Source organism: Pseudomonas sp. MDT1-16, assembly GCF_054898115.1.
On sequence record NZ_CM142717.1, the window covers coordinates 5286800 to 5342141 of the forward strand.

General features: G+C 58.6%; 56 protein-coding genes, 1 pseudogene and 1 riboswitch (2 of these 58 cut by a window edge). Of the genes and pseudogenes, 29 read left to right on the forward strand and 28 right to left on the reverse strand.

The features are described from left to right. The 4 genes from ACYZT3_RS24365 to ACYZT3_RS24380 all read left to right on the forward strand — a co-directional run. Positions 1–308 carry the 3' portion of a penicillin-binding protein activator gene (locus tag ACYZT3_RS24365; RefSeq protein ID WP_282378996.1) on the forward strand. The gene continues 1504 nt to the left of window position 1, outside the view, so 308 of the gene's 1812 nt are visible here — the last part of the coding sequence; its start codon lies beyond the left edge, outside the window; it ends in the stop codon at positions 306–308. After that, entirely contained in the window at positions 308–670 is a 363-nt protein-coding gene (locus ACYZT3_RS24370) for a YraN family protein (protein WP_282378994.1), read from the forward strand. Before ACYZT3_RS24365 ends, ACYZT3_RS24370 begins: the two co-directional genes overlap by 1 nt. Positions 671–774: 104 nt before the next feature. Then, complete coding sequence (locus tag ACYZT3_RS24375; protein ID WP_008025961.1) at positions 775–1368, forward strand: phosphoheptose isomerase; 594 nt, start codon at positions 775–777, stop codon at positions 1366–1368. Next, positions 1365–1943 (forward strand): BON domain-containing protein, encoded by a 579-nt coding sequence (locus ACYZT3_RS24380; protein WP_008147477.1) that lies wholly within the window; start codon positions 1365–1367, stop codon positions 1941–1943. Before ACYZT3_RS24375 ends, ACYZT3_RS24380 begins: the two co-directional genes overlap by 4 nt. A gap of 51 nt (positions 1944–1994) precedes the next feature. On the opposite strand, the gene ACYZT3_RS24385 is transcribed toward ACYZT3_RS24380, so the two are convergent. The 7 genes from ACYZT3_RS24385 to rplM all read right to left on the reverse strand — a co-directional run bounded on the left by ACYZT3_RS24385 (position 1995) and on the right by rplM (position 6882). Further along, positions 1995–2408 (reverse strand): ClpXP protease specificity-enhancing factor, encoded by a 414-nt coding sequence (locus ACYZT3_RS24385; protein WP_282378988.1) that lies wholly within the window; start codon positions 2406–2408, stop codon positions 1995–1997. A 16-nt stretch (positions 2409–2424) separates the two neighbouring features. After that, entirely contained in the window at positions 2425–3042 is a 618-nt protein-coding gene (locus tag ACYZT3_RS24390; protein ID WP_027922678.1) for a glutathione S-transferase N-terminal domain-containing protein, read from the reverse strand. Positions 3043–3192: 150 nt separating this feature from the next. Then, the gene (locus ACYZT3_RS24395) at positions 3193–3975 is read right to left on the reverse strand and encodes a cytochrome c1 (protein WP_462030920.1); all 783 of its coding nucleotides are present in this window, start codon (positions 3973–3975) and stop codon (positions 3193–3195) included. Continuing rightward, complete coding sequence (locus tag ACYZT3_RS24400; RefSeq protein ID WP_064675962.1) at positions 3975–5186, reverse strand: cytochrome b; 1212 nt, start codon at positions 5184–5186, stop codon at positions 3975–3977. The genes ACYZT3_RS24395 and ACYZT3_RS24400 overlap by 1 nt, the downstream gene beginning before the upstream one ends. After that, positions 5186–5779, reverse strand: a complete 594-nt coding sequence (petA, locus tag ACYZT3_RS24405; protein ID WP_038981621.1) for a ubiquinol-cytochrome c reductase iron-sulfur subunit — start codon at positions 5777–5779, stop codon at positions 5186–5188. The genes ACYZT3_RS24400 and petA overlap by 1 nt, the downstream gene beginning before the upstream one ends. 267 nt (positions 5780–6046) lie before the next feature. Further along, entirely contained in the window at positions 6047–6439 is a 393-nt protein-coding gene (gene rpsI, locus ACYZT3_RS24410) for a 30S ribosomal protein S9 (protein WP_003216038.1), read from the reverse strand. A 14-nt stretch (positions 6440–6453) separates the two neighbouring features. After that, positions 6454–6882: a 50S ribosomal protein L13 gene (gene rplM / locus ACYZT3_RS24415; protein ID WP_007905295.1), complete on the reverse strand. Its 429-nt coding sequence runs from the start codon at positions 6880–6882 to the stop codon at positions 6454–6456. 245 nt (positions 6883–7127) lie between these two features. On the opposite strand from rplM, the gene ACYZT3_RS24420 reads away from it, so the two are divergent. Next, complete coding sequence (locus tag ACYZT3_RS24420) at positions 7128–8168, forward strand: NADP(H)-dependent aldo-keto reductase (protein WP_462030921.1); 1041 nt, start codon at positions 7128–7130, stop codon at positions 8166–8168. Between the two features lie 120 nt (positions 8169–8288). On the opposite strand, the gene ACYZT3_RS24425 is transcribed toward ACYZT3_RS24420, so the two are convergent. Then, complete coding sequence (locus tag ACYZT3_RS24425) at positions 8289–9425, reverse strand: acyl-CoA dehydrogenase family protein (RefSeq protein ID WP_462030922.1); 1137 nt, start codon at positions 9423–9425, stop codon at positions 8289–8291. 243 nt (positions 9426–9668) lie between these two features. Between ACYZT3_RS24425 and ACYZT3_RS24430 the strand changes: the two genes are divergently transcribed. The 5 genes from ACYZT3_RS24430 to ACYZT3_RS24450 all read left to right on the forward strand — a co-directional run bounded on the left by ACYZT3_RS24430 (position 9669) and on the right by ACYZT3_RS24450 (position 16039). Beyond that, positions 9669–10565: a GlxA family transcriptional regulator gene (locus ACYZT3_RS24430; protein ID WP_461971142.1), complete on the forward strand. Its 897-nt coding sequence runs from the start codon at positions 9669–9671 to the stop codon at positions 10563–10565. A 155-nt stretch (positions 10566–10720) separates the two neighbouring features. Then, positions 10721–12667: a flavin monoamine oxidase family protein gene (locus ACYZT3_RS24435; protein WP_462030923.1), complete on the forward strand. Its 1947-nt coding sequence runs from the start codon at positions 10721–10723 to the stop codon at positions 12665–12667. A gap of 201 nt (positions 12668–12868) precedes the next feature. Beyond that, on the forward strand, positions 12869–13756 hold the full coding sequence (locus ACYZT3_RS24440; RefSeq protein ID WP_462030924.1) for a nitrilase family protein: 888 nt from the start codon (positions 12869–12871) through the stop codon (positions 13754–13756). A 15-nt stretch (positions 13757–13771) separates the two neighbouring features. Then, positions 13772–14980: a hypothetical protein gene (locus tag ACYZT3_RS24445; protein ID WP_462030925.1), complete on the forward strand. Its 1209-nt coding sequence runs from the start codon at positions 13772–13774 to the stop codon at positions 14978–14980. 78 nt (positions 14981–15058) lie between these two features. Beyond that, positions 15059–16039 carry an asparaginase gene (locus ACYZT3_RS24450; RefSeq protein WP_462030926.1) on the forward strand — a complete coding sequence of 327 codons (981 nt, stop codon included), beginning with the start codon at positions 15059–15061 and terminating at the stop codon, positions 16037–16039. Between the two features lie 61 nt (positions 16040–16100). Here the strand turns inward: ACYZT3_RS24450 and zapE are convergent, their stop codons facing one another. From zapE to ACYZT3_RS24465, 3 genes are all read right to left on the reverse strand, one after another. Then, positions 16101–17195: a cell division protein ZapE gene (gene zapE, locus ACYZT3_RS24455; RefSeq protein WP_282378960.1), complete on the reverse strand. Its 1095-nt coding sequence runs from the start codon at positions 17193–17195 to the stop codon at positions 16101–16103. 90 nt (positions 17196–17285) lie between these two features. Then, positions 17286–18641 carry a tryptophan--tRNA ligase gene (locus ACYZT3_RS24460; RefSeq protein WP_462030927.1) on the reverse strand — a complete coding sequence of 452 codons (1356 nt, stop codon included), beginning with the start codon at positions 18639–18641 and terminating at the stop codon, positions 17286–17288. Positions 18642–18665: 24 nt separating this feature from the next. Further along, positions 18666–19310 carry an alpha/beta hydrolase gene (locus tag ACYZT3_RS24465; protein ID WP_462030928.1) on the reverse strand — a complete coding sequence of 215 codons (645 nt, stop codon included), beginning with the start codon at positions 19308–19310 and terminating at the stop codon, positions 18666–18668. Between the two features lie 144 nt (positions 19311–19454). Between ACYZT3_RS24465 and ACYZT3_RS24470 the strand changes: the two genes are divergently transcribed. Then, on the forward strand, positions 19455–19889 hold the full coding sequence (locus ACYZT3_RS24470; RefSeq protein WP_282378951.1) for a Z-ring associated ZapG family protein: 435 nt from the start codon (positions 19455–19457) through the stop codon (positions 19887–19889). Positions 19890–19973: 84 nt separating this feature from the next. Here ACYZT3_RS24470 and ACYZT3_RS24475 read toward each other — a convergent pair whose 3' ends face one another. The 6 genes from ACYZT3_RS24475 to ACYZT3_RS24500 form a co-directional block, all read right to left on the reverse strand. Beyond that, positions 19974–20690 (reverse strand): OmpA family protein, encoded by a 717-nt coding sequence (locus tag ACYZT3_RS24475; protein WP_282378948.1) that lies wholly within the window; start codon positions 20688–20690, stop codon positions 19974–19976. 117 nt (positions 20691–20807) lie between these two features. Beyond that, positions 20808–21449, reverse strand: coding sequence for an MBL fold metallo-hydrolase (locus ACYZT3_RS24480; protein WP_282378946.1), 642 nt, complete (start codon positions 21447–21449; stop codon positions 20808–20810). Positions 21450–21535: 86 nt separating this feature from the next. After that, the gene (locus tag ACYZT3_RS24485) at positions 21536–24274 is read right to left on the reverse strand and encodes a LuxR C-terminal-related transcriptional regulator (RefSeq protein ID WP_462030929.1); all 2739 of its coding nucleotides are present in this window, start codon (positions 24272–24274) and stop codon (positions 21536–21538) included. A gap of 246 nt (positions 24275–24520) precedes the next feature. Beyond that, entirely contained in the window at positions 24521–25885 is a 1365-nt protein-coding gene (locus ACYZT3_RS24490; protein WP_282378940.1) for a DUF1329 domain-containing protein, read from the reverse strand. A 27-nt stretch (positions 25886–25912) separates the two neighbouring features. Further along, positions 25913–27850 (reverse strand): DUF1302 domain-containing protein, encoded by a 1938-nt coding sequence (locus tag ACYZT3_RS24495; protein ID WP_462030930.1) that lies wholly within the window; start codon positions 27848–27850, stop codon positions 25913–25915. Positions 27851–28186: 336 nt separating this feature from the next. Continuing rightward, positions 28187–29869: a fatty acid--CoA ligase gene (locus tag ACYZT3_RS24500; RefSeq protein ID WP_462030931.1), complete on the reverse strand. Its 1683-nt coding sequence runs from the start codon at positions 29867–29869 to the stop codon at positions 28187–28189. Between the two features lie 346 nt (positions 29870–30215). Here ACYZT3_RS24500 and ACYZT3_RS24505 point away from each other — a divergent pair, with 346 nt between their 5' ends. After that, complete coding sequence (locus ACYZT3_RS24505; RefSeq protein ID WP_282378926.1) at positions 30216–31109, forward strand: glycosyltransferase family 2 protein; 894 nt, start codon at positions 30216–30218, stop codon at positions 31107–31109. 15 nt (positions 31110–31124) lie between these two features. On the opposite strand, the gene ACYZT3_RS24510 is transcribed toward ACYZT3_RS24505, so the two are convergent. Beyond that, positions 31125–31754 (reverse strand): LysE family translocator, encoded by a 630-nt coding sequence (locus tag ACYZT3_RS24510; protein ID WP_282378924.1) that lies wholly within the window; start codon positions 31752–31754, stop codon positions 31125–31127. A gap of 91 nt (positions 31755–31845) precedes the next feature. On the opposite strand from ACYZT3_RS24510, the gene ACYZT3_RS24515 reads away from it, so the two are divergent. The 3 genes from ACYZT3_RS24515 to ACYZT3_RS24525 all read left to right on the forward strand — a co-directional run bounded on the left by ACYZT3_RS24515 (position 31846) and on the right by ACYZT3_RS24525 (position 34693). Further along, on the forward strand, positions 31846–32811 hold the full coding sequence (locus tag ACYZT3_RS24515; RefSeq protein ID WP_282378921.1) for a 2-hydroxyacid dehydrogenase: 966 nt from the start codon (positions 31846–31848) through the stop codon (positions 32809–32811). Between the two features lie 34 nt (positions 32812–32845). Further along, complete coding sequence (locus ACYZT3_RS24520) at positions 32846–33844, forward strand: methyltransferase (protein WP_462030932.1); 999 nt, start codon at positions 32846–32848, stop codon at positions 33842–33844. Between the two features lie 51 nt (positions 33845–33895). Beyond that, a riboswitch (yybP-ykoY riboswitch) is annotated at positions 33896–34020 on the forward strand. A gap of 88 nt (positions 34021–34108) precedes the next feature. After that, positions 34109–34693: a TMEM165/GDT1 family protein gene (locus tag ACYZT3_RS24525; RefSeq protein WP_462030933.1), complete on the forward strand. Its 585-nt coding sequence runs from the start codon at positions 34109–34111 to the stop codon at positions 34691–34693. Between the two features lie 122 nt (positions 34694–34815). On the opposite strand, the gene ACYZT3_RS24530 is transcribed toward ACYZT3_RS24525, so the two are convergent. After that, a complete protein-coding gene (locus ACYZT3_RS24530; RefSeq protein ID WP_282378912.1) occupies positions 34816–35634 on the reverse strand; it encodes a M48 family metallopeptidase in 819 nt (272 codons plus the stop codon). Positions 35635–36996: 1362 nt separating this feature from the next. On the opposite strand from ACYZT3_RS24530, the pseudogene ACYZT3_RS24535 reads away from it, so the two are divergent. Both ACYZT3_RS24535 and ACYZT3_RS24540 read left to right on the forward strand, forming a co-directional pair. Continuing rightward, positions 36997–37194: pseudogene (locus ACYZT3_RS24535) on the forward strand (HAMP domain-containing protein); the annotation flags it as partial. A gap of 111 nt (positions 37195–37305) precedes the next feature. Continuing rightward, positions 37306–38049, forward strand: a complete 744-nt coding sequence (locus ACYZT3_RS24540; RefSeq protein WP_462032420.1) for a methyl-accepting chemotaxis protein — start codon at positions 37306–37308, stop codon at positions 38047–38049. A gap of 102 nt (positions 38050–38151) precedes the next feature. Here the strand turns inward: ACYZT3_RS24540 and ACYZT3_RS24545 are convergent, their stop codons facing one another. From ACYZT3_RS24545 to ACYZT3_RS24555, 3 genes are read right to left on the reverse strand one after another with little or no spacing between them, the layout of a single operon-like run. Then, positions 38152–38775 (reverse strand): SOS response-associated peptidase, encoded by a 624-nt coding sequence (locus tag ACYZT3_RS24545; protein ID WP_282378905.1) that lies wholly within the window; start codon positions 38773–38775, stop codon positions 38152–38154. 35 nt (positions 38776–38810) lie between these two features. Further along, the gene (locus ACYZT3_RS24550) at positions 38811–39071 is read right to left on the reverse strand and encodes a putative signal transducing protein (protein WP_282378900.1); all 261 of its coding nucleotides are present in this window, start codon (positions 39069–39071) and stop codon (positions 38811–38813) included. Positions 39072–39080: 9 nt separating this feature from the next. Then, entirely contained in the window at positions 39081–39263 is a 183-nt protein-coding gene (locus ACYZT3_RS24555; protein ID WP_282378897.1) for a CPXCG motif-containing cysteine-rich protein, read from the reverse strand. A 142-nt stretch (positions 39264–39405) separates the two neighbouring features. Here ACYZT3_RS24555 and ACYZT3_RS24560 point away from each other — a divergent pair, with 142 nt between their 5' ends. Both ACYZT3_RS24560 and ACYZT3_RS24565 read left to right on the forward strand, forming a co-directional pair. Beyond that, a complete protein-coding gene (locus tag ACYZT3_RS24560; RefSeq protein WP_282378894.1) occupies positions 39406–40569 on the forward strand; it encodes a 1-acyl-sn-glycerol-3-phosphate acyltransferase in 1164 nt (387 codons plus the stop codon). Between the two features lie 224 nt (positions 40570–40793). Beyond that, on the forward strand, positions 40794–41000 hold the full coding sequence (locus ACYZT3_RS24565; protein WP_282379064.1) for a hypothetical protein: 207 nt from the start codon (positions 40794–40796) through the stop codon (positions 40998–41000). A gap of 88 nt (positions 41001–41088) precedes the next feature. On the opposite strand, the gene ACYZT3_RS24570 is transcribed toward ACYZT3_RS24565, so the two are convergent. After that, positions 41089–41673, reverse strand: a complete 585-nt coding sequence (locus tag ACYZT3_RS24570) for a YajG family lipoprotein (RefSeq protein WP_462030934.1) — start codon at positions 41671–41673, stop codon at positions 41089–41091. A 204-nt stretch (positions 41674–41877) separates the two neighbouring features. Between ACYZT3_RS24570 and ACYZT3_RS24575 the strand changes: the two genes are divergently transcribed. After that, positions 41878–42111, forward strand: coding sequence for a hypothetical protein (locus ACYZT3_RS24575; protein WP_282378889.1), 234 nt, complete (start codon positions 41878–41880; stop codon positions 42109–42111). A 741-nt stretch (positions 42112–42852) separates the two neighbouring features. Next, positions 42853–44361 (forward strand): malate dehydrogenase (quinone), encoded by a 1509-nt coding sequence (gene mqo / locus ACYZT3_RS24580; RefSeq protein WP_282378887.1) that lies wholly within the window; start codon positions 42853–42855, stop codon positions 44359–44361. Positions 44362–44437: 76 nt separating this feature from the next. On the opposite strand, the gene ACYZT3_RS24585 is transcribed toward mqo, so the two are convergent. The 3 genes from ACYZT3_RS24585 to ACYZT3_RS24595 form a co-directional block, all read right to left on the reverse strand. Continuing rightward, entirely contained in the window at positions 44438–44725 is a 288-nt protein-coding gene (locus ACYZT3_RS24585; protein ID WP_462030935.1) for a PA4642 family protein, read from the reverse strand. Between the two features lie 63 nt (positions 44726–44788). Beyond that, a complete protein-coding gene (locus ACYZT3_RS24590; protein WP_462030936.1) occupies positions 44789–45274 on the reverse strand; it encodes a hypothetical protein in 486 nt (161 codons plus the stop codon). Positions 45275–45464: 190 nt separating this feature from the next. Continuing rightward, positions 45465–46022, reverse strand: coding sequence for a hypoxanthine-guanine phosphoribosyltransferase (locus ACYZT3_RS24595; protein WP_282378875.1), 558 nt, complete (start codon positions 46020–46022; stop codon positions 45465–45467). 165 nt (positions 46023–46187) lie between these two features. Between ACYZT3_RS24595 and upp the strand changes: the two genes are divergently transcribed. Together upp and ACYZT3_RS24605 are read left to right on the forward strand one after the other, a co-directional pair. After that, on the forward strand, positions 46188–46826 hold the full coding sequence (upp, locus tag ACYZT3_RS24600) for a uracil phosphoribosyltransferase (protein WP_282378873.1): 639 nt from the start codon (positions 46188–46190) through the stop codon (positions 46824–46826). 2 nt (positions 46827–46828) lie between these two features. After that, on the forward strand, positions 46829–48103 hold the full coding sequence (locus ACYZT3_RS24605) for a uracil-xanthine permease family protein (RefSeq protein ID WP_282378870.1): 1275 nt from the start codon (positions 46829–46831) through the stop codon (positions 48101–48103). A 38-nt stretch (positions 48104–48141) separates the two neighbouring features. Here ACYZT3_RS24605 and hemH read toward each other — a convergent pair whose 3' ends face one another. Together hemH and ACYZT3_RS24615 are read right to left on the reverse strand one after the other, a co-directional pair. Then, a complete protein-coding gene (hemH, locus tag ACYZT3_RS24610) occupies positions 48142–49167 on the reverse strand; it encodes a ferrochelatase (protein WP_282378868.1) in 1026 nt (341 codons plus the stop codon). 13 nt (positions 49168–49180) lie between these two features. Next, the gene (locus ACYZT3_RS24615) at positions 49181–50083 is read right to left on the reverse strand and encodes a TIGR01777 family oxidoreductase (RefSeq protein WP_462030937.1); all 903 of its coding nucleotides are present in this window, start codon (positions 50081–50083) and stop codon (positions 49181–49183) included. Positions 50084–50279: 196 nt separating this feature from the next. Between ACYZT3_RS24615 and ACYZT3_RS24620 the strand changes: the two genes are divergently transcribed. The 6 genes from ACYZT3_RS24620 to ACYZT3_RS24645 all read left to right on the forward strand — a co-directional run. After that, complete coding sequence (locus ACYZT3_RS24620; protein WP_282378862.1) at positions 50280–51266, forward strand: NAD(P)/FAD-dependent oxidoreductase; 987 nt, start codon at positions 50280–50282, stop codon at positions 51264–51266. Positions 51267–51395: 129 nt separating this feature from the next. Beyond that, the gene (locus ACYZT3_RS24625; RefSeq protein ID WP_282378859.1) at positions 51396–52355 is read left to right on the forward strand and encodes a YbgA family protein; all 960 of its coding nucleotides are present in this window, start codon (positions 51396–51398) and stop codon (positions 52353–52355) included. 10 nt (positions 52356–52365) lie between these two features. Then, a complete protein-coding gene (locus tag ACYZT3_RS24630) occupies positions 52366–53307 on the forward strand; it encodes a MerR family transcriptional regulator (protein ID WP_282378856.1) in 942 nt (313 codons plus the stop codon). Between the two features lie 20 nt (positions 53308–53327). Further along, positions 53328–54773, forward strand: a complete 1446-nt coding sequence (phrB, locus tag ACYZT3_RS24635) for a deoxyribodipyrimidine photo-lyase (RefSeq protein ID WP_462032421.1) — start codon at positions 53328–53330, stop codon at positions 54771–54773. Beyond that, complete coding sequence (locus ACYZT3_RS24640) at positions 54766–55188, forward strand: nuclear transport factor 2 family protein (protein ID WP_462030938.1); 423 nt, start codon at positions 54766–54768, stop codon at positions 55186–55188. The genes phrB and ACYZT3_RS24640 overlap by 8 nt, the downstream gene beginning before the upstream one ends. After that, positions 55185–55342 carry the 5' portion of an SDR family NAD(P)-dependent oxidoreductase gene (locus ACYZT3_RS24645; RefSeq protein ID WP_282378845.1) on the forward strand. The gene runs 625 nt beyond the window's last position, so the window shows 158 of its 783 coding nt (coding positions 1–158); its start codon is at positions 55185–55187; its stop codon lies beyond the right edge, outside the window. The genes ACYZT3_RS24640 and ACYZT3_RS24645 overlap by 4 nt, the downstream gene beginning before the upstream one ends.

Sequence of the window (55342 nt, forward strand, 5' to 3'; positions counted from 1 at the left end):
ACAACGACATGAACGGCATTCGCTTCTGCGAAACCCCATGGTTGCTGGAGGCCAACGATCCATTGCGCAAACAAGTGACGGCTCAATGGCCGCAAGCTGCTGGCAGCCTGGGCCGCCTGTACGCGATGGGTGTCGACGCCTATAGCCTGGCACCACGCCTGGGGCAACTCAAGGCCTTGCCCGACAGCCGCATCGAAGGTCAATCAGGCAGCCTGGGCATGACTCAGAACCAACGTGTCGTGCGTCAGTTGCCGTGGGCACAGTTCGTGAACGGTCAGGTTCAACGCCTGCCGGACACCTCGCGCTGATGCCCGACAGGTCACGCCAGCAAAGCGGTAAAGATGCCGAGCGTCATGCGCTCGAGCATCTTCAACAACAGGGTCTGTGCCTGCTGGCGCAGAACTGGTTGTGTAAACGCGGCGAGCTTGATCTGGTCATGCTTGATGGCGATACAGTAGTATTCGTCGAAGTCCGCTACAGAAAAAACACTCAATGGGGTGGCGCGCTTGATAGCATCGATGAGCGCAAACGGCAGAAACTGATATTTGCCGCGCAGTATTTTCTTCAGCGCGAGTCGCGTTGGGCCAATTCCCCTTGCCGTTTCGACGTGGTTGCCATCGACAGCAACCTTGATCAGCTGAACTGGTTGCAGAATGCCTTCGACAGCTGATCGCGTGCGTCCCGAACCGGATACTTTCACCCAACACTTTTGCTCTTTGCTTTGCGGGCTGCACATTCATGTGCCGAGTAGCCGCGCTAATTAAGGTCACACAGATGGACATGCAATCCCGAATTCGCCAGCTTTTTCAGGCCAGTATCGACACCAAGCAAATGGCGATGGACGTACTTGCACCGCACATCGAGCAAGCCAGCCAGGTGATGGTCAACGCCCTGCTCAACGAAGGCAAAATGCTGTCCTGCGGCAACGGCGGTTCCGCCGGTGACGCCCAGCACTTCTCGTCCGAGTTGCTCAATCGCTTCGAGCGCGAACGTCCGAGCCTGCCAGCCATCGCATTGACCACCGACAGCTCGACGATCACCTCGATTGCCAACGACTACAGCTACAACGAAATTTTCTCCAAACAGATCCGTGCCCTCGGCCAGCCGGGTGACGTATTGCTGGCGATTTCCACCAGCGGCAACTCGGCGAACATTATTCAAGCGATCCAGGCCGCACATGATCGCGAAATGATTGTCGTAGCATTGACGGGGCGCGACGGCGGCGGCATGGCGTCGCTGCTATTGCCCGAGGACGTCGAGATTCGCGTACCGGCCAACGTCACTGCACGTATTCAGGAAGTCCACCTGCTGGCGATCCATTGCCTTTGCGATTTGATCGACAGCCAACTGTTCGGGAGTGAAGAATGACCCCTAATCGCCTAGGCCTTCTGGCCTTGACCCTGTGCCTCGGTATCAGCGGCTGCACCTCGGTGGTTAACGCCAGCCGTGAAGCGCCGATTGAAGATGACCGCGGCACCCGCACCTTCGGCAGCAAGATCGACGACTCGCTGATCGACACCAAGGTCGGCGTGAACATCGCCAAGGCCGATCCAGCCCTGGACAACGACTCGCACATCGTTGTCACCAGCTTCAACGGTGTCGTACTGCTCGCCGGGCAAACCCCGCGCGCAGACCTCAAGGCCAAGGCCGAACAAGCCGCTGCGGCTGTTCAGCGCGTGAAGACGGTCCATAACGAACTGCAGGTCCTGCCACCCTCCGGCTTCCTTGCCCGCCAGAACGACACCTGGCTGACTTCCAAGATCAAGACCCAAATGCTCACTGACCCGAACATCCCGGGTTCGCGCATCAAGGTCGTCACCGAGAACGGCATCGTCTACCTGCTGGGCCTGCTGACCAAGCAGGAGGCGGCTCAGGCCACCAACCTGGTGCAAGGCGTTTCCGGCGTGCAGAAGATCGTGAAGCTGTTTGAATACATCGACTGACACGCAAACCGCAGGCACAAAAAAGGCGATCCATCCGGATCGCCTTTTTTATTACTTCACCACTTTCAAACTGGGTCGACCGCTGGGACGCGGCGGCTCGCTGTCGGGTGGCGGAATATCGTCCTCCGGCTCGATCTCTTCCTCGTCTTCCCCAGGCGATTCAAGATCGAACACCATGCCCTGACCGTTCTCCCGAGCGTAAATGCCCAGGATCGATGCGATAGGCACGTACAGGGTGTGCGGCACGCCACCGAAGCGCCCCTCGAAGCTGACCGCTTCGTTGTCCATGTGCAGATGACGCACGGCTGCCGGCGATACGTTCAAGACAATCTGTCCGTCACTGGCAAAACCCTGAGGCACCTGCACCGACGGATACTCAGAATTGACCAGCATGTGCGGGGTGCAATCGTTGTCCACAATCCACTCGTAGAGCGCGCGGACCAGATAAGGTCGACTGGAGTTCATAGCGGCTCCTTAAGCCTTAGCGCATATCGCGTTCGACACCAGACAGACTCGCCTGGAAAGCCTCACGCGCAAACGAGCGCTCCATGTAATCAAGCAGCGGCTTGGCAGGCCGCGGCAGTTCTATACCCAAAATCGGCAATCGCCAGAGTATTGGTAATAGGCAGCAATCCACCAGACTTTGTTCCTCACTGAGGAAAAACGGCTTGTCGGCAAACAACGGCGATACGCCGGTCAGGCTTTCGCGCAGCTCTTTACGAGCCACAACACGGGCTGCTTCCTTGGTCTTCGAATCCAGGATCAGATCCACCAGACCACACCAGTCACGCTGAATACGATGAATCAGCAGACGGCTGTTGGCACGCGCCACAGGATAAACCGGCAGTAACGGCGGGTGCGGGTAACGCTCATCCAGATATTCCATCACCACGGTCGACTCCCACAACGCCAGGTCGCGATCGACCAGGGTAGGCAGGCTGCCGTAAGGGTTCACTTCAATCAGTTTAGGCGGCTGGCGACCAGCTTCCACGTAAATGATCTCGGCGCTGACACCCTTCTCTGCAAGTACGATACGTACTCGGTGGGAATAGTGGTCGGCGGGGTCGGAGTAACAGGCCAACCGATTGGTCACGCCCATGGCGGTCCTCCTCGCTTGTTGAAATTATCGGAAGCGGAAAAACGCGCGCGCCCAGAGGGCGCCTCCCGTAACGCCTGGTTCACCAGGCTCGTTACACCTTCAGAGACGCCCTTGGGCGCGCGCGATTAACAGCAATTGCTTACAGCTTTATCAATGGACGTCTTTCCAGTATTCACGCTTGAGCAAGTAAGCGAATACGAAGAAGAACGCCAGGTACAGCAACACATAGGTACCGATGCGCTGATGCTGCAGCTTCACCGGGTTGGCCGAGTAGGCCAGGAAGGTCACCAGATTCTTGACCTTCTCGTCGAACTGCTCTTCGTTCAGCGTGCCGGTTTTCGGCAGTATGGTCAGCTGGTCGCAGGCTTCATGAGTCAAAGCCGTACCGGTCAGCGGATCGTATTGCTTCTTGCCGTCTTCGACGATTTGAACTTGTTTACAGCCTACCACCTGACGCCCCTGCAGGCCGACCAGAACGTTAGGCATCCCGACGTTCGGGAACACCTTGTTGTTCACGCCCCAAGGACGCGACGGGTCTTCGTAGAAGGACTTCAGGTAACCGTAGAGCCAGTCAGTGCCGCGAACGCGGGCGACCAGGGTCAGGTCGGGCGGTGCCGCACCGAACCAGGTTTTGGCGTCAGCCGGTTGCATGCCGATGCTCATGTGATCGCCGATCTTGGCGCCGGTGAACACCAGATTCGAGAGCATCAGGTCGTGCGGAATGCCCAGATCATCAGCGACACGCTCGTAACGCTGGAACTTGGCGCTGTGACAGCCCATGCAGTAGTTGGCAAAAGTACGTGCGCCATCCTGCATTGCAGCCTTGTCGGAAACGTCGATGTCGACCTTTTCCAGCTCAGGAGCACCCGCTGTCGACGCGAACGAGAACACAGGCATAGCAGCAAGAATCAGTACAGCAAATAGCTTTTTCATCAGCCAGTCACCCTTTCCGGAACCGGTTTGGTCTTCTCGAGCCTGGTGTAGAACGGCATCAGAATGAAGTAGGCGAAGTACAGGAACGTGCACACCTGCGACAGCAACGTACGACCTGGCGTCGGGGCCAGAACACCCAGAATGCCGAGGATCACGAACGAAACGCAGAACACCACCAGCCAGATTTTGCTCAGCCAGCCTTTGTAGCGCATCGACTTGACCGGGCTTCGGTCCAGCCATGGCAGGACGAACAGCACCGCGATGGCCGCCCCCATGGCGATAACGCCCAGAAGCTTGTCCGGAACCGCCCGCAAAATCGCGTAGAACGGCGTGAAGTACCAGACCGGAGCGATGTGCTCTGGCGTCTTGAAGGCGTTCGCCACTTCAAAGTTCGGCTTCTCGAGGAAGTAGCCGCCCATTTCCGGAAAGAAGAACACGATCGAGCAGAAGATGAACAGGAACACCACCACGCCGACGATATCTTTCACGGTGTAGTACGGATGGAAGGCAATGCCGTCCAGCGGTACGCCGTTTTCGTCTTTGTGTTTCTTGATGTCCACGCCGTCCGGGTTGTTCGAACCGACTTCGTGCAGCGCCAGGACGTGCAGCACCACCAGACCGAGAATCACGATCGGCAAGGCGACTACGTGCAGGGCGAAGAAGCGGTTCAGGGTAATACCCGAAATCAGGTAGTCACCACGAATCCACTGAGTCAGGTCGTCGCCGATGAGCGGGATTGCCCCAAACAGCGAGATGATCACCTGGGCACCCCAGTAGGACATCTGGCCCCACGGCAGCAGGTAACCCATGAAGGCTTCAGCCATCAGCGCCAGATAGATCAGCATGCCGAAGACCCACACCAGCTCACGCGGCTTCTGGTACGAACCGTAGAGCAAGCCACGGAACATGTGCAGATAAACCACGATGAAGAACATCGAAGCGCCGACCGCGTGCAACATACGCAGGATCGAGCCGTACTCGACGTCGCGCATGATGTATTCGACGGAAGCAAACGCCTCTTCCGCCGACGGGGTGTAGCTCATGGTCAGCCAGACACCGGTAACGATCTGGTTGACCAGAACGAGCAGTGCAAGGGAGCCAAAGAAATAGAAGAAGTTGAAGTTCTTCGGGGCGTAGTACTTGCTGAGATGGTCTTCCCACATTTTGGTCGCGGGAAAGCGCGCATCAACCCAATCCATGAACTTGCTCATCACGCTTTCTCCGTATCGACGCCAATGACAATGACGTCATCGGTCTCATAGGAATGCGGGGGAACTGGCAGGTTCAAAGGCGCAGGTTGCGACTTGTAGACGCGACCAGCCAGATCGTAGTGGGAACCGTGGCAAGGGCAGAAATAACCACCTACCCAGTCCTTGCCCAGATCCGCAGGCGCCACTTCTGGACGGAAGGTCGGCGAGCAACCCAGGTGTGTGCAGATACCGATCAGCAGCAGAACCTCTGGCTTGATCGAACGCGTTTCCGGGTCGACATACGTCGGTTGTGTCGAGTTCTTGGAGGTCGGGTCAGATAGCTGGCCCTCGATCTTTTTCAGATTCCCCAGGATTTCCTCGGTACGGCGGACAATGAACACCGGCTGACCGCGCCACTCAGCAATCATCTGCTGGCCTGGCTCGATTTTGCTGACATTCACCTTCACCGGTGCACCTGCGGCTTTCGCCTTGGCACTGGGAAACCATGACCCCACGAACGGGACCGCAGCCCCCACCGCTCCTGCAGCACCCACCACGGATGTGGCTGCTACCAAGAAGCGACGCCGGCCTGCATTCACGCCGTCATTGCTCATTCAGTCCTCTCCCATCAGCTTTGTGGCCTGTTAAATCAGGCGTCTACTAAGTAAAAATCTGAACTTATAAAAATTTTGCCGAATGGTAATGAAAAGCCCCAATTCTGACAAGGTAATTACCGAGGGGCTCCACTGCCAAGCCTTGCAGTATAGGGCTTCTACGGCTGTGGCAAGTTGTCACAGAGCAATTCCCTGGTAAATCGCGCCCATAAAAAAACGCCCAGCTTCGCGAGGAAACTGGGCGTTCTTTTTGAACGCGAAAGCGAATTAACGCTTCGAGTACTGCGGACGCTTACGCGCTTTACGCAGACCAACTTTCTTACGTTCAACTTCACGAGCATCGCGAGTAACGAAGCCAGCTTTGCGCAGAGCGCCACGCAGGGTTTCGTCGTACTGCATCAGTGCGCGAGTGATACCGTGGCGGATTGCGCCAGCTTGACCACTTACACCACCACCGATCACGGTGACGTAGATGTCGAATTTCTCGACAGTCTCAGTCAGTTCCAGCGGCTGACGAACTACCATGCGGGCAGTTTCGCGGCCGAAGAAATTTTCCAGGGTGCGGTTGTTGATGGAGATGTTACCAGTGCCCGGACGCAGGAAAACGCGTGCGGTTGCGGTCTTGCGACGGCCAGTGCCGTAATTTTGAGTCGCCGACATAATGAACTATTCCGTTAAAACTTCAGTTCTTGGGGCTGCTGAGCAGTATGAGGGTGTACAGCGCCCGCATAGACTTTCAGCTTACGATACATGTCGCGACCCAGCGGGTTCTTAGGCAGCATGCCTTTGACCGCGGTCTCGATCACGCGCTCAGGGGCTTTAGCGATCAGCTTTTCGAAGTTGATCGACTTGATGCCGCCCGGAAAACCGGAGTGGGAGTAGTAGATTTTGTCGGTGGTTTTAGCACCGGTTACACGAATCTGCTCGGCATTGATAACGACGATGTAATCGCCGGTGTCAACGTGAGGCGTGTACTCAGCTTTATGCTTGCCACGCAGACGGCTCGCGATTTCGGTGGCCAGACGACCCAGGGTCTGACCTGCAGCGTCGACGACAAACCAGTCGCGCTGTACTGTTTCCGGTTTAGCAGTAAAAGTTTTCATTCTTTATAGCCTCAGGGGCCGCCCTGTAAATTAGACGGCGGATCTTACTGAATAGTGCGTACTTTGACAAGTCAAAGGCAGCCGGATACAGACGCTTTCGGGGGCTCGGGTCGGCGCGTCCGTTCAACGGCAAGATTCTTCGGCGGCGGCGCATCACTTCCACTGCAGAAAGAGGTGCGCAATTATGCAGATTGCGAAAAATAATTCAACCTGCTTTTATGATTGTTTTGCCAAGGGAGCACCCGATGGACTATCGCCAGCTAGGCCGAACCAATCTGAACGTGAGTGCAATCTGCCTCGGCACCATGACCTGGGGCGAGCAAAACAGCGAGGCTGAAGCCTTCGCCCAGATTGAACGGGCCAAGAGCGCCGGGATCAATTTCATCGATACCGCCGAGATGTACCCGGTGCCACCCAAAGCCGAAACCTACGCCACCACCGAACGCTACATCGGCAATTACTTCAAAAGTCGCGGCGATCGGGCCGACTGGATCCTGGCGAGCAAGATCGCCGGCCCCGGCAACACCATCGACTACATTCGCGACAAAAACCTGCGGCACAACCGCCAGCACATCACCGAAGCCGTGGACGCCAGCCTCAAGCGCTTGCAGACCGATTACATCGACCTCTACCAGCTGCACTGGCCGGAGCGCAGCACCAATTTCTTCGGTCAGCTCGGCTACAAACACAAGATCGAAGCCAACCTCACGCCACTGGAGGACACCCTCGAAGCGCTGGACGAACAGGTCAAGGCCGGCAAAATCCGCCACATCGGCCTGTCCAACGAGACGCCGTGGGGCACCATGCGCTTCCTCGCCCTGGCAGAAGCCCGTGGCTGGCCACGCGCGGTGTCGATCCAGAACCCGTACAACCTGCTCAATCGCAGCTTCGAAGTCGGTCTGGCGGAAATCGCCATCCGCGAACAGTGCGGCCTGCTCGCCTATTCGCCGCTGGCGTTCGGCTTCCTGTCGGGCAAGTACGAAGGTGGCGCGCGTCCACCTAAAGGTCGCCTGAGCCTCTACAGCCGCTTCAGCCGCTATTTCAACCCGCAGTCGGAAGCAGCGTGCAGCCGTTATGTCGCACTGGCGCGTGAACACGGCCTGGACCCGGCGCAAATGGCGTTGGCGTTTGTCACTCAGCAGCCGTTTGTGACCAGCAACATCATTGGCGCCACGACAATGGAGCAATTGGACAGCAACATTGCCAGCTTCGACTTGAAGCTGTCCGATGAAGTGCTAGAGGGGATTGAGGCGATTCACCAGGATCAGCCGAATCCTGCACCGTAACCCGCACTGATCGTTCCCACGCTCTGCGTGGGAATGCATGCCGTGACGCTCTGCGTCACCGGAAGCGGAACGCGGAGCGTCCCTGGCGGCATTCCCACGCAGAGCGTGGGAACGATCGTGTTACAGCGACCGCGCAATAATCTCCTTCATGATTTCGTTGGTGCCGGCATAGATCCGCTGCACCCGCGCATCCGCCCACGCCCGGGCGATCGGGTATTCCCACATGAACCCGTAACCGCCATGCAACTGCACGCACTCGTCGAGCACCTTGCATTGCAAGTCTGTGCCCCAATACTTGGCCATCGCCGCTGTCGGCACGTCGAGCTTGCCTTGCAGGTGCAGCTCCAGACAACGATCGACAAAGACCCGACCGATCTGAATCTCGGTTGCCATCTCGGCCAGTTTGAAGCGGGTGTTCTGGAAGTCAGCGATCGCCTTGCCGAAGGCCTTGCGTTCACGGGTGTAGTCGAGCGTCCATTGCAGCGCAGCTTCAGCCGAAGCCAGCCCGCCAATGGCAACGGTGAGACGCTCCTGCGGCAACTCCTGCATCAGGTAGGCGAACCCCATCCCGGCCTGACCCAGCAGGTTTTCCTTCGGCACACGCACGTCCTGGAAGAACAGCTCCGACGTGTCCTGGGCTTTCATGCCGACTTTTTCCAGGCGCTTGCCCTTGGCGAAGCCAGGCGTGTTCGCTTCCACCAGAAACAGACTGGTGCCCTTGGCGCCGGCCTTCGGATCGGTCTTCGCCACGACAATCACCAGGTCAGCCAGAAAGCCGTTGGTGATGAAGGTCTTCGAACCGTTGATCACGTACTCATCACCCTCCAGCACGGCGGTAGTTTTCACCCCTTGCAGGTCGGAACCGGCACCCGGTTCGGTCATGGCAATCGCGGTGACCATCTCTCCGGACACCAGCTTCGGCAGGTATTTTTGTTTCAGCGCTTCACTGCCGTAATGCAGGATGTATGGCGCGACGATGTCCGAATGCAGGGAAAAACCGATACCGGTCAGACCGAGACGACCTATCTCTTCGATGACCACCGCGCTGTAGAGAAAGTCCGCCCCCAGCCCGCCGTATTCTTCCGGCAGATGCGAGCACAACATTCCCGCCTCCCCTGCCTTGTTCCAGAGTTTACGGTCGATATAGCCTTGTTTTTCCCATTGTCCATGGAACGGCACGGCCTCTTTTTCGAGGAACGTTCGCACGCTGTCGCGAAAAAGTTCGTGCTCGGAACTGAACAATGTTCTGGGGATCATGCGGCACCTGTCGTTGTTGTTAGCCGGAATTGACCTTCAGAGACTAGCCTTGTATCCGATACAGGACACTGGACACATCCGACAAAAAATAAGACGATCCAGCCGTCTGGTGACCACTTTCCCCTATAAGAATAAAGTTGAATTATGTCTAACCAAGTCTCCACGCCTTTGCGGCGCGTCAGCATCCTGGCTATCGACCGGGTTTTCGCCTCCACCCTCATGCAAGCCAAGGATTTCTTCCACCTGGCCAGCCTGCGTTACGGCAAACAACTGGGCCACGGCCTGACGCCGGCGTTCGAAACCCGCCTGGTCAGCCCCGACGGCAAACCGGTGAACAGCTTCAGTGACGTGATCATGCCGGTGGACGGCGGCCTGGAAAACGCCGACATCATTGTCCTTCCAGCCTTCTGGGACGATTTCGACACCCTTTGCCAACGTTATCCACAGGTCCTGCCTTGGTTGCGCCAGCAACATGCTCGCGGCGCCGTGCTCTGCGGCGAAGCCACCGGGGTGTTCTGGCTGGCCGAGGCCGGGCTGCTCGATGGCAAGGAAGCGACCACTTACTGGCGCTTCTTCAATGCGTTTGCCGAACGCTTCCCACGGGTTCAGCTCAATCAGGACAAGCACCTGACCGACGCCGATAACCTGTATTGCGCTGGCGGCACCACCTCGGCCTGCGACCTTTACATCTACCTGATCGAACGCTTTTGCGGCGCCAACGTGTCCCAAGCCGTGGCGCGGGACATTCTCTATGAAGTGCAGCGCAGCTACTCGCCGGGACGCATCGGTTTCGGCGGCCAGAAGCTGCACCAGGACGTGATCATCCTGCAGATCCAGCACTGGCTCGAAGAACACTTCGCCGACAAATTCCGCTTCGAAGACGTGGCTCGCGAACACGGCATGAGCATCCGCAATTTCATGCGGCGCTTCCAGACCGCCACCGGCGACAAGCCGCTGCATTACCTGCAACGACTGCGTATCGAGACGGCCAAGGGCTTGCTGTCCGGCAGCCGCAAGAGCATCAAGACCATCAGCTATGAAGTCGGTTACGACGATGCGAGCTTCTTCGCGCGGTTGTTTCGCCAGCACACCGAATTGTCGCCGAACCAGTATCGGCAGCAGTTTCAGCAAGCGGCGTAGCCCAATACCGCAGGGATCCTTAGCCGGAGCCCTGCTGATCTTTTCCCACGCTAAAAAACGAATAAAGAGTATCTGCGAGCCTTGCTTGTCTCCTATACGCTGCGCGTTCAGAACCTCAACATCGTCCCTGAAAACACCATCAGGGACGATCAACAGTGACTATCGGATCAAGCTACAACTACCCCTCCTGTGCCACGAAGGATGCCGCTCGCCCAAAACGCTCGGCGGAAAACAAGTGGAAGGCCCGTTTCCCCAACCCGCCAGATTTGTGCTTCGACTATCGAGCATTGGTTGAACAGGAAAACGGCATCGCCAAGGCAACTGACCCACAACATAAAATTTGCATTATTGGCGCCGGCGTCACCGGACTGACTGCCGCCAGAGAACTTTATCGTTGCGGGTTCACCCATATCACCCTCATAGAACAATCCAGACGCATAGGCGGCAGGCACCTGACTGTCCCTGGAAGCCCGAGCTCGGCGATGAGTCATACACCGTTTGAAATGGGGGCCATGCGCATGCCCTTCTTCAACCGGGCGGACGAGTCACCGACAGAGGGCCGGTCGCTGATGGCTTACTACGCCAAGGCGTTCGACCTGGCGTTCTCAGATTTTGCCAATCCCGGAAGCCAATGGGTCACTTCGACCGGGATCTATCTACGAGAGGGCAGCATGGGCGACGGACCGGCTCCGCAGATGTTGATCTGGAAAAATGAAGATGGGCAGACACCACCTCCCGGTGAAGAACTGCAAAAGGTTTATGCAAAGTGGAAGGCCTTTGCCGATCGCATGACCCGGCACGTCGCAGAGGTTTACGCCCGTCAGGAATGGGAAGCCATGTGGGCCGCTATCGTCGAAAAATACGAGAGCGTTTCGTTTCGCGACCTGGTCAGCATGCCCGCCCTGCAAGCTTGGGATGAACGCTCACCGGGGGACTTTGGCGGAATGGGAATGTCCGCGCAGGAGTCCGCGATCTTCTATGCCATAGGCATCGGCGACGGTAGCTGGGGGGCCTTTTACGATGTCTGCTCCCTTTATCCCCTGCGCACTGCCATTTTTGGATTCAGCAGCCAATTGCAATTGATCCATGGTCGGGTCGACTCAACGGGCGATCCGCTGGATTCACCCTGCCTGCACAACGAAGCCGTTTTTGACTCAAGCGGGCAGAGTTTCGACAGGCCACGCTACATCGGACTCGCAGCGCTGGACGAATGCCTGCTGTTCATGAAAACCGACGAAACCGGAAAGTCCTTCTACGAACACTGCCAGGAAAGAAACAACGGATTGCTCATGGACTCATCCGTTACAAAACTTAAAAAACTGACGAACCAGAAAACACGCGTCTACTACAACTCGAAACATAGCCAACCCGAGCAAATCCAGGAGCACTACGATGACTTTGATTCGGTCATCATGACCCTTCCCTCCTGGCTGATCGAAACTCGCATCAAGCTTGAAAACTTCACACCACAGATGCTGCCGTTCGAGACGATCAATGCCTATAAAACCGCGCACTGGGAAACCAGTTGCAAAGTCTTCGCACCGTTAAAAAAATCCTTCCTTTCGAAAAACAGCAAAATCCCGCAAGTCATCATCACTGACAGCTTCATTCACGACGTCTACACCTACCGCTACAACGATAACTACAGTTACGACTGCATCCTTTTAAGTTACACATGGGAGGATGACGCCACCAAACTGGCCTCTTTCACCGACAAGGAACTGGTGAACAAGTGTGCCAAAGAGCTGGACCGGATCCTTATGCATTCCGCCAATATCCAGGAGAAAATCACTCCCTACATTGGCTTGGATCAAGCCGTGGTCCAACGTTGGATCACCGATAAAAATGCGCTGGGTTGTGCAAAGTTATACCGACCCGGCACTTACTACGACGCCGTCAGCCTGATGAAGTACAACCGGGATTTCGCGCATGTTTCAGGTCTGTATTTTTCCGGGGAGTCGTTTTCAGTCGATGCTGGCTGGACCGAGCCGTGCTTTCGGGGCGCCGTCGATGCGGTCATTCATATCTGCAACAAAACCGGGGCAGCCTTCCATGGCGGTTTTTCCATGAGCGACTATCCGCACTATAACGTCAGGACCTGATCAACTTCCTTGCCCTGGAGCCATGCACGACGTGCATTGGCTTTACTTTGGCGACCCTCCTGTCAAGCGCCTCGCGCAATCATCTTGGGATACGGACTACACCCTAAACGGAATTAGCTGACTTACGCGCTCTCGCCGATTCGACTCTCATAAACACGCAATTAAACAGCGTGAATAACAATAAAAAAGAGGTCATCGACAATGAGCGATCCAACAAGCCCTGTTCGTGTAGCAGTCGTGCAATTCGATCCACAAGTCGGCATACAAAATCGCGAAACAAATCTGCGCAACAGCCTGGAATTAGCGTTGGAAGCGGCAAATGACGGTGCGAATCTCATCGTCCTGCCCGAGCTTTCAAGCACAGGTTACTTCTTCGAAACCCGGCAGGATGCGTTCGAGCATTCGGAGGCCGTTCCCAGCGGGCCGAGCGTGCAGAGTTGGATGGACTTTGCCCGCCAACACAAGGTTTATCTGGTCGCCGGTTTGACGGAGCGCGACGGCATGCAGCTGTTCAACACCGGCGTTCTTGTCGGGCCTGACGGCTTCATCGGCAAGTACCGAAAAGCACATTTATGGAATCTGGAAAAATTGTGGTTCACGCCGGGCGATCTAGGCTTCCCGGTTTTCGACACCCCCATCGGTCGCATAGGGTTGTTGATCTGCTGGGATATCTGGTTCCCGGAAGTCCCGCGCATTTTGAGCCAGCAAGGCGCCGACATTATTTGCAGTCTGAACAACTGGGTCTGGACCCCGCCGCCCCTGTTCGATGACGCCGGCAAGTGCATGGCGTCGTACCTGACGATGACGGCGGCTCACGTCAACAATGTGTTTATTGCGGCGGCGAGCCGGATCGGCGAAGAGCGAGGTGCACGTTACCTGGGTTGTTCGCTGATCGCGGGCACCAACGGTTGGCCGATTGGCCAGGTGGCTTCAGCGGACAAGCAGGAGATCCTGTTTGCCGACATCGACCTGACCAGCTCGCGCAGCGCGCCGATCTGGAACAACTTGAACGATTTGCATCGAGATCGTCGAGCCGATCTCTACGATCAAATGCTCGGTTACACCCAGCACCCTTGTCTGCCGCGCTGATAGGGGGGATGAGTGATGGAAACTGCAAACGAAAAACCGCAAAACCGGCTTGCCGCCAGGTCACCGCTGGATACGGCGATCATCTGGCTGATGCTCGGCACGGCACTGTTGATCATCTGGCTTTCATTCACCTACCGGGCATCCTGGTCAGCCCATTGGCCAGACTACAGTCACATGGTATCGAGCCTCCCGGAGCCGAGCGCCTGGCTGCGTTGGGTTTTGGGAGACATCAGCGAGGTGGCGTTCTACAAACATGAGTTCGCTTCGATCGGGCTGCTTGCAGGCGCTTATTTGGCCTACTGGGCGAATCGAACGGGAAAAGCCTGGCAAGGTTTTACCATTTGCTACGGCAGCGGATTATGGCCGTGGCTCGTCACCAGCTCGTTGCTTGGCCTGTTGCTGAGCAACCTTCTGTGGGGCTGGACGGTGACGGCCAATAGCTGGCAACCCACGTTTGCCGCCTTTGTTTCGTTGCCAGCGGCGATGGTGCTGATGTTTGGCGGCGGCTGGAAGGTCACGATCAATGGCGCAATCATGGGCGCCGTGTTCGTCACGCCGATGTGCTTGTTGATCGTCAATTACGTCTGCAATCCCCTCGGATTGCCAGCTGTAATCGGCAACGTCACGGGCATGGCGGTCGCCAGCGTCGGCGCTTTTCTGCTCTGCCGTTACCTGCCGAGCCTGGTGAAGTCCGACCCACTCAAGGAGCCGCCCGCCCCTGTGTCCGCACCCGTCATCACCAAGACGCCGGACTATGGCGTCGTATGGAGTCTACGCCGGGTGCTGGCCGATTTTTCGGAAGCGCCGTTCTTCGGCAATGAATGGGCCAGTCTCGGCTTGATCGCGGGCGCCTTGCTGGCTTACACCTTGAACCCGACAAGCCCGGTGTATGGTACGGGCTTGCTGCCCCAACTGATCGCCGCGCAGGCGTTGACCTCGGCGTTAGGGGTAGTGATCTGGCGTCGGCAATGGATATTGCGCGGCTGGTATCCCACCTATGTTCCGTTGGTGTCAGTCGTGCCGGCGGCCGTTCTGACGTACGGTGGCAGTTGGCAGGTTATCGCCTCAAGTGCACTGTTGGGAGCACTGATTGCGCCACCGCTGGCGTGCGCGATTGCCAAGCGGTTACCGGCCGACATGCACGGCTTCATCGGCAATGTACTGGCCATGGCCATCAGTACGTTGCTGATCATTCCGTTTGTCGGACTGCTGGTAGCCCGCTGACGAACGTCGCGATTGGGCTGTATCACGGTCTCAAATCCGGATACAGCCACTTTTCATCACACGCAAATGAGGTATCACATGGACCTGCCCAAACTGGCCATCGCGGCGCTCGGCGGCACCGTGAGCATGCAAGCCAGGAACGCCGGCGAAGGGGTAATCCCGACCGTCAGCGGCGAAACCCTGCTGGCCTCGGTGCCAGAGTTGGCGACCTTGGCACGGGTCACCGTAGAAACGCTCGGACTGTTGCCCAGTGCCTCGCTGGATTTCGACTTTTTGCTGAGCGTCCTTTCCTGGGCGAAGTTTCAAATCAGGCAAGGTGCGGTGGGTGTTGTCATCACTCAAGGCACGGACACCCTCGAGGAAACCGCCACATTTTTTGACTATTTGTGGGACCACGACGAGCCATTGGTCCTGACCGGCGCCATGCGTTCGGCAGCCCAGGCAGGGGCCGATGGTCCGGCGAATCTGCTGGATGCTTGCCGGGTTGCACTGGCTGAAAGCAGCCGTCAACGAGGCGTTCACGTGGTGATGAACGGACAGATTCATTCAGCGAACGCCGTCCGCAAAACCGACTCATTGGCATTGCAGGCGTTTTCCTCCCCCGTCGTTGGTCCTGCCGGCATGCTGATGGAAAACACCGTCAACTATCTGCGCCTGCCAGGCCGGCGCAGGATCCTGCCGTTGCCACAGCTGACCACACAGAAGATTGCCCTGCTGGAAGCGTCGCTTTGCGCCGATACCCTGTTAATCGAGAACATCCTAGAACTGGGTTACGACGGGCTGGTGATTGCGGGTTTCGGTGCAGGACACGTTGGCGCGAGCTGGGTGGATGTCATTGAAACCATCGCCAGAAAAATCCCTGTCATCGTTGCGACCCGGACAGGTTCCGGCTCCACGGCTCAATCGACCTACGGATTTACTGGCAGCGAGATGGACCTGATCAGCAAAGGTGCATTGATGGCTGGATTTCTCTGTCCACGCAAAGCCCGAATCCTGCTGTGGCTGCTCGTCGGCTGCCAGCGACAAGATGAACTGGCACGCTTTCTCGTTCAAAACTGACACACAGCGCACCCAAAAAAAGGGCCTGCAATGCAGGCCCTTTTTCATTTTTCAAAATATCCTACGGCCGGTGCGCCCGGGACAGGAATTCGTGAGACTGCATTTCCAACAGACGGCTGAGGGTGCGCTGGAACTCAAAGTTCAGGCGACCGCCGGTGTACAGATCCTTGAGCTCGACTTCAGCGGAAATGATCAGCTTCACGTTGCGGTCGTAGAACTCGTCGACCATGTTGATAAAGCGTCGGGCGATGTCGTCGGTGGTGACGCTCATCTGCTCGACACCGCTGAGCAACACGGCGTGGAAGATCTTGCCCAGCTCGATGTAATCGTTCTGGCTGCGCGGGCCATCGCAGAGTTCGCGGAAGTCGAACCAGGCCACGTCATCGCAGGTGCGCAGGGCACGGATTTCGCGGTTTTCGATCATCAGCACGTCGTTTTCGATGGCTGCCGTGCATTCCGGCGTCAGGGCGCGGAAGCTCTTGCGCAAACTTTCGTGGGATTCATCGTCGAGCGGGAAGTGAAACAGCTCCGCTTGTTCAAGGTGGCGCAGACGATAATCGACGCCGCTGTCGACATTGACGATGTCGGTGTTCTGCTTGATCAGCGCAATGGCCGGCAGGAAGCGCGCACGTTGCAAGCCGTCCTTGTACAGACCGTCCGGCACGATGTTCGAGGTCGCGACCAGGGTCACGCCGTTCTTGAACAACTCTTCCATCAGCGTGCCGAGGATCATCGCGTCGGTGATATCGGACACGAAGAACTCATCGAAACAAATCACCCGGGCTTCGTCGGAGAAGCGCTTGGCAATGATGGTCAGCGGGTTTTTTTCGCCGCTGAGGGTCTTCATCTCTTCGTGCACGCGCTTCATGAAGCGGTGGAAGTGAGTGCGGACCTTTTCCTTGAACGGCAGCGCTTCGAAGAAAGTATCGACCAGATAGGTCTTGCCGCGACCGACGCCACCCCAGAAGTACAGACCCTTGACCGGCGTTGCGTCTTTCTTGCCAAACAGTTTGCCGAACAGACCCGGTTTGCTGTGCGAGGCCGCGACCAGATCGTCGTATAGGCGCTGCAAATGACGCACCGCAGTTTCCTGCGAAGCGTCATGGAAGAATTCCGGGCGTTTCAGATCAGCTTGATATCGTTCTAGGGGCGTCATAATTCGTTAGCAAGGCAACAAAAACGGGCCGTCACTGTAGCGATGGCCCGTGGGAATGGCAATCGGCCCTTGGTCGGACCGAGCCGTTGATTATTCCTGAACCGGCGTCAGGGCAACCCGCAAGGTGTCGATGGCGACGTCGCGAGCGGTGTCGTCAGCAAACGTCGGGCTGTCGGCCACGCACTCGCCTTCCAGCCAGACGCTGAAACTGCGGTCTTCACTGCGCACCTCCAACGGCTGACCCGATTGCAACTGCTTGGTCACTTGACCTGCGGTTTTGCCGTCGGCGAAGTTGCGCGACAACAGCAGCTGCTCGCCATCGGCCGCCAGCAGACGGAAACGGAAACTGCTGTCTTCTTCGCGGAAGCTGACAAAACGCGCGGCTTTCGCGGTTTTCTTCTTGGTGGTGGTCGCGACTTGGGTCTGAGCGACGAAAGAGCGCAAGCCAACCGCTTCACGCAGTTCGTGTAGGAACGGTGTCGCCACCGAGCGTGCCTTTTGGGCGCCGATTTGCAGCATGTCTTCCAGGTCTGCCGGGCGTTCAATCAGCTGGTGATATCGCTCGCGGGACTCACCCAATTCGTTGTCCAGCAGCTGGAACAGACGATTCTTCGCCTCGCCCCAACCCAGACCCTGCAGCAGTTCGCTGCGGAATTCGTCGGCCTGCGCCCCCGTGGCGAATGCCTGGAACAGGGTGAACAGGTGCGAATTGTCCGGATCTTTCGCCTCGCCCGGCGCGCGGGAGTCAGTAACGATTCGCGAAATCGCGTCCTTCATTTCCTTGGCGCTGCTGAACAACGGAATGGTGTTGTCGTAGCTCTTCGACATTTTTCGACCGTCGAGGCCTGGCAGCGTCGCGACGCTTTCTTCGATCAGTGCCTCGGGCATGGTGAAGAATTCTTTGCCCTGGCCGAACAAGTGGTTGAAGCGCTGGCCGATGTCACGGGCCATTTCCACGTGCTGGATCTGGTCACGACCGACCGGCACCTTATGGGCGTTGAACATCAGAATGTCCGCCGCCATCAGCACCGGGTAGCTGTACAAGCCCATGGTGATACCGGCGTCCGGGTCTTCGCCGGTTTCAACGTTCTTGTCCACCGACGCCTTGTAGGCGTGGGCACGGTTGAGCAGGCCCTTGGCGGCGACGCAGGTCAGCAACCAGGTCAGCTCGGGAATTTCCGGGATGTCGGACTGGCGATAGAAAGTCACGCGGTCCACGTCCAGGCCACCGGCCAGCCAGGTCGCGGCGATTTCCAGACGCGAGCGCTGGATGCGCAGCGGGTCATCGCATTTGATCAGGGCGTGGTAGTCGGCCAGGAAGTAGAACGAATCGGCATTGCTGTCACGGCTGGCCACGATCGCCGGGCGGATGGCGCCGGCGTAGTTGCCCAGGTGCGGCGTGCCGGTGGTGGTGATGCCGGTGAGGATACGGGTACGAGTCGTCATGGGTAATCGCTTGTCAGACTGCAATCAATTCGAAAGACGCGGCAGGATCAGATCCTTGAGATCGGTCAGCTTGCCATGAAAAAAGTGTCCGCATTCTGCCACTTTCAGCAGCTCATGGGGGCGCTCGAGTTTGTCGGACCAGTCGTAGACAGCTTGCGGATCGATGACTTCGTCGGTTTCCGGCTGGATCAGGGTCAACTCGCCTTGCTGCGGCAGTTGATCCTGATCACCCAGGCGCATGACCGCTGGCGCCACCATGAACAAATGCTTGAGTTGTTCGCCCTTGGCTTCCAGGCGTCCACCGAGACTTGCGGCAACAAAACCGCCGAAGGAGAAACCGAACAGTGTCAGCGGCAAATCTGGATGTTTGGCCCGCAGCCATTCGGCGACCGCTTGAGCATCGTCCACTTCACCCGTGCCCATATCGTGGGTGCCTTCGCTGGCACCGACGCCGCGATAATTGAAGCGCACAGTAATAAAACCGGCATCGCGCGCGGTGCGCTGCAAGGTCGAGACGACTTTGTTGAGCATGGTGCCGCCCTGCACCGGGTTTGGGTGGCAGATCAGCGCCAGGCCGCGGGGCTGGTCGTTGTCCAGGCTCTCGTTATTTAAGTACAGGGCTTCCAACTGGCCGACCGGGCCATCAATCACTACAGGGGTTTCGCGCATAAGCAAGGAAGGAACTCCGTGACCTCGAATCGGGTCGACTCGTCTAGCAAATTGTCTGTGCCAATCTATTGCGAGTGAATCGCGGTATACAGCGCAGGTTCGAGCCGTTAACGTAAAGCAAAGCCGTTTATAGAGGAAGGACTCGTGGAACACTCGCTCTTAGTTTGGTTGTTGCCGACTCTTGCCCTGGTTGTGGGTGTCGCCATTGGATTCCTGATCGCTCGCCTGGTGCCGAATGCCGCTCCCAGCAGCACACAACGTCAGCTGGATGACGTTCAGGAACGTTTCGACAGTTATCAGAACGAGGTGGTCACCCACTTCAACAGCACTGCAACCCTGGTCAAGAAGCTGACTCAGAGCTATCAGGAAGTGCAGGATCATCTCGCCGAGGGTGCCAACCGCCTGGCCCTGGACGAGCAGACTCGTCAACGCTTGCTGGCCTCCCTGCACGCCGATGCGTCAGTGGCCCCACGGGAACGTCTGACGCCGCCGCGCAATCAGGAGCCGCCTCGTGATTACGCCCCCAAAGCCCCGAACGCGCCGGGCATGCTCGATGAGCATTACGGCCTGAAAAAGTAATCAGGTTTCGCGCGATACAAAAAAACCCGCCCGATCTGTTGAGGATCGGGCGGGCTTTTTTACGCCTGGGGTTCAGTCAGGCTGTTACTGGTACTGCTGAGTCGGTTGCTGATACTGCTGGCCCGGAATCGCCTTCAGGTTGACCTCGACCCGACGGTTCTGCGCCCGGCCATTGACGTCGCCGTTGCTGGCAATCGGGTTATCCGGCCCGGCACCGCGAGCCGACAGGTTGGCACCGCTCACGCCTTGCGACGTCAGGTAGGTCGCCACGCTCTGGGCACGACGCTGGGACAGGTCCATGTTGTGCTGGCGGCTGCCGGTGCTGTCGGTGAAACCGACGATCTCGATCTGGTTCTGACTGAACTCCTTGAGCGAGCCTGCCAGATTGTTCAGCGGCTGGTAGAAACTCGACGCGATGTTCGCCGAATCGGTAGCGAAGGTGATGTTGCCCGGCATGATCAGTTTGATCTGATCGCCCTGGCGCTGCACCTCTACCCCGGTGTTGGCCATGCTGGCGCGCAGCTTCTTCTCCTGCTGGTCGGCGTAATACCCGTAACCGGCGGCGGAAGCACCGACCACCGCGGCGCCAATCAGCGCGCCCTTGCCACGGTTGTCGTGACCGATGGCGGCACCGGCCAACGCACCGGCCAGAGCGCCGAGGCCGCCGTATTTGGCGGTTTTACTCATGCCCGTGGAGCCACCGTCGGCCTGACCCTGATTGTCGTAAGGGTTAGGCGAGGCGCAGCCAGACAACAAGGCCACGGCAGTAGCGACAATAATCAAACGACGCTTGGTGAACATGAAGAGCTCCTGATTTTTGCATTCTGTGGTGCAACGGACCAAGGCATTAAACCTTTGCGGGCGTTGGATCATTGTGGATGAAAAAAATTCCGCGACGCGTCCTCCCAACAGCAGAAATCAGGCCCGCACAAAAGGGTTCTCGCGCATTTCGTCGCCCAGACGCGTGTCCGGACCATGCCCGGTTACCACCGTCGCCTCTTCATCGAGGGTGTACAGCCGCTGCTTGATCGACCGCACGATGGTCGCCTGATCGCCACCCCACAAATCCGTGCGCCCTACCCCGCGACGAAACAACGTGTCACCGGCAATCAGCAGCTTAGCCTCTGAAAACCAAAAGCTCATGGAGCCCGGCGTATGACCCGGCGTATGCAACGCTACGCCGCAACCGCACGCCAGTTCTTCGTCATCGGCCAACCAGCGATCCGGCGACGGCACCGGCGTGTAAGGCACACCGAACATCTGGCACTGCATCTCCAGGTTGTCCCAGAGAAATTGATCTTCTTTATGCAAATGCAGGGTTGCACCGGTTTTCTCCTTCAACTGACCGGAAGCCAGGAAGTGATCGAGGTGCGCGTGGGTGTGAATGATGCTGACCACCTTCAGCCCCAGAGCGTCGAGCCGCGCGAGGATCAATTCGTGATTGCCACCAGGATCGACCACGATGGCCTTTTTGGTGATCGGATCGCCGATGATCGTGCAGTTGCACTGGAGAGGGCCGACGGGGAAGGTTTCGCGGATGAGAGTGGGCTGCAGGGACATCGGGGCATGCTCGAGAAACGGGGATGGGCAATTTTCGCACACATTTGCATCGAGTCATTTGCGGTCATGCACTTCAAAAAAATACGCTACCCCAACACCCCCAGCTCCTTCGCCCGCGCCACCGCCTGCGTACGCCGCTCCACCCCAAGCTTGCTGTTGATATGGCTGGCATGGGTTTTCACCGTGTGCAGCGAAATAAACAGTTGATCGCTGATTTCCTGATTCGAACAGCCCTGGGCGATCAGTCGCAGGACGGCCATTTCCCGCGCACTGAGTTGTTCCGCCGTGGCGGATGACTCCGCTGCGGGACGGGCTGTCACTGCCGGAAGTTTTTCTGAAAGGCTCAATGAAACGGGAGTCGGCACACCGAGTTGAAGTTGGTTACGCAGCCAGTCCGGGTGTACAGCCAACAACCCGTCAAACGGTTGCAGCACCCCACCGGCCGCCGCCTCCAGGGCTTGAGCCAGCGCTTTGCGGGCTTCGGGTTCGCGCCCGCCCCCCAGCAACAACGTCACTTTCTGAGTCAACGCCATCACGCAGAGCATCTGCCTGCCGGTTTGCTGCCCATGCTCAAGCAACGCATTCAATCGACCTTCGGCCAGCATCGGCTGCCCTTGAATGACCTCCAGCAAGGCCTGCTGCAACTCGATATGCAGCGGCAGTTGCGGATGGAACTCCGGAGGCGCTGCAGCGTGTTCGCCGTTATAGGTCTGGCCCAAGCGAGCGAGCCAGGCTTCGGCCAGATCGGTGCGACCCTGGGCTAGCCAGAGCTCGCATTTGACCAGCGTAATCATCGCCAGGTAGTAAATCGGCGGTACGTCCCAGATGTGCATCAAGCGCTCGGCTTCGGCGAGTTCGGCAAAGGCTTTGGCGAATTCGCCGCTGCTGCCCTCAAGCCTGGCGATCACGCAGTGACCGATCAATACGCTGATGTCGCGACAGGCTCGTGCTTCATTCAAACCGGCTTGCAAACGTGCCCGTGCAGCTTGCGGTTGCAAGCGCAGGGCCAGTAAAAAGCCCTCGTACAAGGTCAGTCGGGCGCGCACCGCATAGAGCCGTTGCGGGGATAACTGTTGCAGGCGTTGCAGCCCCTGACGCACTTCATCCAGCGAACGGAGGATTTCCCCTCGCGCTTGCAGCACGCGAGCGCGGTCGTAATGGGCCAGCGCTTCGAACAGCGGGTTGCCAACCCGTTGCGCCAACTCCAGGGACTCTCGGTTCAACCCGCGTGCGCGCCACAAGTCGCCGTCGGCAATGGCCAGGTTGGACAGGGTCGAGAGGCACATCAGGCGTTGCCCGTAGCGTTTGGCCGGCAGGCTCTCCTGCGCTTCGGTGCAATAGAGCAACGTCAGTTCGCGATTGCCGCGCCCGCGAGCGATAATTCCGCTCAGGGCCAGCCATTGCGCCAGCATGGATTTCTGCGCAGTGGCTGACGGGGCCGGCAGGAAGCGGCTTAAATGACTGACCAGTTCCTCGGCGGCGTCCAGCTGACAAGCCAGCCCCAATGCCCAGCTGTACAGCACGATCAGCCGTGGCGTGCTGATCAGCAGGCTGTCGGGCAAGTCCATTTTCCAGCGCAGCAACATGCCGACGTTCTGTTCGGCCAGCAGTTGTTCTTCGGAGAGGTTCTGGACCAGGTTCGCCGCGACATCCAGGTGCCCGGCACGCAACGCCTGCTCGACCGCCTCATCGAGGAGCCCCTGGGCATTGAACCATCGACAGGCGCGCAGGTGCAGGCTGGCCGCCGGCACCATCGCCTGCGCGGTAGGCCGGGTGCGCAGCAGGTCGGAAAACAAATGGTGGTAGCGATACCAGTGACCGTTTTCATCCAGTGGCACCAGGAACACCTGATGGGCCAGCAGAAAACGCAGGATCTCGGCACTGTCATGGGCTTCGCGAACCGCGTCGCACAGTTCGCTGCAAAAGCGTTCCTGGGGTGCGGTGTCGTAAAGGAATGACTGCACCTCGGCGGGCAGACAATCGATGACTTCTTCGAGCAGGTAATCGCGGATCAGCCCTTCCCCGCCATGCAGCGTCTGCGGCAAAGCACCCTGGGTGCCCGCTTCGGACGCCGCCAGCAGCCAGAAACGCAGTCCGGCGACCCAACCTTCGCTGCGCTGGATGAGGCTCTCCAGCGCTTCGCCGCGCAAGGAACTGCTGTGGCGATCAAGCAGGGTCAAGGCTTCATCGTGAGTCAGGCGCAAGTCCTGTTCATTCAACTCGAGCAGTTGCCGTGACAGCCGCAGACGCGCCAGATGCCAGTCCGGCCGCTGCCGACTGGTGACCATGACCAGCAAGCCGTCGGGCAGGTGATTGAGGAAAAATTGCAGGCAGCGATCGAGCACCGGGCCCTGTGCCAAATGGTAGTCATCAAGCACCAACAGCAGAGGCGTACTCGATGCCAGGTGCACGACCAGCTCATCGAGCAAACCGTCCAGCCATTCTTCAAAAGCAAACGGCTGATGCCGCTGCCGCATTTTCAGCAGGCCCAGGGACTGGCTGCCGAGTTGCGGATAATAGTCCTGGAGGCCTTCGAGCAACCGCTCAAGAAAACGCCCAGGGTCGCTGTCTCGCGGACTCAACCCCAGCCACAGGCTTTGCCAGTGAGCCGGCAAGCCCTGACAGAACTCCACGGCCAACGAACTTTTGCCAAACCCCGCCGGTGCGCTGACCAGCAACAGCCTGCCACCGAGCCCCGCACTCAGGCGCTCGCACAGACGAGGCCGCAGCACATGGCCGTCGGGCAACGGAGGCCGAAAAAAGCGCCCGTCCAGTGCCGCGACGGAAACGCTTGCAGGGCCCGGGTGTGGGGACAGATCAGTCATGGCCGGCTCTTGTTTGAATGGCGGTTGGCGGCGTTGCAGATGTCCGCAGCCTAGCGGTAAACGAAGAGGGAATGAAGGTTATTGCTACAAATGGCTACAAAAAGAATACAAGCAAAGGTATCGGTAAAACCCGACAGCCACGCCTGACCTGAATTCGACCGCTACAACAATCGTTATGAGATTCAAAAAAAACGCCCCGAACCAGTCGGGGCGTTTCTCGAGGATGCGGCCTCTGTTCAGTACCGCTTAGCGAACACCCTCCTGGCGCAGCGCGGCCGGAGTGAAGTCGCTGGTGGTGGTGGTGAAGCCGAAGTCATACGCCGATTTCTCTTCGTTCTTCATGCCCAGCGCCAGGTAGCGGCCCGATTGCAGGTCGTACAAGGTTTCCAGGGTGTACCACGGCACCTGAACGTTGTAGTAGTTCTGGGAGTGAGCTTCCGCCACACGCCACAGTTGATTACGACCGTCGTAGTGGTCGATCACGGCCGCCTGCCAGGTGTCTTCGTCGATGTAGAAGTCACGCTTGGCGTAGATGTGACGCTGACCTTCCTTCAGGGTCGCAACCACATGCCAGACCCGGCGCAGCTCGTAACGAGCCAGGTCCTGGTTGATGTGACCGGCCTTGATGATGTCGTCGTACTTGAGTTGAGGTGAGTCGAGTTTGTAGCTGTCGGAGGCGATGTACATCTCTTTCTTGCCTTCGAGCTTCCAGTCGTAACGATCCGGCGCGCCGTTGTACATGTCCAGGTTGTCGGAGGTACGCAGGCCATCCGCCGCAGTACCCGGTCCGTCATAGGACACTTGCGGTGCGCGGCGCACGCGACGTTGACCGGCGTTGTAGACCCACGCCGAACGCGGCTCCTTCACCTGGTCGAGGGTTTCGTGCACCAGCAGCACACCACCGGCCAGACGTGCCGGCGCGGTCACTTTCTGCTTGAAGTAGAACAGGATGTTGCCCGGGTTCGCCGGATCGTAATCCTTCATCTTGTCGCGGAACACGAACTGGTCCTGGAAGTACACCAGGCTGTACGAGCCATTCGGTTGTGGCGTGGCCTGGGTTACCAGGCGGGTCACGCTGCCACCGCGATAGCGGGTGATGTGGTTCCAGATGACTTCAACGCCGGTCTTCGGGATCGGGAACGGAACTGCGGTTTCGAAGTTTTCCAGGCCGTTGCCGCCAGACACCAGGTTGGTGCTGGTGGCGTTTTTCTTGATGGAGGCAAACACGGCATCCGGCACGGTGGCGCCGCGATGGGACGGGTAGACCGGGATCTTGAAGGTTTCCGGGTAGCGCTTGAACATCGCGTACTGGCCCGGTGCGAGCTTGTCCTTGTACTGGTCGACGTTCTGCGCAGTGATGGTGAACAGTGGTTTTTCACTGGCAAACGGGTCAGACAGGAAACCTTTGCCGTCGACAGCGCCGGCGTTTTTCGGCAATGGTTTCCAGGCCGGAATCGAACCGTCAGCATTGCCCGCCATTTCGGCGCCCATCGGGGTCAGGCTCTTGCCCAGTTTGTCCGCTTCGGCCGCAGGGACCGCCGCCATCACGCCGGTCGCCAGCAGCGAAAGCCCCAGAACACCGACTTGGAACAGACTCTTGGTTATTTTCATAGGTGTGTTCGTCCTGATAATCAGTGCTTAGAAGTTCACGCCGAAGCTGAGCGCAACGAAGTCGCGGTCATCCACGGTGGTGTACTTGCCGTCGAAGAAGTTGGTGTACGCCAGGCTTGTGGTGTAGGTGTTCTGGTATTCGGCATCGACACCCAGGCTCACTGCTTTGCGACCTTCCTCGAAGTTGCCGCCAGGGCCAGGCGAGTAACCGCTCACGTCATGGGACCAGGCCACGTTCGGCTTGAGGTTCACGCCGGCGAATACGCTGTTGTATTCCCAGATGGCACGACCGCGGTAACCCCAGGAGTTTGCGGTGGTGAATCCGTCGTTTTCACAATAGCGGCTCACGTTGTTTTGTGGTCCACCGGCCAGGGTGCCGCTGTTCAATGCCTGGCACTGACCACCCGGCAACGGGCCAGGGCCGTAGCTCGGGTCACGACCGTAACGCGCTTTGGAAGTGCTTTCCAGACCGCCAACGTGAGTAAAGCCGACCTCGCCAACCAGGGTCAGTCGCTCGGCGCCCATCACCTGGTCGAAGAAGTGAGTAAGGGTCGTCTGGAGCTGGGTCACTTCTTTGCGGCGATAGCCTTTTTGATCCTGCCCTGGCGTACCCTGGAGCACGGAAACGTTAGGGTTCAGAGGCGTCAGACCGGAAAAGAGAATGTCGGTGGTGTTGAGCTGAACCGGCGCATTCGGCCGGTAGCTGACTTCACCACTCCACGCAGTACCTGTCGGTAACGTGGTGGAGAAGCTCAAGCCATACAGACGAATATCTTCAGGGTACTCGACGTAATAGCTGGAGTTACCCGCCACTGCCAATGGCAACAAGGTAGGTGCCAGGTTACGCGCGACAGCGAGAGGAACACCCCTGGCCACCAGCGAGCCCACCAAGCCCGCCGCGCTGTAAGCGCTCGCCGGAGCACCTTTGCCGCTGAAAATCGGCGCACGGCTGTGGTAGTTCATGAAGTAGGCGCCGAACTCGGTGTCCAGCGGATCGAACATGTATTTGAAGGACACGCCAAATTGACCGCTGTCACGGGCATCGCGATCCGGACCGCGACGAACGATGACACCTTCATCCGGGTCACCCCAGGTCACGCCCCTGGCAGCCAGTGTGTTGATGCTGGCATTACGCAGCGAAGCCGGCAGCCTCGCAGCCGTCAGTGCGTTGTTGAGTCCGTTACGGGTACGCAGTACCGCCAGGTTGTTGTCACAACCATCCGAAATCACGTCCGGTTGCGAGAAGAAGGTGCCGCAGTTGTCGGTAACGGTCTGGTCCCATTCGAGCTGGTAGAAAGCTTCGGTCGAGAGGTTCTCGGTGAGGCTCTGGGACACGTAGAACATGTTGACCGGGATCAGACCTTCCTTGATCTCGGCACCTGGACGACGGAACGCGGACACGTCGATCGGGTTGATCGAATTGATACCGCCGCCGATGAAGGTACTTTCACCCCAACTCACTACTTGCTTGCCCAGACGCACGGAGCCCGGCTGATCGGCAACGGAGTAGTTGTGGTAGACGAAAGCGTCGAGGATTTGGCCGCCGGAGGACTTGGCGCCTTCCTTGCGGTTGCTGTCGCTGATGTCCTTGAACGGACGGCTTTCGTCCTTGAGTTCAAAGTCATACCAGTATTTGCCACGGACGAAAACGCCGGTGTCGCCGTATTTCAATTCAAGGTCATGGATGCCCTTGAAGATCTTGGAGAACGTTTCGCCGCTCTTGAAGTTCAGGTGACCGTCGTCGGAAGTCTGGGACAGGCCGCGGCCGCCGTTGTTGACGCCGATGAGGTTCTTGTTGGCACCTTCAGTAGACCAACTGGCACCGACCGACAGGGATGAGTCGAACTGACCTTCGATTTCACCAACATTGAAACTGACGCCGAATGCTGGCCCGGCGAGCGTAGAGGCAAGACTGACCGCCAGGGGCAGTTTAGCCCGGCGCCAGAACTGGTTTACTGATGTCATCGACGCTACTCCATGTGCATTATTGTTATGGCAGTGAGCACTTCTAAAAACGCTGTGGATGACTGGGAGCCAAACTGTCCTTAAGTCATTCCAAAGATGCATCGCCCCGTTTTGTGCGTTTGCTCCGTTCTTAAAAATCCTTGAGCGGACTATAGCCAGCAGGTAGTACTGCTTGATCCCTCTAAAGTGTGATTTGCAGCTGCCAGCCACTCTGGAACAGTCCTTTGCCAAGCCGACACCTGTCGGCCCGGCAAGGATGGCTGAAAATTCAGATTTAACAAGCCAAGCGCTTGCTTGGTGGGGCTGGCGTGCCCTTTCGGGCACGCCAAATGACGCTTAAAGCGTCGAGAGGAAGGTGCTGTTGTTGGCTTGCCATTCGGTGATGTCGACGCGAATACGCTTCTTGTCGAGCTTGCCGACACTGGTCTTGGGAATTTCAGTAACAAGAGCGATCTGGCTCGGGATAGCCCACTTGCTCAGGTGCCCCAATTCCACGAATGGCTTTAGGTGCTCCTTCAGCTCCTTCGCCCCAATCACATGGCCTTCGCGGACCACCAGCAGTGCGAACGGACGCTCGCCCCACTGCGGATCGGCAATCCCCACCACTGCTACTTCGCGTACCGCCACGTGGCGACTGATCAGGTCTTCCAGGTCCAGGGAGGAGATCCACTCGCCGCCGGTCTTGATCACGTCTTTGATCCGGTCGCGAATATCGATCACACCCATGCTGTCCAGGGTCGCAACGTCCCCGGTATGCAGCCAGCCGCCGGCCCAGAGCTCGGCGCCTTTCTGTGGCTCGTTGAAATAGCCTCCGGTGAGCCACGGCGCACGCAGCACCAGTTCGCCTTGAGTCTCGCCATCGGCGGGCAGAAAGTTGCCATCGGTGTCGACGATCGCCGCTTCCACCAATGGCCCCGGCACACCGGCCTTGATCCGATACGTGGTGCGCTCGTCTTCGGTGCCCGCCATCAACTCGTCGTTGAGGTGCGCGCACGAGATCAGCGGTCCGGTTTCCGACATGCCGTAAGCGGCGGTCAGCTGAATGCCATTGGCCTTGGCGGCTTCGTACAACGTGCGGTTCAACGCACTGCCGCCGATCACAATTTTCCAGCCACCAAAGTCGGTACCTTGCGCGGCCTTGGAATTAAGGAGCATTTGCAGAATGGTTGGCACGCAATGGGAAAAAGTGACCTTCTCCTTGCGCCACAGCTCCACCAGATATTCCGGGTCGTAACGGCCGGGATAGACCTGCTTGAGCCCGAGCATGGTCGCCACATACGGTAGGCCCCAGGCGTGCACATGGAACATCGGGGTGATCGGCATGTAGACGTCGTTGGTGCCCAGCAAACGTAAGCTGTCGATGGCACCCATGATGGTCGACACGCCCATGGTGTGCAGCACCAGTTGCCGATGGGTGAAGTACACGCCTTTGGGATTACCGGTGGTGCCGGTGGTGTAGAACGTGGTCGCGACCGAGTTTTCGTCGAAGTCCTGGAAGTCGTACTGCGTGCTCGCGGCCGCCAGCAACTGCTCGTACTCGCCGATGAGGTTCGGCAAGTCGGCGGTTTTTTCCGGCAGGTCGGTCAGCAGCAGGGTTTTCTCTACCGTGGTCAAGTGCCCGGCAATCGCATTGTACAGCCCGACGAACTCGCTGTTGACCAGCACGAAGCGGTCCTCGGCGTGGTTCATGGTGTAGAGGATCTGTTCCGGCGACAGGCGCACGTTGATGGTGTGGATCACCGCGCCGATCATCGGGATGGCGAACATGCATTCCAGATAACGATGGCTGTCCCAGTCCATCACCGCCACGGTATCGCCAGCCTTGACGCCGGCGGCCGTCAGCACGTTGGCCAGCCTTGCAACCCGTTCAATCAGGGTCGGATAGCTGTAGCGCAACTGGTCGCGGTAAATGATCTCGCGGGTTTTCTCATAGCGAGCGCCGGACATCAGCAGCCGTTTAATCAGCAGCGGATACTGGTAAGCGCCTTCGGCTGGGGGGATAACGCGAGTCTGCAACATAAGAGTCCCTTTTCTGACTGCACGGTCGTGGCTGAAAGTAAGCACTCTAGTGACCTTGGTCGACAGCCAAATCAGCCAAAGGAATGATTTGCAGATCCGGGTAAAATGCTAGCTTTGCGCCACTACTTGGCGTGTTTCGTCGGGAGTTCGGAATCTGCGCTGTAAAACGTTGCAACGCATGCACGTGACACTTGCCTGTGAGCCTACGTACCATACGTACACGATGAGCCGATGGGTTGGCAGCCGAACGGTTGCCCCAAGTCGCACGACCTCCACCTCATCTTCAAGAGAAGGATCTTGTTCACTAGACCTGTCTGGTCATACGCCATCGGTATTGCATACAAAAATGAGTATTGAACTGACCACCCCCGAGAACGGCCCCTTCAAACAAGCGCCTCTGGTGTCCATCGTGGCGCCCTGTTTCAACGCGCAAAAGTACCTGGAAGACGCCATCAAGAGCATCTTCGCCCAAGACTACCCGAACATCGAAGTCATCATCGTGGACGATGGCTCCAGCGACGACAGCCTCGCAATACTCAAGCGTTTACAACAAACCTATGACTTCCAGCTGTACTCGCAACCGAACCAGGGTGTGAGCGCGGCGCTCAACCACGGTTTGCGATACGCCAAAGGTGTCTATGTGTCGACACCGGACCTGGATGACATCATGCTGCCGGAGTCGGTGCGCATTCGCGCCGACTATCTGGACCAGCACCCGAACGTCGGCTGCGTGGGTGCGCTGATCAGCTACATGGACAGCGATGGCAACACCATCAAGCAGCAGCAACGCGACCAGATCCACACCTACAACTTCGATCAGGTCCTCAGAGGTGCCGTCGTGATCGGCGCCCCTGTTGCGCTCTATCGCATGAAAGCAATGCGAAGTGCCGACTTCTACGCGCCGAAGCTGCGGGTTCAGGACTTCCAGATGACGTTGCGAATTGCCCGGCTGGGTTATGAGATCCATGAACTGCCGGTCTGCATAACCCGCTATCGCCGCCATGCCAACAACCTGTCGAGGAAATACCGGATATTGCTCCAGGCGGACCTTGAGGCCATCGAACCGTACGTGAACCATCCCGGCTACCAGAGCGCCCGCACCAAACTGGTGAACAAGGCTCTCAAATATGCCGTCGTCGAAGACAAGAAAGAGGCCTGGCAGCTGTTGCGCTCGATCCCCTGGCGGCACCTCAACAGAACCAGCTTCAAACGTTTTAAGCGGCTGGTATTACATCGCTAGCCGCATCACAGGGCCTCAGTGCATCTCGGTAAACGCGAGTTTCACACCGATGGCGATCAGTACCGCGCCCATGGTCCGGTCGAACCAGTGGCCCATCCGGGCAAAACCGGCGCGCACGCGCTGCTGGCTGAACAGCATCGCCACCAGGCAGAACCACACAGCGGTGGCCACCGCGAGGTAGACGCCGTAGCCAGCCTGTACTGCCAGCGGCGTGTGCGGATTGATCACCACGGTGAACAGCGAGAGGAAAAACAGCGTCGCCTTCGGGTTCAGACCGTTGGTCACGAAACCCGAAGTGAAGGCGCCACGAGCAGTGCGCTCACCCGTTTCCTTGTGCAGATCGTCAGCCGCAGGTTGGGCCGGTTGTGCTCGCAACGCCTTGAAGCCGATATACAGCAGGTACGCGGCGGCAGCCCATTTCAGGGCATTAAATAACACGATCGACTGAGACACGATCAGGCCGATGCCGAGCAGCGAATAGCCAACGTGCAGGAAAATCGCCATGCCAACACCCAGCGCCGTCCAAGTACCCGCTTGACGACCATGGGTCACGCTCTCACGCACCACCACGGCAAAGTCCGGGCCAGGGCTGGCCACGGCCAGCAAGTGAATCAGGGCAACGGTCAAAAACTCTGTCCAGTACATGGGGGCTCCTTTTGGCCAAGCGTAACTGTTTGTTTCATCTGGTAGGCTCGGCAGGTTACGCCTTCAGTTCACTGCACAAAAGGTACAGTTGATGACGAACACTCACCGCGCCGTTTTCCTCGACCACCCGTCCCTGGACCTGGGCGACCTCGACCTCAGCCCGCTGCAAGAGTGTTTCAGCGACTTACAGCTTTTCGCCCAGACCACGCAAGACCAGGTGATCGAACGCCTCAAGGGCGCCACCGTCGCCATCAGCAACAAGATCCTGATCGATGCCGCCGCCATCGCGGCCAGCCCCGCGCTGAAGCTGATCCTGATCACCGCCACCGGCACCAACAACGTTGACCTCGCGGCTGCCAGCGCCCACGGGATTACCGTCTGCAACTGCCAGGGTTACGGCACGCCCTCGGTGGCGCAGCACACGATCATGTTGCTGCTCAATCTGGCAACGCGCCTGACCGATTATCAAAAGGCTGTGGGCGAAGGTCGCTGGCAGCAGGCGAAACAGTTCTGTCTGCTGGATTACCCGATTGTCGAACTGGAAGGCAAAACCCTCGGCCTGCTCGGCCACGGTGAACTGGGCGGCGCGGTCGCACGACTGGCTGAAGCCTTTGGGATGCGCGTACTGCTCGGTCAAATTCCCGGGCGCCCTGCCCGGCCGGACCGTTTGCCACTGGAAGAGCTGCTGCCGCAGATTGATGCGCTGACCCTGCACTGTCCGCTCAACGAACACACGCGCCACTTCATCGGAGCCCGTGAGCTGGCTTCGATGAAACCCGGTGCGTTCGTGATCAACACCGCACGCGGTGGTTTGATCGACGAACAGGCACTGGCGGATGCCTTGCGCAACGGTCACCTGGGAGGTGCGGCCACCGATGTGTTGAGTGTCGAACCGCCGACCGCCGGCAATCCGCTGCTGGCCCACAACATTCCACGGCTGATTGTCACCCCGCACAACGCCTGGGGCAGTCGCGAGGCTCGGCAGCGAATCGTAGGCCAGTTGACCGAAAACGCTCAGGGATACTTCAGCGGTAAAGCGCTGCGGGTCGTCAGTTGATAAACTGCGGCACTTTTTTTCACAGGAGCAGATTATGGATCCGCGCAGTGAAGTACTGCTTCGTCAGGCCGAGTTATTCCAGGGTTCGGTGCTGCTGGCCGGTTTGCCCGCTGATGACCTGCTGGGCCGTCTGCCCGACGCTCATGGCTGGTGCTGGCATGCCGGCGATCAAGCAGCGCTGGACGCCCGCTTCGCCGAGCGCAGCCATTTCGGTGTGACTGTACCGGAGCGCGCGTTCGACACCGCCGTGGTGTTTCTGCCCAAGTCCAAGGACCTGACCGACTACATCCTCAACGCCATCGCCTCTAAACTGGCCGGTCGTGAACTGTATCTGGTGGGTGAAAAACGCAGCGGCATCGAAGGCGCGGCCAAGCAACTGAACCCCTTCGGCAAACCTCGCAAGCTCGACAGCGCGAGGCATTGCCAGCTGTGGCAGGTCACCGTGGCCACTGCGCCAGAAGCCAAATCGCTGGAAAGCCTGGCCGAGACTTATGAGTTGCCGCTGGCCGAAGGCCCGTTGAAAGTCATCAGCCTGCCGGGCGTGTTCAGCCACGGGCGGCTGGATCGCGGCAGCGCGTTGCTGCTGGAACATCTCGATAAGCTGCCGAGTGGCCATTTGCTCGACTTCGGTTGCGGCGCGGGCGTTTTGGGTGCGGCGGTCAAGCGGCGTTATCCACACAACCAGGTCACGTTGCTCGACGTTGATGCCTTTGCCGCCGCCAGCAGTCGCCTGACATTGGCTGCCAACGGTCTGGAAGCTGACGTGATTACCGGTGACGGCATCGACGCTGCACCGATGGGCTTGAGTGCAATTCTGAGCAACCCGCCGTTCCATGTCGGCGTTCACACCGACTACTTCGCTACCGAGAACTTGCTGCGAAAAGCAGCCAAACATCTGAAAAACGGTGGCGAACTGCGCTTGGTGGCGAACAGCTTCCTGAAGTACCAGCCGCTGATCGAAGAGCACCTCGGGGTGTGCGCAATCAAGGCTGAAGGACAGGGTTTCAGAATCTATCGGGCCAAACGCGGCTAGGTCTTCTTTCTAAAAAAGAGGCTTGCCCAATCGGATTTGTCTAGGCAGAATCCGCTCCGTCCTAGGGGAGTAGTCTCCCACGAGCGCCATGCTCGTCCGGCATACGTCAACATACTTGGTCAACAGACCATGGCGTATGCGACCCAAGCGTCCGCATCAGACGGATCGCAGGGTTTGACAAGACCTATGACACGAACACCTTACCCGGGGCGGGAAGGCTGTACGTGTCATAGCCGTGTCGACCCGCCCCTTAGGAAAACCCTGATGCTGGACTCTCTACTCGTTCCCACCGCAATCGTTGCCTTGGCCGAAATCGGCGACAAGACGCAACTGCTCGCACTCATTCTCGCCGCTCGCTTTCGCAAACCCTGGCCGATCATCGCCGGCATCGTTGCCGCAACCCTGGCCAACCACGCGGCAGCCGGTGCGGTAGGCGCTTGGGTCGGTGGCTTCTTCTCGAATGCGATGTTGCACTGGATCCTCGCCGCGAGCTTCACCGCGACGGCGTTGTGGACCCTGGTGCCGGACAAAATGGACGACGACGAAGCCAGCACCGCCCGCAAGTTCGGACCGTTCCTGACCACGTTGATCGCGTTTTTCCTTGCGGAGATGGGCGACAAGACCCAGGTCGCCACCGTGATGCTCGCTGCGCAATACCCGGAACTGTGGCTGGTGATTATCGGCACCACCGTCGGGATGTTGATTGCCAACGTGCCGGTGGTTTTGGCGGGTAACTTTGCCGCGGATAAATTGCCGCTCACCCTGATCCGTCGCCTGGCGGCGTCGGCGTTCTTCATCCTCGCCATTGTCGCGGTGTACAAGGCGATGCAGAGCAGCGGGTGGGTTTGACGCGGTAGGTCGGTAGACCGCGTTATCGTTCTTCGCGGGCAAGCCTCGCTCCTACAGATCAGCGTAATCCTGTAGGAGCGAGGCTTGCCCGCGAAGGCGTCAGCAGCCGCGCTGCATGAACATCAGGACTTTTTGGCTTTCTCGTACAGCGGCATGACTTTCGGAATCGCCGCTTGCAACGAAGCAACCCGACTGGCCGACGCCGGGTGCGTGCTCATGAACTCTGGCGGCGAACCTTGCGACGCCTTGCTCATCTTGTTCCACAAAGTGATCGCCGCGTTCGGGTTGTAGCCGGCGCGAGCAGCCAGTTCGAGGCCGATCAGGTCCGCCTCGTTTTCATTGGAGCGACTGTTGGGCAAGGTCATGCCGTAGTTGGCCACGGTGTCCGCCAACGCCAGGCTGTCCTGACCCAGACCGAACAAGGCACCGGCGCCCTGCTTGGCCATTTCGATGCCGTACGCTTTGGACATTGCTTCACGACCGTGCTCGCGCAGGGCGTGGGCGATTTCGTGGCCCATGATCGCGGCGATTTCATCGTCGGTCAGTTTTAGGCTGTCGATCAGGCCGGTGTAGAAGATGATCTTGCCGCCAGGCCCACAGTTGGCGTTGAGTTCGTCGCTCTTGATCAGGTTGACCTCCCACTTCCACTGGGCCGAATCCGGTCGAAAAATCGGCGCCTGGGCAATCAGCCGGTCGGCAATGGCCTGGACACGTTTGGCCTCGTTACTGGTCTTGTCCAGCACGCCTTTACTGCTCGCCTCGCCGACTGTCTTTTGATAAGACTGGGCGTACATCTGATTGACCTGATCGGTCGACAGCATGCTGAACATGTACTGTTTGCGCTCAACGCCCACCGCGCCACCGCTGGTGGTGTTGACCGACTGACAACCCGCGAGCAGCAGACCTGCGCTCAGCGCACACAAAACCAATGTCTTATTCATCAAAAATTTCCCTGAAAACATGCCGGTTATCCTAGGCGGTGAATTGTATTGGCGCCAGATACAACAGAGGTGTAGACGCACATTTCAGACAAAGCTCTCATGACCGTAGGAAAAAATTCACCTAACAGCGCCCACCGCGGTCGATAACGGACCGTAATGATTCATTTGCGACATTAACGCCTGCAAAACAGCCAATTCGCCAAACCCCGCTCATGGCCATCGACACCCCTGCCGATACAGCACCGCAGACGTCCTCTTGCGTGCGGAGCACCCATGAAATTCAAGTCGATCCAGTTTTCCGTGGCAGCCCTCGCTGGCGCCATCGTACTTAGTGTCGTGGCAGCCCTGGTGCTGTACGCGCTGTTTTCCGGCGCACGGACACAAGACATGGTCCAGGAGCGGACCCAGGCACAATTCGAGCAAGTCATCGAACAGCGCTTGACGTCACTGGCGCAAACCCAGGTCAGCCAGATTCAACGTGAGCTCGAAGCGCCACTGCTGATTGCCGGCGGGCTGGTGCGAGTCAACGCATTAATCGGTACACCGGGCGCCGATGGCCAGCCACAGTTGAGCCTGAGCCGTGAGCAATTGATCAGCCTGATCAAGGAAAACGTCACCAAGAACCCGAAAATTCTCGGCACCTACGTCGGTTGGGAAAAAAACGCCCTCGATCACAACGATGCGGCCTACGTCGACACCAAGATTGTCGGCATCGACGCCAGCAACGGCCGCTTCCTGCCGTGGTGGTTCCGCAACGAAGACGGCAGCCTGGGCCTGGACAAACTGGTGGACGTCGACGACCAGAAAACCCTGTCCACCGGCGTGCGTGCCAGCGAGTACTACCTGTGCTCAAAAGAAACCAAAAAATCCTGCGTGATCGATCCGGCGCCCTACAAGGTCGGCGACAAGATCGTCATGCTCGCCTCCTTTATTGAACCGATCATGCTTAACGGGGCCTTTCAAGGCATCGTCGGCGCCGACTTGTCGGTGAACTTCATTCAGGAAATGCTCCTCGGCGCAAATCAGAAGTTGTACAGCGGCTCAGGTGTTATGGCCTTGATCGGCGGCAACGGTCGGATCGTCGCCTACACCAAGGACCCGAGCAAATTTGGTGAGAAGGTCAGCGACATCCTCGATAGCCAGCAGATTGCCAACATGGCCAATCTCAAACGCGGTGAAGTCACCTACACCGTCGACAAGGCCCAGGGCCGGATCGAGTTGTACCTGCCGTTTGGCATCGGCCAGACCGACGCTCGCTGGACCCTCATGCTGCAACTGCCGCTGAACGCGGTGATGGCCGACCTGCAAACACTTCAGGGCGATCTGGATACTCAGCGCAAGTCCGACACCTTTGGCATGGCCATGGTCGGTTTGTTGATCGCGGGTATCGGTTTGCTGGTGATCTGGCTGGTGGGCCACGGCATTGCCCGGCCGTTGAAGCAGATGGTCGCCATGCTCGACGACATCGCTCAAGGCGAAGGCGACCTGACTCGCCGCCTGACCAGCGACCGTGCCGATGAACTGGGCTCGATTGCCAAAGGCTTCAATACTTTCCTGGCCAAGTTGCAGGCGATGATCACCCAGGTGGTGACTTCGGTGCAGAGCGTCAGCGACTCGTCGGAACACACCGCCGACATCGCCATCCGCACCAACATTGGCGTGCATAAACAGATGGCCGAGATCGATCAGGTGGCCACGGCGGTGCATGAAATGACCACCACCGCCCAGGACGTCGCGCGCAACGCGACCCAGGCTGCGCAAGCCGCCAGCCATGCGGATCAGGCGGCGGCACAGGGCATGCAGATCGTACGGGACACGTCGAACTCGATCGGCGTACTGGCGGTGGAAATCGGCAAGGCCGTCAGCGTGGTACAGACCCTGGCCAAGGACAGCGAGAACATCAACGCAATCCTCACCGCCATTCGCGGGATCGCAGAACAAACCAATTTGCTGGCCTTGAACGCGGCCATTGAAGCGGCCCGTGCCGGTGAGCAGGGACGTGGTTTTGCGGTAGTGGCCGATGAAGTGCGCAATCTGGCGCAGAAAACCCAGAAAGCCACTGAAGAAATTCAGACCATGATTCAGCAGCTGCAACAAGGCACGCGCGATGTAGTGCGGGTGATGGAAGACAGCCAGAACCGCACCGACGAAAGCGTGCAGCATGCGGCGAAAGCGGCCGAGGCGTTGGAGACGATTACTCAGGCGGTGTCGGTGATCAACGACATGAACACGCAGATTGCCAGTGCAGCCGAGGAACAGAGCGCGGTGGCTGACGACATTAATCGTAATGTGATCAACATTGGGCAAGTGGCCAATGAAGTGGCGAGTGGAGCAGATGAATCGAGTGCGGCGAGTGCGGATTTGACCAAGTTGGCTGAGCAGCAGCGGCGGTTGATTAATCAGTTCAAGGTTTGATCCTAAGGCCTCTTCGCGGGCAAGCCTCGCTCCTACAGGGGATCACATAACCCGTAGGAGCGAGGCTTGCCCGCGAAGGCGTCCGCACAGACGCCACATCAGTTAGCCGGGGGTCAAACACTCCGGCCCATTCAGCTTCGGATCATTCACCAAATTCGCCAACACCCGCTCGCGCAACGCAGCAGGTTCACTGGCGAGCAATGCCTGCAAAGTATGCAACGGCGTTTCGGGATTGAGCCACGCTTCCTGCCCCTGCGCATCGAGAATCAACGGCCGGCGCTGACTCGCCGCCGGCTGCGTGATCACCGCCGTGCTCAGCCACACCTGCTCCTGCACCGGATACGCTTCCCAGATCGCTGCAAAGAACAGCGTCGAACCCTCCCCCGGTGTCAGCCAGAACGGACGCTTACGAGTCGTGCCGCGCCACTCGTAAAAACCATTGGCCGGCAGTAAACAGCGGCGTTCGCGCAGGGCCTGGCGAAACATCGGTTGTTCAGCGACGGTTTCGGCACGGGCATGGGCCGGGGTACGGGAAAGATCGGTCAGCCACGGCGGCGTCAAACCCCAACGTGCCCGAGCCAACTCGCGCTGACCGTCAACGCCTGCACGCAGCATCAGCACCGAATCGTTGGGAGAAATATTCCACTGGGCCTGCTGATCGGCGGGGAAGCCAGGCAGGGCCGCGAAGGCGGGGTTCCAGCGAAACAGGGCATAACGTCCACACATGGGGCAACACGACTCTTGATAAAACGAACGCCAGCCTAACAGACCAGCGTGCCGGGAAAACCTTCCGGTTCGTCGCCGGGCAGTGGCAGCGCGGCATTGTACGCGGTGATCAGCTCCCGGGCGTATTCGGCCTGGTCGTTATCGACCGATAAACCCAGCAGGCCGAAGATCGGCAATTCGCCGGTGCCGCCGAGTAAATCACGTCCCACCAGATGCGCCTCAATGCCCTCGCTGGCCAGCATGCCTTGCAGCAACTCACCTTCCATCAGGTTTTCAGGCTCGTAGATTCGCTGCATAGACGCCCCTCACTCATTTTCGCTGATCACGTCGAGATGCCATTCCTCTCCGTGAACCTGCAACACAAACTTTATCGGCCGACAGCACACCGGACAGTCTTCGATATAGGTCTGATCGCCACCGGACAAGTCCAGAACAGCCTCAGCCTCTTCACCACAATACGGACATTCATACTGCGCAGTTTCCAGCATCGCGGTCTCCCAGGTGACTTGTGCGTATAATCGCCGGTCTATTTGCAGGGCCATTTTTGTCTGGCTGCCGCTTCAGACCGTGCCCCGTTGGTTTTCGATCAAAACCTTTACTTACCCTAGCCGTTTCTAACAAGAGAGCATGATGGGCGAATTCGATGCCATCCGACCGTACGACGACAGCGAAGTCCCAGCGGTGCTGGACCGGCTGCTCGGCGACAAGGCGTTTCTAGATATCCTCATCCACTTCCGCTTCCCGCGTTTTGCCGGTGCTTTCGGCTGGGCGCTCAAACCTCTTATAGCTCATCGGCTGCGCCGTGAGTTCGCTGGCATCACCTCCGTGGCCACGCTGCAGGATAAAGTTGAGATGTACGTCGACCACACCATCGAGCGCGCTACGGACGGTGTGACGTACACCGGCGTCGAGCAGTTCAAGTCCGGCAGCGCCTACCTGTTCATCGCCAACCACCGCGACATCGTGATGGACCCGGCCTTCGTCAACTACGCCGTGTACCACGCCGGCCTGCCGACACCGCGCATCGCGATTGGCGATAACCTGCTGCAAAAGCCCTTCGTCAGCGATCTGATGCGCCTGAACAAGAGTTTCATCGTGCACCGTTCGATCAGCGGTCGCCGCGAGAAGATGGCGGCGTATCAACTGCTGTCGGCCTACATCAACCACTCGATCCGCAACGATTGCGCCTCGATTTGGATCGCCCAGGCCGAAGGCCGGGCCAAGGACGGCGACGATCGCACCGAGTCGGCCATCCTCAAGATGTTCCACATGAGCCGCAAGGACGAGCCGTTCGGCGAGGTCATCCGCTCGCTGAACGTCACCCCGGTGTCGATCAGCTACGAATATGACCCGTGCGATCAAGCCAAGGCTCGCGAGCTATTTATCCGTGCCACCACCGGCAGCTACAACAAAGTGCCGGGCGAGGACGACGTGAGCATCGCCAAGGGCATCACCGGCTACAAGGGCCGGGTCCACGTAAACTTCGCTTCGCCGATCACCGAGCTGTTCGACGACACCAAGCAATTGGCGATCGAAATGGACCGGCAGATCCTCGGCGGTTACCGCCTGTTCCCGGTGCACTACCTGGCCTATGCCCAATGGAAAGAGGCCGACCCGCAATTGCAGGTCCCGAAAGCTGCTGAGGTGTTTGCCGCCGATGAACTGGCCAAGGCTCAGGAGCAATGGCAGCAGCGTCTTGACGCTTGCCCTGAGGAACATCGTCCGTTCCTGGTGCTGCAATACGCGACGCCGGTGCGCAATCAGTACCGCGTGAAAGCAGGTTTGCCGCTGTAAGGTGTTTGGCTGGATACGACAACGGCGCCTTTGGGCGCCGTTTTCATTGCTGCGATTTTTGCGGTCAGACTCGCGTGCTGATCCACGACACCAGCAGCGCCAACCCCAGCTGCCCTGCCTTTGCGACAAATAACGAAACATCTGGCCAAATGCTGCCCTGTGTCACGGCTCCGTCATCTGGATACGCCAGTCTGGCGCCCCTCGAAACCGACACGGATACCGTCATGCTGCACGCCGAAAACCAGGATCGCCTCTACCTCATCGCCCAGAGCGACGAACAACAAAACCTTGTTGGCAGCCTCGCCTTTAACGTTCAGGACCGCCATTGGCTGGTGTATTGCGCGTTGAGTGGGCATCAACATGCGGATTTGCCGGAGACGGATTTGTTGACTGGGGTGAGTGTGCTGGATTTTTACTCGCAAGCGGCCTGACACAGCGGCCCCCTGTGCGCACCTGACAGTCGGCATAAAAAAGCCCGGAATCATGACTGACACCGGGCTCTTTGTTACCAGCAAAAGCTTACTCGCCGAGAATCTGACCAATCGTCGGATCCTTGAACAGACGCGTCAACGCATCGCTCAACACATCACTGACCAGCTTGGTATTGGTCTCCTGATTCGGCGCCATACCAAAACGCTGATCCAGGGACGCACCGTACCGACCGCTGTAACGACGATTGGCATTCTGCACATCGGAGCGGAACGTCGCGCCAATGGTCGCCTCAGTCACATACATGCCTTCTTTAGGCGACTGATACTTCAGCTCCGCCAAGGTCACGGTCAACTGCGGAGCATTCATGCCGCTGGACACCGGGGTGAAACCCAGCAAACGCACGGCCGCTTCAGCCTGAGCCTGCAACTTCGGCAGAATCTGCGCGCCCTGCACGGTGATCGCGCTGGTCTCAGGGTACAGACCACCACGGGTGCCCAATGTCGGCGACGGACGACCGTCCACCACACGCACCACCACCGGCTGACCATGGCCGACCGGTGCCAGCTGAGCCGTCAGCTTGGGTTCCGGATTCAGTTGTTGCGGGCTGTGGGCGCAGCCGACCAGGGTCAAACTGGTCACAGTGATCAAACCGAACAACAGGCGTTGCAACATGCGCTTCTCTCCAGAATCAGGCACAAACAGGCCCGCAGTATAGCGGTGGGCCACTGCGGGTAACTAGCACCTCACAGTGAATACTGAAATCTCTGACAAACCCTTCAGACCGCGGTTCCTGTCACACATTTTTCACCTGCCTTTCACGTGTACGTCACGACTCGCTGTCAAGTTCGTCGGTAGTCACCCACAAGGTACTTCGCCATGCGCTATCTCACCTCGCTGTTCACCCCACGCCCTCTGCATCGCTGCTTCGCCCTGCTCGACCGCAACGGCCACTGCCTGGCTTTCAAACAGTGCAGCCTCCAGCCCATGGGCGATAGCTGGGTCGAAATCGAAGAAATCCGTCTCAATTGGTTGCACCATCCCCTGCCCCCTAGCGCCCGTGTCAGCCAGCGCCAGCCACGTGCGCGGGCTCATCAGTGGTTGACCACCTGACCGAACGCTTAATAAAAGTCATTAAACACGACCATTTCCCTGCGTTTCTTCGCTACAATCTCCCCCCGATTATAAGGACGTCTCCTGATCGGGCCTCGCAGCATCGTCAATGCGCTTGTATTGACACCCCGCACCGCCCACAGAGAGCCGCCCACACAGATCGAGTGAAGCTGGCGCGCTTGCTGTTCCTTAAGCAAAAACTCCCCACTTTTCGCGAATCTGCAGAGCTGTCATTACGCTCGGTTACTGAGCTGTTTGCCCGTTTTGCCTGTCATGTATCCCATGGCGGCAATCCATCCGGGCACGGTGCCAGGCTAGGACAGCCCTTTTTTGAGGTTCACGTCTTCAAAAGAGCGTGAAAAAAACGGGTTTTCACAACTTCACAAGAGTGTGGCGAGCAAATGAATAGTTTTGCGTCTGAATATGCACCATTAGCGTCTGAAACAGCCCAACGACACAGGACCGAGTACTCCTCGAACACCGGAGCCTGAAGCCTGTCCTCTACGGATTTGGTTGCACAAACGGATGTATCGACCATAAGTCGAATTGCCAGCCGCGCGTTGAAGTGAGTTCATGTAACTCTTTTAGACTCGGCCGGTAGCGTCCGTCGAAGTTGCGATAAATTGCGAAGATTCGGACATGGCGATACTGCCATGGGTACCTGGGGCATCACTGACACGCCCCTGAACGCCTGGCAGCCATGCCGACAATTTGGTGCTGCAGATTTTGGAGACGCGTTAAATGGCGCATAACGAAGCAGTCGACGTAGTACTGGTTGGGGCCGGCATCATGAGTGCCACCCTCGCTGTACTGCTCAAAGAGCTCGACCCCGCGATCAGGCTGGAAGTCGTCGAGCTGATGGATTCCGGTGCCGCGGAGAGTTCGAACCCGTGGAACAACGCCGGTACCGGTCACGCCGGGCTGTGTGAGCTCAACTACACGCCGCAGGCCGCCGACGGCACCGTCGACATCAAGAAAGCCGTGCACATCAACACCCAGTTCGAGGTGTCGAAGCAGTTCTGGTCCTATCTGACCAAGAAAAGTACCTTCGGCTCGTGCAAGACGTTCATCAGCCCGGTGCCGCACCTGAGCTTCGTCCAGAACGACGATGGCGTTTCCTTCCTCAAGGAACGCTTCAAGACGCTGAGCAAGCACCACGCCTTCTCGGACATGGAATACACCGAAGACAAGGCCACCATGGCCGAGTGGATGCCACTGATGATGCCCGGCCGGCCGGCCGACGAAGTCGTCGCCGCCACCCGCGTGATGAACGGCACCGACGTCAACTTCGGCGCCCTGACCAATCAACTGCTCAAGCACCTGACCAGCGCACCCGATGCCCAGGTCAAGTACTGCAAGCGCGTGACCGGCCTCAAGCGTAACGGCAGCGGCTGGACCGTCAGCATCAAGGACGTCAACAGCGGCAACTCGCGTGACGTCGACGCGAAATTCGTGTTCCTCGGTGCCGGTGGCGCGGCACTGCCGCTGCTGCAAGCTTCGGGCATTGAAGAAAGCAAAGGCTTCGGCGGCTTCCCGATCAGTGGCCAGTGGCTGCGTTGCGACAACCCTGAAGTGGTCAAGCACCACCAGGCCAAGGTTTACAGCCAGGCCGCAGTCGGTTCGCCGCCGATGTCGGTGCCGCACCTGGACACCCGCGTGGTCGATGGCAAGAAGTCCCTACTGTTCGGACCTTACGCCGGCTTCACCACCAAGTTCCTCAAGCACGGCTCCTTCATGGACCTGCCGATGTCGGTTCGCGCCGGCAACATCGGCCCGATGCTGGCCGTGGCCAAAAACAACATGGACCTGACCAAGTACCTGGTCAGCGAAGTGATGCAGTCGATGGAACAGCGTCTGGACTCACTGCGTCGTTTCTACCCGGAAGCGAAAGCCGAAGACTGGCGCCTGGAAGTGGCCGGCCAACGGGTGCAGATCATCAAGAAAGACCCGAAAAAGGGCGGCATTCTGCAGTTCGGTACCGAGCTGGTCGCGGCCAAGGACGGTAGCCTTGCTGCCCTGCTCGGCGCTTCGCCAGGCGCGTCGGTGACCGTTTCGATCATGCTGGAACTGATCGAAAAGTGCTTCCCGAACAAAGCGTCTGGCGAGTGGGCTGCCAAGCTCGCGGAAATCTTCCCGGCTCGCGAAAAAGTTCTGGAAACCGACGCTGCGCTGTATCGCAAGCTCAACGTGCAGAACAACGTCGCGCTGGAACTGGTTGAAGCCAGCAACGAGACCGAAAGCTACGCTTGATTCGGCCGCATAAAAAACGCCCCGTTCTCATTGAGTGCGGGGCGTTTTTTTATACCGCTGAAAAGATCTGTTGATCTTAACCGCGAGCCTTTTCGATCAGTTCGATGTACTCGGCCGCGTGGCGCTGATCTTTGATCAAGGCAACGAAGTCATTACCGCGCTCATCCTTGCCGTCCAGATCCAGACCCGCCTCGACAAAGAACGTCAGAAAACGCTCGAAGTCATCGATGCGCAGGCCGCGGTAGGCCTTGATCAGTTTGTGCAGCGACGGCGACGTGGCGTCGACCGGTTCGAAATCGAGGAACAGTTTGATCTGCTCATCGCCGATCTCGTCACCAATCACTTGCTTCTTATCTTTACGCATTGCCGACTCCAGCTCGCAGACATTTCACGGGGCGGGCAGTTTACCCCTCGATTGACGCCGGGCTCAACGCGAACGAACGGCGCCAGTGTGCAGATCGGCCCAGATATGGCCGTTGGCGTAGCTGAGGAACTGGCAATACACCGTGTCATTGCGCAACAAGTCGATCACCACCCGGTACTGCGCCATCGGGTAAAAGAGCGTCAGGGTTTTGCTCTTGTCGTCGTAAATCGGCTTTTTCAGGCTTTTGCTTTCGCCATCGAAGTTGAGCAGCACCTGGGTGATGGTCGCGCCTTTGTTCAAGGATTTGCCCTTGAGACGGATCAGCAACGGTGACGTAACCGGAATCGGCTGCTGGTTGGACTGGCGTTGACTGCCGACCACCACCGAGTACTCGGTAACCTGCAACAGCTGTTGCTGCTCGGGTTCCGCGTCACGCAGGGTCAGGTCATCCGGGGGCAGGAACTGCGCGTGCATCGGCGCCGGGGCGGCGGCCAGGGGCAGGCTCAAGGTCAGCAACAGGGCGGCGCAGCTGCGGATCAAAAGGCTCATGAATGGCTCCGAGGGCGGGACCGAGCACTGTAGCAGCTGCCGAAGGCTGCGTCCGGCTGCGAAGCAGTCGTGAGATCAGGCATCGCGGTTCTTCAGCGTTAAACCGTGGATTCAGGATTTACGACGGCTTCGTCCGATCGCGGCCCGCGCCGAACGCAGGCTGCGCCAGGTGCTACAGATCGCGTCTGGATTACATGCCTTTAACGGCAAAAATCCCGTTGGCGTTACGCCAGTAGCCTTTGTAGTCCATGCCGTAACCGAAGATATAACGATCGATGCATGGCAGGCCGACGAAATCGGCTTTCAGGTCCGGGCGGGCCTTGCGGTCGTGGTCCTTGTCGATCAGCACGGCGGTGTGCACTTTGCGGGCGCCGGCGTGTTTGCAGTAATCGATGATCGCGCCCAGGGTGTGACCTTCATCGAGGATGTCGTCGATGATCAGCACATCACGGTCGAGGAACGAAACTTCAGGCTTGGCTTTCCAGAACAGGTCGCCGCCGCTGGTTTCGTTGCGATAACGGGTGGCGTGCAGGTAGGACGCTTCCAGCGGGAAGTTCAGATGGGTCAGCAGCTTGCCGGAGAAAATCAGCCCGCCGTTCATCACACAGAACACCACCGGATTGCTTTCCGCCATCTGATCGTTGATTTGTGCACCGACACGGGCGATGGCCGCCTCGACTTCAGCTTCGGTGTACAGGCAGTCAGCCTCTCGCATGATTTGACGGATATGCTCGAGATCAGCAGACATGGCGCTCTCCAGGGGGGTGACGGACTGAGGAAAAGCGGGCAAAGGTACGCATCCCTCACGGCCAGATCAAGCGTTTATGGACTAACGTACTCTATGTCTATAGGACAACACCCTCGGATAGATTAATCTAGGCCGGTTTTTTTGCCCGCCGCCGGAGCCTTTCCCATGCCCATCCTCGAGATCCGCCATCCGCTGATCCGTCATAAACTTGGCCTCATGCGCCGCGCCGACATCAGCACGAAGAATTTCCGTGAGCTCGCTCAGGAAGTCGGCGCCCTGCTGACCTATGAAGCCACCAAAGACCTGCCGCTGGAATCCTACGATATCGAAGGCTGGTGCGGCACTGTGTCGGTCGAGAAAATCGCCGGCAAGAAAATTACCGTGGTGCCGATCCTGCGCGCCGGCATCGGCATGCTCGAAGGCGTGCTGAGCCTCATCCCGGGCGCCAAAGTCAGCGCCGTCGGCGTGGCCCGCAACGAACAAACCTTGCAGGCCCACACCTACCTGGAAAAACTGGTTCCGGAAATCAACGAACGCCTGGCGATGATCATCGACCCGATGCTCGCCACCGGCAACTCCATGGTCGCGACCATCGACCTGCTGAAAAAAGCCGGTTGCCGGGATATCCGCGCGATGGTGCTGGTGGCTGCCCCTGAAGGCATCGCTGCTGTAGGGAAAGCTCACCCGGACGTGATGATCTACACCGCCTCCATTGACGAAAAACTCAACGAACACGGTTACATCATCCCAGGCCTGGGCGATGCCGGTGACAAGATCTTCGGCACCAAGCAGAAGGACGCTTGAGCATGCAGGATGAGTTCAACGATCCGCTCTGGCGCACGGTGCTATCGGGTGCGCAGATGCTGTTCGTGGCCTTCGGCGCCCTGGTGTTGATGCCGCTGATTACCGGTCTCGACCCGAACGTGGCGCTGTTCACCGCCGGCCTGGGGACGATTCTGTTCCAGATTGTCACCGGGCGTCAGGTGCCGGTATTCCTGGCATCGAGTTTTGCCTTCATCACCCCGATCATCCTCGCCAAGGGCCAGTTCGGCCTCGCGGCGACCATGGGCGGCGTGATGGCGGCGGGTTTCGTCTACACCTTCCTCGGCCTTGCGGTGAAGATCAAAGGCACCGGTTTCATCGACCGTCTGCTGCCACCGGTGGTGATTGGCCCGGTGATCATCTCCATCGGCCTGGCCATGGCACCGATCGCCGCCAACATGGCGATGGGCAAGGCGGGCGACGGCACCGAGCTGATTCAATACCAAACGGCAATGTTGATCTCGATGCCGGCGCTGCTGACCACCCTGATCGTCGCGGTGTTCGGCAAAGGCATTTTCCGCCTGGTGCCGATCATCTCCGGCGTGCTGGTGGGTTTTGCGATGGCGTTCTATTTCGGCGTGGTTGATACCGCGAAGATTGCCGCTGCACCCTGGTTCGCGATCCCGAACTTCACCGCGCCGGAATTCAACTGGCAGGCAATTCTGTTCATCGTTCCAGTGGCCCTGGCCCCGGCCATCGAGCACATCGGCGGCGTGATTGCAGTCGGTAGCGTGACCGGTCGCGATTACCTGAAGAAACCCGGCCTGCACCGCACCCTGCTCGGCGACGGCATTGCCACCACCGCGGCGGGACTGTTTGGCGGCCCGCCCAACACCACCTATGCCGAAGTGACGGGCGCAGTGATGCTGACCAAGAACTACAACCCGAAAATCATGACCTGGGCGGCGATTTTCGCCATCAGTCTGGCGTTCGTCGGCAAGTTCGGCGCGCTGCTGCAAAGCATTCCGGTGCCGGTGATGGGCGGGATTCTGTGCCTGTTGTTCGGCTCGATTGCGGCGGTGGGCATGAACACGCTGATTCGCCACAAGATCGACCTGGGCGAGGCGCGCAATCTGGTGATTGTCTCGGTGACCCTGGTGTTCGGGATTGGCGGCGTACTGGTCGGCACCGGCACAGGGCCTGACGACTTCGGCCTCAAAGGCATCGCACTGTGCGCGGTGACGGCGATTGCGCTGAACCTGTTGCTGCCGGGTAATGACAGCTGGAAGCACAAGAAGGCGAATGAGTCGCTGCTGTAACCCCACCTGATCGTTCCCACGCGCGTGGGGACGATCATCTACAACGCCAACGGGGCCCTTTCGCACAAGGTGTTCAACGCCTTCGCCCACTGCGGGTCATCGTTGAGACACGGCACCAGCACCAACTCCTCCCCTCCCGCCTCGCGGAACTGCTCTTTGCCGCGATCACCGATTTCTTCCAGCGTCTCAATACAATCGGCGACAAACGCCGGGCACATCACCAGCACTTTCTTCACGCCCATTCCAGCCAACTCATCGAGGCGCGCTTCGGTGTAGGGTTCGATCCATTTGGCTCGACCCAGTCGCGACTGGAATGACACCGACCACTTGCCATCCGGCAGGCCCAGACGTTTGGCAAACTCGGACGCCGTGCGCAGGCATTGGGCGCGGTAGCAGGTCGCCAATACTTCTGGCGAAGCGTTCAGACAGCAATTATCGCTTTTAAAGCAATGGTGCCCGGTCGGATCGAGCTTGGTCAGGTGCCGTTCCGGCAAGCCGTGAAAACTCAGCAGCAGGTGATCGTGATCCTGCTGCAGATAAGGCTTGGCACTGGCCACCAACGCATCGAGGTATTCCGGCTGATCGTAGAACGGCTGGAGAATCGAGAACTGTACGTCGAGCTTCTTCTCGCGCACCACTCGTTTGGCTTCTTCGATCACCGTGGTCACGGTGCTGTCAGCGAACTGTGGATAAAGCGGCGCGAGCGTGATTTTTTTGTGGCCTTGGGCGGCCAGCTGCACTAATTTCGACTCAATCGACGGCTCACCGTAACGCATCGCCAACTCCACCGGACCGTGGGTCCACTGGGCCGTCATGGCCTGCTGCAGGCGACGGCTGAGCACCACCAACGGCGAGCCCTCCTCCCACCAGATCGAGGCGTAGGCGTGGGCTGACTGCTCCGGGCGCTTGAACAGGATCAGCGACACCAGCAAACGTCGCACCGGCCATGGCAGGTCAATCACATACGGGTCCATTAGAAACTGATTGAGGTAACTGCGCACATCCGCCACCGAGGTGGAGGCCGGTGAGCCCAGATTGACCAGAAGCAATGCGTGATCGGTCATGCAACGTCCTATTTCAAAGGCGGCTGGAAAGGTCGTCCAGAGCCGCGCGCAAATCAGTGAACTGGAAAGTGAAACCCGCTTCCAGCAAGCGAGCCGGAACTGCCTTCTGGCCGCCCAGCAACAGCAATGACAACTCGCCCAGACACACCTTTAAAGCCAGGGCCGGCATGGGCATGAACGTCGGGCGGTTCAGCACGCTACCCAACGTCTTGGCGAACTCGCGATTGCGCACCGGCTTGGGCGCGCAGGCATTATAGGGACCGCTAGCGTCTTTCTGATGCAGAAGAAAATCAATCAGGGCGATTTGATCGTTGATATGGATCCACGGCATCCACTGCCGGCCATTGCCGATAGGCCCGCCCAGCCCCAGTTTGAATGGCAGTAACAGCCGCGACAAAAAGCCGCCCTCGGCTGACAACACCAGCCCGGTGCGGATGAGGGTCACGCGGATGCCCAACGCCTCGGCACGCTGGGCGGTTTCCTCCCACGCGATGCACAACTGGCTGGCGAAATCATCGATGACCGGTGGAGATTTCTCGGTCAGTTCCCGCTCGCCTCCGTCGCCATACCAACCAACGGCAGATCCGGAGATCAATACCTGCGGTTTTTGCTCACGGGTTTCGAGCCAGGCCAGCAGGGTTTCGGTCAGGGCGATTCGGCTACTCCACAACAGCGCTTTGCGTTTGGTTGTCCAAGGCCGATCGGCAATCGGTGCGCCCGCCAGATTTACAATCGCATCGATCGGTTCCGGGCCGAGGTCTTCAAGCCGGGCAACACCACGCACCTGGGTACCGCATATTTTCGCGACTTTTTCAGGACTTCGACTCCAGACCGTCAGACGATGACCCTGACTCAACCAGTGTCGGCAGAGCTGAGGTCCTATCAAACCAGTACCGCCGGTCAGCAATATGTGCATGACTTCTTCCTCGCGTGGCGTTTTACCTTGATCACTAGTCTATTTTTATAAGCAGGGATCTTTGGTATCGGGCAGGCCTTGTGTTTAACAATAGGCCAAGCTGTCAGAACGAGAACGCTAAAAGTTATACCAAAAAACAATATTGTACAGGTTTAAACCACGGCGTAGTCTGTACAGAAAGGTAAACGAGGCCCCTATGACTGTACCTATCGCAATCATCGGCACCGGCATCGCCGGTCTCTCCGCCGCCCAGGCCCTGACAGAAGTCGGGCATGTCGTTCAACTTTTCGATAAAAGCCGTGGCAGCGGTGGACGCATGTCGAGCAAGCGCAGCGATGCAGGTGCTCTGGACATGGGCGCGCAATATTTCACCGCCCGCGATCGCCGCTTCGTCACTGAAGTCCAGCGCTGGCAAAGCAATGGCTGGGTCGCCGAATGGATGCCGCAGCTCTACACCTACCACGGTGGCCAGCTCAATCTGTCGCCGGACGAACAGACGCGCTGGGTCGGTACGCCACGTATGAGCGCGATTACCCGCGGCCTGCTCGGCGATCTGGAAGTGCATTTCGCCTGCCGGATCACCGAAGTCTATCGTGGCGAAGAGCACTGGCATTTGCAGGACGCCGAAGGTTTCACCCACGGCCCGTTTAGTCATGTGGTGATCGCCACGCCGGCGCCACAGGCGACTGCACTGCTGGCCTCGGCACCGAAACTCGCCGGTGCCGCCGCCGGGGTGAAAATGGACCCGACCTGGGCTGTCGCGCTGGCGTTCAAGACACCGCTGGATACACCCATGGAAGGCTGCTTCGTGCAGGACAGCCCGCTCGACTGGCTGGCTCGCAACCGCAGCAAACCAGGACGTGACAACACGCTGGACACCTGGGTCCTGCACGCCACCAGCGCCTGGAGCAGGCAACATATCGACCTGCCCAAAGAAGCAGTGATCGAGCAATTGCACGGCGCATTTGCCGAGCTGCTGCACAGCGCCATGCCTGCCCCGACCTTTAGCCTTGCTCACCGCTGGCTCTACGCCCGACCCGCCAGCAGCCATGAATGGGGAGCCCTGGCCGATGCCGATCTGGGCTTGTATGTGTGTGGCGACTGGTGCTTGTCCGGCCGTGTCGAAGGCGCGTGGCTCAGCGGCCAGGAAGCCGCCCGCCGCTTGCATGCGCATCTGCAGTGAACCGCAGCTCCTACGGGGGCGACGGCAAAAACCTATACAAATAATTTGACTTGTACACCTTTGAATCTATGATGAAACCATGTTGTACAGAATTAACCCTCTGTACAGGTTTAGACTCGAGGTGCTCCGATGGTCCACGTCTCCGTGAAACCGAAAATCGCCATCAGTGCCTGCCTGATGGGTGCAGAAGTGCGTTACAACGGCGGGCACAAGACGTCGCGGCTGTGCAGTCGCACCCTCACTGACTATTTTGAATTCGTCCCGGTTTGCCCCGAAGTCGCCATCGGCCTCGGCATTCCTCGGGAGCCGATCCGGCTGGTGGGCGATCCTGAACATCCCGAGGCTGTCGGCACCGTCACTCCTGAGCTCAATGTCACCGTGCCGCTGGCGGAGTACGGTCAGAAAATGGCCGCGGAGTTGGCCGATATCTGCGGCTACATCTTCATGCAGAAATCCCCGTCATGCGGTTTGGATCGGGTCAAGGTCTACCACGCCAACGGTGCGCCGGTGGACGGTGGTGGCCGTGGCATCTACGCCCAGGCGTTCTGCGCGCTGCATCCGGATTTACCGGTGGAAGAAGACGGCCGGCTCAACGACCCGGTGCTGCGAGAAAACTTTCTCACCCGCGTATTCGCCTACAGCGCCTGGCAGCAGTTGTTGTGTGAAGGCCTGACTCGCCGTGGCCTCACGGACTTTCACTCGCGCTACAAATACCTGCTGATGGCCCACCACCCGGTGCAATACAAAACCCTGGGTACCCTGCTGGGCAACATGGGCCAGACCGACCCGAACGAACTCGGCCCACGCTATTTCAGCGAGCTGATGGCGGCCTTGAAAAAATGCGCTACGCGCCGCACCCACACCAATGTCTTGCAACACATCAGCGGCTATCTCAAACAGACGATCAGCCCTGAAGACAAACAGGAAGTGCAGCACGTCATCGGCCAGTACCGCCACGGGATCGTGCCGCTGGTGGTGCCGTTGACGTTGCTCAAACACTACTTCCGTCAACACCCGGATCCGTACATTGCGCAACAGGTTTACCTGCAACCGCATCCGGAAAATCTCAGTCTGCGAAACGCGATCTAATGACAATCTAATGAAAAGCCCACTCGACACCAGCGCCAGCGAAGACCTCGGCGCCGACTTCAAAAAAGCCCTCGACGAAGGCTGGCTACCGATCCGTGAAGTGGCCCGGCAGACCGGCGTCAACGCCGTCACCCTGCGCGCCTGGGAACGGCGTTATGGCCTGATCGTGCCGCAACGCACGCCCAAAGGTCATCGGCTGTTCTCGGCCGATCACGTTCAACGCATTCTGACGATCCTCACCTGGCTCAACCGCGGTGTGGCCGTCAGCCAGGTCAAGCAACTGCTTGACACCCCGCAGGCCTTTACCGAGTCCGTCGAAAACGATTGGCAAGTGCTGTGCCATACGCTGCTGCAAGCAGTCACTCAACTGAACGAACGCACCCTCGATGACACTGTCAATCAGGCCATGGCGCTGTACCCTCCACGCACTTTATGCGAACAACTGCTGATGCCTTTACTGACGGAACTGGGGCACCGCTGGCAAGGCCAGTTCGGCGCGCAGATGGAGCGGGTGTTCTTTTACTCCTGGTTGCGTAGCAAATTCGGCGCCCGCATCTACCATAACAACCGTCAGTTACGCACCGCGCCACTGCTGTTGATCAATCATTCGGACCTGCCACTGGAACCTCACCTGTGGCTCACCGCCTGGCTGATCAGCAGCGCCGATTGCCCGGTGGAAGTTTTCGACTGGCCACTCCCCGCCGGCGAACTCGCGCTGGCGGTCGATCACCTGCAAGCCCGCGGTGTACTGCTGTATTCCAGCAAAGCCATGAACCTGTCCCAACTGCCGAGACTGCTGAATGGCGTCAGTTGCCCAAAAATGATTGTCGGACCAACGGTATGCATCCACCACGCCGAGTTGTCCGTAAAAACTACTGAGATCGCTGATTTGTTCTTGGCCGACGACCCGTTAACGGCCCATCAGGACCTGGTTCAGCGTGGACTAATTTAATGAAACATACGGACTCCACCATGCAATTGATCTGGTTGCGCAGCGACTTGCGCCTACATGACAACACCGCCCTTTCGGCCGCCGCTGCTCGCGGCCCGACTGTGGCGGTGTATCTGCTCAGTCCGGAGCAATGGCTGGAGCACGATGACGCGCCGTGCAAAGTGGATTTCTGGCTGCGCAATCTTGGCGAGTTGAGCCGTACGCTGGGCGAACTGAATATTCCTTTGCTGATCCGCACGTCATCACGCTGGGTTGAAGCGCCGAAGGTGCTGCTTGAACTGTGTCAGCAATTGAAGATCGACGCGGTGCACGTCAACGAGGAATACGGCATTCATGAAAGCCGTCGTGATGACGCTGTGGGCGAATCGCTCAAGGCCCATGGTATCGACTTCTATAGCTACCTCGATCAACTGCTGTTCAAACCGGGCAGCGTGCTGACCAAGACCGGCACTTACTTTCAAGTCTTCAGCCAGTTCCGCAAAGCCTGCTACGACCGTCTGCGCGCGTCGTTACCAGGGCTGGTCGTCGCACCCGCGGTTCAGATGCCACTTGCTCTGCGCAGCGACAAAATCCCATCAAGCGTTGAAGGTTTCAAAACGCCGACCCTCAGCCTGCGCACACTCTGGCCGGCCGGTGAAGCCGAAGCCCGGCGCCGTCTCGACACCTTCGCCGACGCCCAGATTGACTATTACAAAAACGAGCGAGACTTCCCGGCCAAACCGGGCACCAGTCAGCTCTCGGCTTATCTCGCCGCCGGGGTGATTTCCCCTCGCCAATGCCTGCACGCCGCCCTGCAAAGCAATCAAGGGGAATTCGAAAGCGGTAAGGTCGGCGCGGTGACCTGGATTAACGAACTGCTGTGGCGCGAGTTTTACAAACACATTCTGGTGGGCTACCCACGGGTCTCGCGTCACCGTGCTTTCCGCCCGGAAACCGAAGCCCTGGCCTGGCGCGACGCCCCGGAAGAACTGCTGGCGTGGCAAGAAGCCCGCACCGGCCTGCCGATCATCGACGCGGCCATGCGCCAATTGCTCGAAACCGGTTGGATGCACAACCGACTGCGCATGGTCGTGGCGATGTTCCTGACCAAAAACCTGCTGATTGACTGGCGTGAAGGCGAGCGCTTTTTCATGCGGCACCTGATCGACGGCGACCTCGCGGCGAACAACGGTGGCTGGCAGTGGAGCTCGTCCACCGGCACCGACTCGGCGCCCTACTTCCGGATTTTCAATCCGTTGAGCCAGTCTGAAAAATTCGACAGCGAAGGCGTATTCATCAAGCACTGGCTGCCGGAACTGGCCGGGCTGAACAAAAAGGAAGTGCACAACCCGGCCAACCTTGGTGGGTTGTTCGGCGTAGCAGATTATCCGTCGCCAATCGTCAACCTAAGCACCTCGCGCCAACGGGCACTGGCCGCGTTCAAGAACCTGCCATCAAGACAACAGGCCGGAGGACACGATGAGTGATTTCCTGCGCCGTTTTGCCCAACAGTTTGCAGCCTTGGACAAGGACTGCCTGCAACACCTCAATCAGCTCTACACCGACGACGTGCACTTCACCGATCCTCTGCACGAAGTTCAGGGCCTGGTGCAAATGCGCAGCTACTTCACCGAGCTCTACGCCAACGTCAGCGATCTGCACTTCGACTTTCATGGCTTCGACCAGATCAGTGGAGGCGAGGGCTATTTGCGCTGGGTCATGAGTTATCGCCATCCGCGCCTGGCCGGCGGTCAGTTGATTCGGGTCGATGGCTGCTCGCACCTGCTCTGGCGCGATAAGGTTTATCGCCACCGAGATTACTTCGATGCCGGGGCGCTGCTTTACGAACATGTACCCGTATTGGGTCGGGCGATTACCTGGCTGAAAAGGAGAATGGGATGAGTTTTACACCTCCACGGCGTTACTGGTTAACCGGCGCCAGCAGCGGCATTGGCGCCTCGCTGGCCGAAGAAATACTGAAAACCGGCGCCCACGTCGCCGTCAGTTCACGCTCGGCGGCGGTGCTGAAAGTCTTGTCCCTGCGTTATCCGGGGCA

What these genes read in the sequence shown, in the direction of transcription:
- ACYZT3_RS24370 (WP_282378994.1), top strand. Translation starts at nt 308, where the DNA reads ATGCCCGACAGGTCACGCCAGCAAAGCGGTAAAGATGCCGAGCGTCAT.
- ACYZT3_RS24375 (WP_008025961.1), top strand. Translation starts at nt 775, where the DNA reads ATGGACATGCAATCCCGAATTCGCCAGCTTTTTCAGGCCAGTATCGAC.
- ACYZT3_RS24380 (WP_008147477.1), top strand. Translation starts at nt 1,365, where the DNA reads ATGACCCCTAATCGCCTAGGCCTTCTGGCCTTGACCCTGTGCCTCGGT.
- ACYZT3_RS24385 (WP_282378988.1), bottom strand. Translation starts at nt 2,408, where the DNA reads ATGAACTCCAGTCGACCTTATCTGGTCCGCGCGCTCTACGAGTGGATT.
- ACYZT3_RS24390 (WP_027922678.1), bottom strand. Translation starts at nt 3,042, where the DNA reads ATGGGCGTGACCAATCGGTTGGCCTGTTACTCCGACCCCGCCGACCAC.
- ACYZT3_RS24395 (WP_462030920.1), bottom strand. Translation starts at nt 3,975, where the DNA reads ATGAAAAAGCTATTTGCTGTACTGATTCTTGCTGCTATGCCTGTGTTC.
- ACYZT3_RS24400 (WP_064675962.1), bottom strand. Translation starts at nt 5,186, where the DNA reads ATGAGCAAGTTCATGGATTGGGTTGATGCGCGCTTTCCCGCGACCAAA.
- petA (WP_038981621.1), bottom strand. Translation starts at nt 5,779, where the DNA reads ATGAGCAATGACGGCGTGAATGCAGGCCGGCGTCGCTTCTTGGTAGCA.
- rpsI (WP_003216038.1), bottom strand. Translation starts at nt 6,439, where the DNA reads ATGTCGGCGACTCAAAATTACGGCACTGGCCGTCGCAAGACCGCAACC.
- rplM (WP_007905295.1), bottom strand. Translation starts at nt 6,882, where the DNA reads ATGAAAACTTTTACTGCTAAACCGGAAACAGTACAGCGCGACTGGTTT.
- ACYZT3_RS24420 (WP_462030921.1), top strand. Translation starts at nt 7,128, where the DNA reads ATGGACTATCGCCAGCTAGGCCGAACCAATCTGAACGTGAGTGCAATC.
- ACYZT3_RS24425 (WP_462030922.1), bottom strand. Translation starts at nt 9,425, where the DNA reads ATGATCCCCAGAACATTGTTCAGTTCCGAGCACGAACTTTTTCGCGAC.
- ACYZT3_RS24440 (WP_462030924.1), top strand. Translation starts at nt 12,869, where the DNA reads ATGAGCGATCCAACAAGCCCTGTTCGTGTAGCAGTCGTGCAATTCGAT.
- ACYZT3_RS24445 (WP_462030925.1), top strand. Translation starts at nt 13,772, where the DNA reads ATGGAAACTGCAAACGAAAAACCGCAAAACCGGCTTGCCGCCAGGTCA.
- ACYZT3_RS24450 (WP_462030926.1), top strand. Translation starts at nt 15,059, where the DNA reads ATGGACCTGCCCAAACTGGCCATCGCGGCGCTCGGCGGCACCGTGAGC.
- zapE (WP_282378960.1), bottom strand. Translation starts at nt 17,195, where the DNA reads ATGACGCCCCTAGAACGATATCAAGCTGATCTGAAACGCCCGGAATTC.
- ACYZT3_RS24460 (WP_462030927.1), bottom strand. Translation starts at nt 18,641, where the DNA reads ATGACGACTCGTACCCGTATCCTCACCGGCATCACCACCACCGGCACG.
- ACYZT3_RS24465 (WP_462030928.1), bottom strand. Translation starts at nt 19,310, where the DNA reads ATGCGCGAAACCCCTGTAGTGATTGATGGCCCGGTCGGCCAGTTGGAA.
- ACYZT3_RS24475 (WP_282378948.1), bottom strand. Translation starts at nt 20,690, where the DNA reads ATGTTCACCAAGCGTCGTTTGATTATTGTCGCTACTGCCGTGGCCTTG.
- ACYZT3_RS24480 (WP_282378946.1), bottom strand. Translation starts at nt 21,449, where the DNA reads ATGTCCCTGCAGCCCACTCTCATCCGCGAAACCTTCCCCGTCGGCCCT.
- ACYZT3_RS24485 (WP_462030929.1), bottom strand. Translation starts at nt 24,274, where the DNA reads ATGACTGATCTGTCCCCACACCCGGGCCCTGCAAGCGTTTCCGTCGCG.
- ACYZT3_RS24490 (WP_282378940.1), bottom strand. Translation starts at nt 25,885, where the DNA reads ATGAAAATAACCAAGAGTCTGTTCCAAGTCGGTGTTCTGGGGCTTTCG.
- ACYZT3_RS24495 (WP_462030930.1), bottom strand. Translation starts at nt 27,850, where the DNA reads ATGACATCAGTAAACCAGTTCTGGCGCCGGGCTAAACTGCCCCTGGCG.
- ACYZT3_RS24500 (WP_462030931.1), bottom strand. Translation starts at nt 29,869, where the DNA reads ATGTTGCAGACTCGCGTTATCCCCCCAGCCGAAGGCGCTTACCAGTAT.
- ACYZT3_RS24505 (WP_282378926.1), top strand. Translation starts at nt 30,216, where the DNA reads ATGAGTATTGAACTGACCACCCCCGAGAACGGCCCCTTCAAACAAGCG.
- ACYZT3_RS24510 (WP_282378924.1), bottom strand. Translation starts at nt 31,754, where the DNA reads ATGTACTGGACAGAGTTTTTGACCGTTGCCCTGATTCACTTGCTGGCC.
- ACYZT3_RS24515 (WP_282378921.1), top strand. Translation starts at nt 31,846, where the DNA reads ATGACGAACACTCACCGCGCCGTTTTCCTCGACCACCCGTCCCTGGAC.
- ACYZT3_RS24520 (WP_462030932.1), top strand. Translation starts at nt 32,846, where the DNA reads ATGGATCCGCGCAGTGAAGTACTGCTTCGTCAGGCCGAGTTATTCCAG.
- ACYZT3_RS24525 (WP_462030933.1), top strand. Translation starts at nt 34,109, where the DNA reads ATGCTGGACTCTCTACTCGTTCCCACCGCAATCGTTGCCTTGGCCGAA.
- ACYZT3_RS24530 (WP_282378912.1), bottom strand. Translation starts at nt 35,634, where the DNA reads ATGAATAAGACATTGGTTTTGTGTGCGCTGAGCGCAGGTCTGCTGCTC.
- ACYZT3_RS24540 (WP_462032420.1), top strand. Translation starts at nt 37,306, where the DNA reads ATGGCCGAGATCGATCAGGTGGCCACGGCGGTGCATGAAATGACCACC.
- ACYZT3_RS24545 (WP_282378905.1), bottom strand. Translation starts at nt 38,775, where the DNA reads ATGTGTGGACGTTATGCCCTGTTTCGCTGGAACCCCGCCTTCGCGGCC.
- ACYZT3_RS24550 (WP_282378900.1), bottom strand. Translation starts at nt 39,071, where the DNA reads ATGCAGCGAATCTACGAGCCTGAAAACCTGATGGAAGGTGAGTTGCTG.
- ACYZT3_RS24555 (WP_282378897.1), bottom strand. Translation starts at nt 39,263, where the DNA reads ATGCTGGAAACTGCGCAGTATGAATGTCCGTATTGTGGTGAAGAGGCT.
- ACYZT3_RS24560 (WP_282378894.1), top strand. Translation starts at nt 39,406, where the DNA reads ATGGGCGAATTCGATGCCATCCGACCGTACGACGACAGCGAAGTCCCA.
- ACYZT3_RS24565 (WP_282379064.1), top strand. Translation starts at nt 40,794, where the DNA reads ATGCTGCACGCCGAAAACCAGGATCGCCTCTACCTCATCGCCCAGAGC.
- ACYZT3_RS24570 (WP_462030934.1), bottom strand. Translation starts at nt 41,673, where the DNA reads ATGTTGCAACGCCTGTTGTTCGGTTTGATCACTGTGACCAGTTTGACC.
- ACYZT3_RS24575 (WP_282378889.1), top strand. Translation starts at nt 41,878, where the DNA reads ATGCGCTATCTCACCTCGCTGTTCACCCCACGCCCTCTGCATCGCTGC.
- mqo (WP_282378887.1), top strand. Translation starts at nt 42,853, where the DNA reads ATGGCGCATAACGAAGCAGTCGACGTAGTACTGGTTGGGGCCGGCATC.
- ACYZT3_RS24585 (WP_462030935.1), bottom strand. Translation starts at nt 44,725, where the DNA reads ATGCGTAAAGATAAGAAGCAAGTGATTGGTGACGAGATCGGCGATGAG.
- ACYZT3_RS24590 (WP_462030936.1), bottom strand. Translation starts at nt 45,274, where the DNA reads ATGAGCCTTTTGATCCGCAGCTGCGCCGCCCTGTTGCTGACCTTGAGC.
- ACYZT3_RS24595 (WP_282378875.1), bottom strand. Translation starts at nt 46,022, where the DNA reads ATGTCTGCTGATCTCGAGCATATCCGTCAAATCATGCGAGAGGCTGAC.
- upp (WP_282378873.1), top strand. Translation starts at nt 46,188, where the DNA reads ATGCCCATCCTCGAGATCCGCCATCCGCTGATCCGTCATAAACTTGGC.
- ACYZT3_RS24605 (WP_282378870.1), top strand. Translation starts at nt 46,829, where the DNA reads ATGCAGGATGAGTTCAACGATCCGCTCTGGCGCACGGTGCTATCGGGT.
- hemH (WP_282378868.1), bottom strand. Translation starts at nt 49,167, where the DNA reads ATGACCGATCACGCATTGCTTCTGGTCAATCTGGGCTCACCGGCCTCC.
- ACYZT3_RS24615 (WP_462030937.1), bottom strand. Translation starts at nt 50,083, where the DNA reads ATGCACATATTGCTGACCGGCGGTACTGGTTTGATAGGACCTCAGCTC.
- ACYZT3_RS24620 (WP_282378862.1), top strand. Translation starts at nt 50,280, where the DNA reads ATGACTGTACCTATCGCAATCATCGGCACCGGCATCGCCGGTCTCTCC.
- ACYZT3_RS24625 (WP_282378859.1), top strand. Translation starts at nt 51,396, where the DNA reads ATGGTCCACGTCTCCGTGAAACCGAAAATCGCCATCAGTGCCTGCCTG.
- ACYZT3_RS24630 (WP_282378856.1), top strand. Translation starts at nt 52,366, where the DNA reads ATGAAAAGCCCACTCGACACCAGCGCCAGCGAAGACCTCGGCGCCGAC.
- phrB (WP_462032421.1), top strand. Translation starts at nt 53,328, where the DNA reads ATGCAATTGATCTGGTTGCGCAGCGACTTGCGCCTACATGACAACACC.
- ACYZT3_RS24640 (WP_462030938.1), top strand. Translation starts at nt 54,766, where the DNA reads ATGAGTGATTTCCTGCGCCGTTTTGCCCAACAGTTTGCAGCCTTGGAC.